At 32.6% G+C, this 56,515-nt stretch carries 62 protein-coding genes, 5 tRNA genes and 1 pseudogene (1 of these 68 only partly in view); 35 read left to right on the top strand and 33 right to left on the bottom strand.

All coding sequences use genetic code 11. From position 1 onward, the window contains the following. The 5 genes from dnaB to tgt form a co-directional block, all read right to left on the bottom strand. Positions 1–541 carry the beginning of a replicative DNA helicase gene (dnaB, locus tag ACHRVL_RS19225; RefSeq protein ID WP_089054216.1) on the bottom strand. It extends 1,004 nt beyond the left edge of the window, so the window shows 541 of its 1,545 coding nt (coding positions 1–541); its start codon is at positions 539–541; its stop codon lies beyond the left edge, outside the window. Between the two features lie 140 nt (positions 542–681). Beyond that, positions 682–1,635, bottom strand: a complete 954-nt coding sequence (locus ACHRVL_RS19220; protein ID WP_395414970.1) for an acetyl-CoA carboxylase carboxyltransferase subunit alpha — start codon at positions 1,633–1,635, stop codon at positions 682–684. A 111-nt stretch (positions 1,636–1,746) separates the two neighbouring features. Continuing rightward, positions 1,747–2,634, bottom strand: coding sequence for a DMT family transporter (locus ACHRVL_RS19215; protein WP_395414969.1), 888 nt, complete (start codon positions 2,632–2,634; stop codon positions 1,747–1,749). Beyond that, positions 2,621–3,709 carry an LptF/LptG family permease gene (locus ACHRVL_RS19210; RefSeq protein WP_089054213.1) on the bottom strand — a complete coding sequence of 363 codons (1,089 nt, stop codon included), beginning with the start codon at positions 3,707–3,709 and terminating at the stop codon, positions 2,621–2,623. The genes ACHRVL_RS19215 and ACHRVL_RS19210 overlap by 14 nt, the downstream gene beginning before the upstream one ends. Positions 3,710–3,813: 104 nt before the next feature. Next, positions 3,814–4,944 (bottom strand): tRNA guanosine(34) transglycosylase Tgt, encoded by a 1,131-nt coding sequence (tgt, locus tag ACHRVL_RS19205; RefSeq protein ID WP_395414968.1) that lies wholly within the window; start codon positions 4,942–4,944, stop codon positions 3,814–3,816. Between the two features lie 147 nt (positions 4,945–5,091). Here tgt and ACHRVL_RS19200 point away from each other — a divergent pair, with 147 nt between their 5' ends. The 3 genes from ACHRVL_RS19200 (at position 5,092) to ACHRVL_RS19190 (ending at position 8,031) form a co-directional block, all read left to right on the top strand. Then, positions 5,092–5,952 (top strand): polysaccharide deacetylase family protein, encoded by an 861-nt coding sequence (locus ACHRVL_RS19200; RefSeq protein ID WP_395414967.1) that lies wholly within the window; start codon positions 5,092–5,094, stop codon positions 5,950–5,952. A gap of 201 nt (positions 5,953–6,153) precedes the next feature. Then, positions 6,154–7,002 carry a transketolase gene (locus tag ACHRVL_RS19195; protein ID WP_089054210.1) on the top strand — a complete coding sequence of 283 codons (849 nt, stop codon included), beginning with the start codon at positions 6,154–6,156 and terminating at the stop codon, positions 7,000–7,002. Between the two features lie 75 nt (positions 7,003–7,077). Continuing rightward, positions 7,078–8,031, top strand: a complete 954-nt coding sequence (locus ACHRVL_RS19190) for a transketolase family protein (RefSeq protein WP_089054235.1) — start codon at positions 7,078–7,080, stop codon at positions 8,029–8,031. A 258-nt stretch (positions 8,032–8,289) separates the two neighbouring features. Here the strand turns inward: ACHRVL_RS19190 and ACHRVL_RS19185 are convergent, their stop codons facing one another. Then, on the bottom strand, positions 8,290–9,447 hold the full coding sequence (locus ACHRVL_RS19185) for an FKBP-type peptidyl-prolyl cis-trans isomerase (RefSeq protein ID WP_395414966.1): 1,158 nt from the start codon (positions 9,445–9,447) through the stop codon (positions 8,290–8,292). A gap of 79 nt (positions 9,448–9,526) precedes the next feature. Here ACHRVL_RS19185 and ACHRVL_RS19180 point away from each other — a divergent pair, with 79 nt between their 5' ends. Then, positions 9,527–9,916, top strand: a complete 390-nt coding sequence (locus ACHRVL_RS19180; RefSeq protein ID WP_129025724.1) for an RNA-binding S4 domain-containing protein — start codon at positions 9,527–9,529, stop codon at positions 9,914–9,916. A 73-nt stretch (positions 9,917–9,989) separates the two neighbouring features. Beyond that, a complete protein-coding gene (locus ACHRVL_RS19175; RefSeq protein ID WP_089054206.1) occupies positions 9,990–10,490 on the top strand; it encodes a phosphoribosyltransferase family protein in 501 nt (166 codons plus the stop codon). On the opposite strand, the gene ACHRVL_RS19170 is transcribed toward ACHRVL_RS19175, so the two are convergent. Continuing rightward, on the bottom strand, positions 10,482–11,000 hold the full coding sequence (locus tag ACHRVL_RS19170) for a shikimate kinase (RefSeq protein ID WP_395414965.1): 519 nt from the start codon (positions 10,998–11,000) through the stop codon (positions 10,482–10,484). The genes ACHRVL_RS19175 and ACHRVL_RS19170 overlap by 9 nt on opposite strands. Positions 11,001–11,127: 127 nt before the next feature. Between ACHRVL_RS19170 and ACHRVL_RS19165 the strand changes: the two genes are divergently transcribed. The 3 genes from ACHRVL_RS19165 (at position 11,128) to ACHRVL_RS19155 (ending at position 11,441) form a co-directional block, all read left to right on the top strand. Beyond that, positions 11,128–11,200, top strand: a tRNA-Lys gene (locus ACHRVL_RS19165). 40 nt (positions 11,201–11,240) lie between these two features. Then, positions 11,241–11,313, top strand: a tRNA-Lys gene (locus tag ACHRVL_RS19160). Positions 11,314–11,358: 45 nt separating this feature from the next. Next, positions 11,359–11,441 (top strand) — tRNA-Leu (locus ACHRVL_RS19155). A 730-nt stretch (positions 11,442–12,171) separates the two neighbouring features. Here ACHRVL_RS19155 and ACHRVL_RS19150 read toward each other — a convergent pair. From ACHRVL_RS19150 to ACHRVL_RS19125, 6 genes and pseudogenes are all read right to left on the bottom strand, one after another. Continuing rightward, positions 12,172–12,957: pseudogene (locus tag ACHRVL_RS19150) on the bottom strand (recombinase family protein); the annotation flags it as partial. Further along, a complete protein-coding gene (locus ACHRVL_RS19145; RefSeq protein WP_395414964.1) occupies positions 12,854–13,126 on the bottom strand; it encodes a hypothetical protein in 273 nt (90 codons plus the stop codon). The pseudogene ACHRVL_RS19150 and the gene ACHRVL_RS19145, both read right to left, overlap by 104 nt. A gap of 292 nt (positions 13,127–13,418) precedes the next feature. Next, complete coding sequence (locus tag ACHRVL_RS19140; RefSeq protein WP_395414963.1) at positions 13,419–13,736, bottom strand: hypothetical protein; 318 nt, start codon at positions 13,734–13,736, stop codon at positions 13,419–13,421. A gap of 19 nt (positions 13,737–13,755) precedes the next feature. Next, complete coding sequence (locus ACHRVL_RS19135) at positions 13,756–14,103, bottom strand: hypothetical protein (RefSeq protein ID WP_395414962.1); 348 nt, start codon at positions 14,101–14,103, stop codon at positions 13,756–13,758. 11 nt (positions 14,104–14,114) lie between these two features. Next, positions 14,115–14,972, bottom strand: a complete 858-nt coding sequence (locus ACHRVL_RS19130) for a hypothetical protein (protein ID WP_395414961.1) — start codon at positions 14,970–14,972, stop codon at positions 14,115–14,117. A gap of 63 nt (positions 14,973–15,035) precedes the next feature. Beyond that, positions 15,036–15,614, bottom strand: coding sequence for a hypothetical protein (locus ACHRVL_RS19125; RefSeq protein ID WP_395414960.1), 579 nt, complete (start codon positions 15,612–15,614; stop codon positions 15,036–15,038). Between the two features lie 179 nt (positions 15,615–15,793). Between ACHRVL_RS19125 and ACHRVL_RS19120 the strand changes: the two genes are divergently transcribed. Next, the gene (locus ACHRVL_RS19120; RefSeq protein ID WP_395414959.1) at positions 15,794–16,198 is read left to right on the top strand and encodes a helix-turn-helix domain-containing protein; all 405 of its coding nucleotides are present in this window, start codon (positions 15,794–15,796) and stop codon (positions 16,196–16,198) included. Between the two features lie 152 nt (positions 16,199–16,350). Continuing rightward, entirely contained in the window at positions 16,351–16,626 is a 276-nt protein-coding gene (locus ACHRVL_RS19115) for a hypothetical protein (RefSeq protein ID WP_395414958.1), read from the top strand. Positions 16,627–16,942: 316 nt separating this feature from the next. Here ACHRVL_RS19115 and ACHRVL_RS19110 read toward each other — a convergent pair whose 3' ends face one another. Continuing rightward, positions 16,943–17,161 (bottom strand): hypothetical protein, encoded by a 219-nt coding sequence (locus ACHRVL_RS19110; protein WP_395414957.1) that lies wholly within the window; start codon positions 17,159–17,161, stop codon positions 16,943–16,945. A 303-nt stretch (positions 17,162–17,464) separates the two neighbouring features. Between ACHRVL_RS19110 and ACHRVL_RS19105 the strand changes: the two genes are divergently transcribed. Then, on the top strand, positions 17,465–17,860 hold the full coding sequence (locus ACHRVL_RS19105; RefSeq protein WP_395414956.1) for a plasmid mobilization protein: 396 nt from the start codon (positions 17,465–17,467) through the stop codon (positions 17,858–17,860). Further along, complete coding sequence (locus ACHRVL_RS19100) at positions 17,845–19,089, top strand: relaxase/mobilization nuclease domain-containing protein (protein ID WP_395414955.1); 1,245 nt, start codon at positions 17,845–17,847, stop codon at positions 19,087–19,089. Before ACHRVL_RS19105 ends, ACHRVL_RS19100 begins: the two co-directional genes overlap by 16 nt. Positions 19,090–19,229: 140 nt before the next feature. Here ACHRVL_RS19100 and ACHRVL_RS19095 read toward each other — a convergent pair whose 3' ends face one another. From ACHRVL_RS19095 to ACHRVL_RS19085, 3 genes are all read right to left on the bottom strand, one after another. Further along, the gene (locus tag ACHRVL_RS19095; protein WP_395414954.1) at positions 19,230–19,679 is read right to left on the bottom strand and encodes a hypothetical protein; all 450 of its coding nucleotides are present in this window, start codon (positions 19,677–19,679) and stop codon (positions 19,230–19,232) included. 166 nt (positions 19,680–19,845) lie between these two features. Then, positions 19,846–20,502, bottom strand: a complete 657-nt coding sequence (locus ACHRVL_RS19090) for a hypothetical protein (protein WP_395414953.1) — start codon at positions 20,500–20,502, stop codon at positions 19,846–19,848. A 427-nt stretch (positions 20,503–20,929) separates the two neighbouring features. After that, complete coding sequence (locus tag ACHRVL_RS19085; RefSeq protein ID WP_395414952.1) at positions 20,930–22,042, bottom strand: hypothetical protein; 1,113 nt, start codon at positions 22,040–22,042, stop codon at positions 20,930–20,932. An 80-nt stretch (positions 22,043–22,122) separates the two neighbouring features. On the opposite strand from ACHRVL_RS19085, the gene ACHRVL_RS19080 reads away from it, so the two are divergent. Next, entirely contained in the window at positions 22,123–23,691 is a 1,569-nt protein-coding gene (locus ACHRVL_RS19080) for an IS1182 family transposase (protein WP_395414951.1), read from the top strand. A gap of 245 nt (positions 23,692–23,936) precedes the next feature. Here the strand turns inward: ACHRVL_RS19080 and ACHRVL_RS19075 are convergent, their stop codons facing one another. Both ACHRVL_RS19075 and ACHRVL_RS19070 read right to left on the bottom strand, forming a co-directional pair. Then, positions 23,937–25,022, bottom strand: a complete 1,086-nt coding sequence (locus ACHRVL_RS19075) for a type I restriction enzyme HsdR N-terminal domain-containing protein (protein WP_395414950.1) — start codon at positions 25,020–25,022, stop codon at positions 23,937–23,939. 691 nt (positions 25,023–25,713) lie between these two features. Then, positions 25,714–26,100, bottom strand: a complete 387-nt coding sequence (locus ACHRVL_RS19070; RefSeq protein WP_395414949.1) for a hypothetical protein — start codon at positions 26,098–26,100, stop codon at positions 25,714–25,716. A 194-nt stretch (positions 26,101–26,294) separates the two neighbouring features. On the opposite strand from ACHRVL_RS19070, the gene ACHRVL_RS19065 reads away from it, so the two are divergent. Beyond that, complete coding sequence (locus ACHRVL_RS19065) at positions 26,295–26,747, top strand: hypothetical protein (protein ID WP_395414948.1); 453 nt, start codon at positions 26,295–26,297, stop codon at positions 26,745–26,747. Between the two features lie 415 nt (positions 26,748–27,162). On the opposite strand, the gene ACHRVL_RS19060 is transcribed toward ACHRVL_RS19065, so the two are convergent. From ACHRVL_RS19060 to ACHRVL_RS19050, 3 genes are all read right to left on the bottom strand, one after another. Beyond that, positions 27,163–27,957 (bottom strand): DUF1444 family protein, encoded by a 795-nt coding sequence (locus tag ACHRVL_RS19060; RefSeq protein WP_395414947.1) that lies wholly within the window; start codon positions 27,955–27,957, stop codon positions 27,163–27,165. A 142-nt stretch (positions 27,958–28,099) separates the two neighbouring features. Further along, entirely contained in the window at positions 28,100–28,588 is a 489-nt protein-coding gene (locus ACHRVL_RS19055) for a hypothetical protein (RefSeq protein ID WP_395414946.1), read from the bottom strand. A gap of 299 nt (positions 28,589–28,887) precedes the next feature. After that, a complete protein-coding gene (locus ACHRVL_RS19050) occupies positions 28,888–29,490 on the bottom strand; it encodes a hypothetical protein (RefSeq protein WP_395414945.1) in 603 nt (200 codons plus the stop codon). 860 nt (positions 29,491–30,350) lie between these two features. Here ACHRVL_RS19050 and ACHRVL_RS19045 point away from each other — a divergent pair. The 3 genes from ACHRVL_RS19045 (at position 30,351) to ACHRVL_RS19035 (ending at position 31,605) form a co-directional block, all read left to right on the top strand. Continuing rightward, positions 30,351–30,423: transfer RNA gene (locus ACHRVL_RS19045), tRNA-Lys, on the top strand. A 43-nt stretch (positions 30,424–30,466) separates the two neighbouring features. Next, positions 30,467–30,549 (top strand) — tRNA-Leu (locus tag ACHRVL_RS19040). A gap of 111 nt (positions 30,550–30,660) precedes the next feature. After that, on the top strand, positions 30,661–31,605 hold the full coding sequence (locus tag ACHRVL_RS19035; protein ID WP_395414944.1) for a DUF4421 family protein: 945 nt from the start codon (positions 30,661–30,663) through the stop codon (positions 31,603–31,605). 14 nt (positions 31,606–31,619) lie between these two features. Here the strand turns inward: ACHRVL_RS19035 and ACHRVL_RS19030 are convergent, their stop codons facing one another. Continuing rightward, positions 31,620–32,885, bottom strand: a complete 1,266-nt coding sequence (locus tag ACHRVL_RS19030; RefSeq protein ID WP_395414943.1) for a serine hydrolase domain-containing protein — start codon at positions 32,883–32,885, stop codon at positions 31,620–31,622. Between the two features lie 304 nt (positions 32,886–33,189). On the opposite strand from ACHRVL_RS19030, the gene ACHRVL_RS19025 reads away from it, so the two are divergent. The 6 genes from ACHRVL_RS19025 to ACHRVL_RS19000 all read left to right on the top strand — a co-directional run bounded on the left by ACHRVL_RS19025 (position 33,190) and on the right by ACHRVL_RS19000 (position 39,049). Beyond that, complete coding sequence (locus ACHRVL_RS19025; RefSeq protein ID WP_395414942.1) at positions 33,190–33,690, top strand: tetratricopeptide repeat protein; 501 nt, start codon at positions 33,190–33,192, stop codon at positions 33,688–33,690. A 166-nt stretch (positions 33,691–33,856) separates the two neighbouring features. Continuing rightward, positions 33,857–34,756 (top strand): MerR family transcriptional regulator, encoded by a 900-nt coding sequence (locus ACHRVL_RS19020; RefSeq protein ID WP_395414941.1) that lies wholly within the window; start codon positions 33,857–33,859, stop codon positions 34,754–34,756. A gap of 37 nt (positions 34,757–34,793) precedes the next feature. Beyond that, the gene (locus ACHRVL_RS19015) at positions 34,794–36,260 is read left to right on the top strand and encodes a phytoene desaturase family protein (protein WP_395414940.1); all 1,467 of its coding nucleotides are present in this window, start codon (positions 34,794–34,796) and stop codon (positions 36,258–36,260) included. 4 nt (positions 36,261–36,264) lie between these two features. Further along, entirely contained in the window at positions 36,265–37,104 is an 840-nt protein-coding gene (locus ACHRVL_RS19010) for a phytoene/squalene synthase family protein (protein ID WP_395414939.1), read from the top strand. 172 nt (positions 37,105–37,276) lie between these two features. Further along, the gene (locus ACHRVL_RS19005) at positions 37,277–37,717 is read left to right on the top strand and encodes a carotene hydroxylase (protein WP_395414938.1); all 441 of its coding nucleotides are present in this window, start codon (positions 37,277–37,279) and stop codon (positions 37,715–37,717) included. Between the two features lie 36 nt (positions 37,718–37,753). Further along, positions 37,754–39,049, top strand: coding sequence for a cryptochrome/photolyase family protein (locus tag ACHRVL_RS19000; protein WP_395414937.1), 1,296 nt, complete (start codon positions 37,754–37,756; stop codon positions 39,047–39,049). Positions 39,050–39,181: 132 nt separating this feature from the next. Here ACHRVL_RS19000 and ACHRVL_RS18995 read toward each other — a convergent pair whose 3' ends face one another. Both ACHRVL_RS18995 and ACHRVL_RS18990 read right to left on the bottom strand, forming a co-directional pair. Beyond that, positions 39,182–40,486: an ABC1 kinase family protein gene (locus tag ACHRVL_RS18995; protein WP_395414936.1), complete on the bottom strand. Its 1,305-nt coding sequence runs from the start codon at positions 40,484–40,486 to the stop codon at positions 39,182–39,184. Next, entirely contained in the window at positions 40,483–41,145 is a 663-nt protein-coding gene (locus ACHRVL_RS18990) for a TetR family transcriptional regulator C-terminal domain-containing protein (RefSeq protein ID WP_395414935.1), read from the bottom strand. Before ACHRVL_RS18990 ends, ACHRVL_RS18995 begins: the two co-directional genes overlap by 4 nt. Before the next feature lie 97 nt (positions 41,146–41,242). On the opposite strand from ACHRVL_RS18990, the gene ACHRVL_RS18985 reads away from it, so the two are divergent. Next, positions 41,243–42,154: a TIGR01777 family oxidoreductase gene (locus tag ACHRVL_RS18985; protein ID WP_395414934.1), complete on the top strand. Its 912-nt coding sequence runs from the start codon at positions 41,243–41,245 to the stop codon at positions 42,152–42,154. A gap of 3 nt (positions 42,155–42,157) precedes the next feature. On the opposite strand, the gene ACHRVL_RS18980 is transcribed toward ACHRVL_RS18985, so the two are convergent. From ACHRVL_RS18980 to rmuC, 4 genes are all read right to left on the bottom strand, one after another. Then, positions 42,158–42,697 (bottom strand): YceI family protein, encoded by a 540-nt coding sequence (locus tag ACHRVL_RS18980; RefSeq protein ID WP_395414933.1) that lies wholly within the window; start codon positions 42,695–42,697, stop codon positions 42,158–42,160. Between the two features lie 226 nt (positions 42,698–42,923). Continuing rightward, complete coding sequence (locus ACHRVL_RS18975) at positions 42,924–43,319, bottom strand: VOC family protein (RefSeq protein WP_395414932.1); 396 nt, start codon at positions 43,317–43,319, stop codon at positions 42,924–42,926. A 29-nt stretch (positions 43,320–43,348) separates the two neighbouring features. Continuing rightward, entirely contained in the window at positions 43,349–43,897 is a 549-nt protein-coding gene (locus ACHRVL_RS18970; protein WP_089054192.1) for an acyl-CoA thioesterase, read from the bottom strand. A gap of 32 nt (positions 43,898–43,929) precedes the next feature. Then, the gene (gene rmuC / locus ACHRVL_RS18965; protein WP_395414931.1) at positions 43,930–45,303 is read right to left on the bottom strand and encodes a DNA recombination protein RmuC; all 1,374 of its coding nucleotides are present in this window, start codon (positions 45,301–45,303) and stop codon (positions 43,930–43,932) included. A gap of 203 nt (positions 45,304–45,506) precedes the next feature. Between rmuC and ACHRVL_RS18960 the strand changes: the two genes are divergently transcribed. The 9 genes from ACHRVL_RS18960 to ACHRVL_RS18920 all read left to right on the top strand — a co-directional run bounded on the left by ACHRVL_RS18960 (position 45,507) and on the right by ACHRVL_RS18920 (position 51,835). Beyond that, a complete protein-coding gene (locus ACHRVL_RS18960) occupies positions 45,507–46,370 on the top strand; it encodes a protease complex subunit PrcB family protein (protein WP_395414930.1) in 864 nt (287 codons plus the stop codon). A 10-nt stretch (positions 46,371–46,380) separates the two neighbouring features. Continuing rightward, the gene (locus tag ACHRVL_RS18955) at positions 46,381–46,779 is read left to right on the top strand and encodes a hypothetical protein (protein WP_089054189.1); all 399 of its coding nucleotides are present in this window, start codon (positions 46,381–46,383) and stop codon (positions 46,777–46,779) included. 52 nt (positions 46,780–46,831) lie between these two features. After that, a complete protein-coding gene (locus tag ACHRVL_RS18950; RefSeq protein WP_395414929.1) occupies positions 46,832–47,383 on the top strand; it encodes an RNA polymerase sigma factor in 552 nt (183 codons plus the stop codon). Beyond that, entirely contained in the window at positions 47,380–48,987 is a 1,608-nt protein-coding gene (locus tag ACHRVL_RS18945) for a hypothetical protein (protein WP_395414928.1), read from the top strand. Before ACHRVL_RS18950 ends, ACHRVL_RS18945 begins: the two co-directional genes overlap by 4 nt. A 40-nt stretch (positions 48,988–49,027) precedes the next feature. Next, the gene (locus tag ACHRVL_RS18940; protein ID WP_395414927.1) at positions 49,028–49,555 is read left to right on the top strand and encodes a MepB family protein; all 528 of its coding nucleotides are present in this window, start codon (positions 49,028–49,030) and stop codon (positions 49,553–49,555) included. Positions 49,556–49,654: 99 nt separating this feature from the next. Then, positions 49,655–49,864: a hypothetical protein gene (locus ACHRVL_RS18935; protein ID WP_395414926.1), complete on the top strand. Its 210-nt coding sequence runs from the start codon at positions 49,655–49,657 to the stop codon at positions 49,862–49,864. Positions 49,865–49,918: 54 nt separating this feature from the next. Further along, positions 49,919–50,506 carry a pseudouridine synthase gene (locus tag ACHRVL_RS18930; protein WP_395414925.1) on the top strand — a complete coding sequence of 196 codons (588 nt, stop codon included), beginning with the start codon at positions 49,919–49,921 and terminating at the stop codon, positions 50,504–50,506. Positions 50,507–50,528: 22 nt separating this feature from the next. Beyond that, on the top strand, positions 50,529–50,987 hold the full coding sequence (locus tag ACHRVL_RS18925) for a tRNA (cytidine(34)-2'-O)-methyltransferase (RefSeq protein ID WP_129056350.1): 459 nt from the start codon (positions 50,529–50,531) through the stop codon (positions 50,985–50,987). Between the two features lie 41 nt (positions 50,988–51,028). Further along, positions 51,029–51,835 carry a hypothetical protein gene (locus ACHRVL_RS18920; RefSeq protein ID WP_395414924.1) on the top strand — a complete coding sequence of 269 codons (807 nt, stop codon included), beginning with the start codon at positions 51,029–51,031 and terminating at the stop codon, positions 51,833–51,835. On the opposite strand, the gene ACHRVL_RS18915 is transcribed toward ACHRVL_RS18920, so the two are convergent. The 4 genes from ACHRVL_RS18915 to ACHRVL_RS18900 form a co-directional block, all read right to left on the bottom strand. Next, complete coding sequence (locus ACHRVL_RS18915) at positions 51,832–52,608, bottom strand: ABC transporter ATP-binding protein (protein ID WP_395414923.1); 777 nt, start codon at positions 52,606–52,608, stop codon at positions 51,832–51,834. The two genes, ACHRVL_RS18920 and ACHRVL_RS18915, sit on opposite strands and share 4 nt — an antisense overlap. A gap of 95 nt (positions 52,609–52,703) precedes the next feature. Beyond that, positions 52,704–53,117, bottom strand: coding sequence for a GxxExxY protein (locus ACHRVL_RS18910; RefSeq protein ID WP_395414922.1), 414 nt, complete (start codon positions 53,115–53,117; stop codon positions 52,704–52,706). Between the two features lie 75 nt (positions 53,118–53,192). Continuing rightward, positions 53,193–54,161, bottom strand: coding sequence for an iron chelate uptake ABC transporter family permease subunit (locus ACHRVL_RS18905; RefSeq protein WP_395414921.1), 969 nt, complete (start codon positions 54,159–54,161; stop codon positions 53,193–53,195). A 66-nt stretch (positions 54,162–54,227) separates the two neighbouring features. After that, complete coding sequence (locus tag ACHRVL_RS18900) at positions 54,228–55,370, bottom strand: ABC transporter substrate-binding protein (protein ID WP_395414920.1); 1,143 nt, start codon at positions 55,368–55,370, stop codon at positions 54,228–54,230. 95 nt (positions 55,371–55,465) lie between these two features. Between ACHRVL_RS18900 and ACHRVL_RS18895 the strand changes: the two genes are divergently transcribed. Beyond that, on the top strand, positions 55,466–55,828 hold the full coding sequence (locus ACHRVL_RS18895; protein WP_129056354.1) for a DUF5522 domain-containing protein: 363 nt from the start codon (positions 55,466–55,468) through the stop codon (positions 55,826–55,828). A 78-nt stretch (positions 55,829–55,906) separates the two neighbouring features. Then, entirely contained in the window at positions 55,907–56,416 is a 510-nt protein-coding gene (cobU, locus tag ACHRVL_RS18890) for a bifunctional adenosylcobinamide kinase/adenosylcobinamide-phosphate guanylyltransferase (protein WP_395414919.1), read from the top strand. Positions 56,417–56,515 lie beyond the last annotated feature (99 nt).

Raw genomic sequence — 56,515 nt, 5'->3', positions numbered from 1 at the left:
AACTCTGCGCAGTTTCAGAACTACGTTTGATATTTCCTTGTGTAACTTCGTACAATTTTGATTCAGCTTTATCCAGCAAATCAAATACGTCTGTACTTTCATCATATGATTCTTCGATAATTTCAGACGAAATTCGAATCAAACTTCTTTGAATGAATTTTTGAAGAATAATACGAGAGTGAAATTCGATATGGGCAGAAGACGCAATCTTTTGAGTAAGCTGAATTAAATAAAAATCTCCGCCAGCTATTTCTAATTTTCCATTTTTCTTTAATTGACTTGAAACCGTCAACAAATCTATTGGCTGCGTTTCTGTAAAAAGCTGCAAAATTGCCTCAAAAATATGTTTGTGTGATTCTTTGTAAAAAGCATCAGGCTGCAAAATATCAATTACATCATCAACCCCTTTTTTATCGATCATCATCGCCCCAAGAACAGCCTCTTCCATCTCTATTACTTGTGGAGGTAATTTACCTTTCTCCAGATTAATAATAGTGGTTTTATCGACTTTTATAGGGTTTACGTTTTTGAAATTTTCCATATAGCGAAAGTAACACAATTTAAAAAAAAATTGCTATCGAGTTATAACTATTGTGTGTTTATAAATAAGTTTATTTTGTTGATAACCAAAAAAAAATCCGAAACCGCAGGGCTTCGGATTTAAAATAATATTTTATGAATTTACTCTTTAAACTCGCCCATATTGCTGTATTTGTCCATTCTTTGGGCAATTAGCTTAGCTGTTGATAAGTCTTTCAATTCGTTATATCCTTTGGTAATATATTCCGCAACGGTTTTAAAAGTAGTTTCTCTGTCGTAGTGTGCCCCGCCAAGTGGTTCAGGAATAACATCATCAACTAATTTTTGTTTTTTCATATCAGATGAAGTCAATTTCAAAGCTTCAGCAGCACGTTCTTTGTACTCCCAGCTTTTCCACAAAATAGAAGAACATGATTCTGGTGAAATTACAGAATACCACGTGTTTTCTAACATATAAACTTTGTCTCCAACACCAATTCCTAAAGCACCTCCAGAAGCACCTTCACCAACAATAATTGTGATAATTGGCACTTGTAAACGAACCATTTCGAAAATGTTTCTTGCAATAGCCTCACCTTGCCCGCGTTCTTCAGCTTCAAGTCCTGGATAAGCACCCGGAGTATCTACTAAAGTTACAACTGGAATCCCAAATTTCTCTGCCATTTTCATTAAACGCAAAGCTTTACGGTATCCTTCAGGGTTTGCCATACCAAAATTACGATACTGACGTGTTTTAGTATTTGTTCCTTTTTGCTGACCAATGATCATATACGACTGTCCGTTTATTTTACCAAGACCGCCAACCATTGCTTTATCATCTTTAAAGTTTCTGTCTCCATGAAGCTCTAAAAAAGTATCACCGCAAATTGCTCTAATATAATCTAAAGTATAAGGCCTGTTTGGATGTCTTGACAATTGTACACGCTGCCAAGCCGTAAGGTTTTTGTATATTTCTTTCTTAGTCTCTACTAATTTCTTGTTGATTTCTTTACAAGTAGGCGTAACATCAACATCAGATTCTTTTCCAATTATAACGCACTTTTCTAACTGTTCTTCAAGTTCTTTTATTGGAAGCTCAAAATCTAAATATTCCATGGATTTTTGAATTTTGTTTTTAAATCGAACCGCAAATATAAAAATATTATATCATTGGCGTAGTTAATTGTTATTAAAGTATCAAATTGTAATTTAAAAATAAGTAAAACTTTACAGTTTTTTCTTGTTTTGGTAATGTTTAAAAACGCCGTTTAAAATAACTGTAATTACAATTATCAAAGCGCCAATATAAAATTCTGTACTCATTTTTTCTTTTCCGCCAAGAATAAAATAAGCCAGCATAATTCCGTAAACAGGTTCTAAATTAGTCGTTAACATTACTGTATAAGGCGTTAATCGCTGCATCACTTTCACCGAAGCTGTAAACGCATAAGCCGTGCAAACAGAAGCTAAAACCAATAATAAAACCCAATTATTTAATGACATCACAAAAAAATCAGTATTGAATTTTCCTAAAACCAAAAAATAAATTGTGATAAAAAAAACTCCAGCACCAAATTCATAAAATGTAATTAAAGATGGTTCATGATCTGATATAAGTTTACCATTCATCAAAGTGAATAAAACTCCTAGAATTATTGATATTAAAGCATAATAAACTCCCGTCAGGTACTTTATTTCTACTTGAAGAATCAAGGCTAAACCTGCGATAATAACTAATCCAAAGAAAACCTCATACCACAAAATTTTGCGCCCGTAAAAAAGCGGCTCTAATAAAGAAGCAAAAAAAGCTCCGAGCGAAAAAATAGACAGGGTTATTGAAACATTAGAGACATGAATCGCTTTGAAGAAAAAAATCCAGTGAAGCGCTATCAATAATCCAACAAAAATGAGTTTTGCAAAAGATTGAGCAGATATAGCAAAAGACTGTTTTTTGTAGACAATAAATCCGCCAAGAAAAATTCCCGCTATCAACATTCTAAACCAAACTAAATTTTCGGCGTCAATCGTAATTAAAGCACCCAAAATAGCAGTAAAACCCCAGATAAAAACAATTAAATGAAGATTTAAGTAACTTTTTAAATTATCGTTTCGCATTACGTAATAAGTACACTGCTAAAATTCCAAAAACAATATTTGGAAACCAAACAGCTAAAAATGGTGAGAAAGTAGATTTTTCAGCAAGTGTCCCAAATATTTTATCAAAAAACACAAATGAAAAAGCAATCGCAATACCAATCGCTAAATTTGTTCCCATACCACCTCGACGTTTCATAGAAGAAACCGCAACCGCAATAATGGTTAAGATAAAAGCCGAAACCGGCACACTGTATTTTTTATAAAGAACTACTAAATAGGTATTAATATTACCCGAACCTCTCTTCTTCTCTTTATCAATAAAGTCGATTAACTTGCCCAAAGTAAGCGTTTCCGCTATGTATACAACAGGAGTTAAATCAGCAAGTTCAAATTTAAACTTGACATTCTTTTCGGGAACCTTTTCAATTACATCATTCAATTCGCCTAAAGTTCTTTTTGTATAGTCATACAAAATATATGTTTTCAATTTTGGATCCCACTTAATACGACTTGCAGTAATTTTATAGGTTAACTTCTCTTTTTCAAAGTGTTCTAATGTAAAATTAAATGCTGTTTTTGTTTCCTCATTAAAACTATTTACAAAGATAAAATCATGATCATTTATCTGTCTGTAAACATTTGTATTTTCACCCCGCATAAGTTCTTTACCATTTCCTTTAAGATAAGTGTATCTAAAATTATTATAGCCTTCACTCGCAGCCGGAACAATGAAAAACCCCATTAATAAAACAAAAATAGAAACAATTGTAGCGCCAATAATATAAGGACGCAAGAATCTCGTATATGAAATACCCGAACTTAAAATCGCAATAATTTCTGTATTATTTGCCAGTTTTGATGTAAACCAAATAACTGACAAAAACAAGAATATCGGAAATAAGGAATTTATAAAATAAATAGTAAAATTGTAATAATAGAGCGCAATATCCATAAACGGAATCTTGTTTTCCAGCATCTTATTAACTTTCTCAGATACATCAATTACGATTCCGATTGGCGCAAACAAAAGCAGCATCACAGAAAAAGTTCCAAGGTATCTTTTTAAGATGTATTTATCTATTATTGTTAACATATAAATTTTGTTTCAAATTTAAAAACTTCAGGTTTCATGTTTCAAATTTCAGATTACTATTGGCAACTTGAAACTTGAAACTAATAAAACTTGAAGCTCTTTTTTTATAGTCTTTGACTCATATTTTTAACCATCATTTCTTTCCATAGTCTAAAATCGCCAGCTAAGATATGTTTTCTAGCTTCACGAACCAACCACATATAAAAACCAAGATTATGAATCGTTGCAATTTGTTTTCCTAAATACTCGTTGGCTGCAAATAAGTGACGTAAATATGCTTTTGAGTATTCTGTATCTACAAAAGTATGTCCCATTTCGTCGATAGGAGAAAAATCAGCCTCCCACTTTTTGTTTTTAATATTGATTGTTCCATTTGCAGTAAACAACATTCCGTTTCTTGCATTACGCGTAGGCATAACACAATCAAACATATCAATACCTAAAGCAATATTTTCTAATATATTTATAGGAGTTCCAACACCCATTAAATATCTTGGCTTATCTTCTGGAAGTATTTCGCAAACTACTTCAGTCATTGCGTACATTTCCTCGGCAGGTTCTCCAACTGACAATCCGCCAATTGCATTTCCTTGCTGTCCTGCGTTTGCAATATATTCTGCAGACTGACGACGTAAATCTTTATATGTACTTCCTTGAACAATAGGAAAAAACGTTTGTTCGTAACCGTATTTGTAAGGCACTTTTTCTAAATGATTGATACAACGATCTAACCAACGGTGCGTCATGTGCATAGAACGCTGCGCATATCTATAGTCACAAGGATAAGGCGTACACTCGTCAAAAGCCATAATAATATCGGCTCCAATTGTACGCTGAATTTCCATTACATTTTCTGGCGTAAAAAAGTGATATGAACCATCTATATGAGATTTAAACTTTACTCCTTCTTCCTTAATTTTTCTATTTGAAGAAAGAGAATACACTTGATACCCTCCAGAATCAGTTAAAATATTACGATCCCAATTCATGAATTTATGCAATCCACCAGCTTTTTCAAGAATTTCTGTCTGCGGGCGCAAATACAAGTGATATGTATTTCCAAGAATAATATCTGGATTAATATCCTCTTTCAATTCACGCTGATGTACTCCTTTTACAGAAGCCACCGTTCCAACAGGCATAAAAATAGGCGTTTCTATTACGCCGTGATCAGTAGTTATACTTCCCGCTCTTGCTTTAGACTGCGGATCTTTTTGTAATAAATCGAACTTCATTTGTTTCTTTTTTCAGTCGGCAAAGATAAGCTAATTTCAGGGAAATTTAATTAATTCGATAATTTGTCAATTATAAAATTGAGTTAATTCCAAAACATTATAAAACCTAAACTCCAGAAATTTTTAAATTTGAATAAAATCAATTAAATGAACTTAGCTCAAAAACTTGGATATTCAAAAAATGCCAAACTATTAATTATTCACGCCGATGATGCTGGATTATCACATTCAGAAAATCAAGCAACGATAAAAGCTCTCCAAAACGGATCTGTAAACTCTTATAGCATAATGGTTCCTTGTCCGTGGTTTTTTGAAATGGCAACTTTCGCTAAAGAAAATCCAAATTATGACTGTGGAATTCATTTGACTTTGACTTGCGAATGGGAAAATTACAAATTCGGCCCAATTCTTCCTGTATCTGAAGTTTCAAGTTTAGTCGATCAAAACGGTTACTTTTACAAAACAAGAAAAGATTTCAAGAACAATGCAAAACTTTCTGAAATTAAAAAGGAACTTACCGCCCAAATTGAAAGAGCTTTGCTATTTGGCATTCAACCAACGCATCTCGATTCACATATGTGCAGTATTGGTGTAACTCCAGAAATTTTAGAAATTTATAAAGAACTAGGAAGAACCTACAATTTACCTGTTTTCATCAATAAAGGTTTTGTCGAATCCATTAGCCTGTCTGATGAAAAATATGATTTTACAAATACTCTTTTAGCCGACAATCTTCTAATTGGATATTACACCGATTTCGAAAAAGGAGAACTTCGAAAATCATACGAAGAAGCTTTAGACAATGTAATTCCGGGATTCAATGTTTTCTTGCTTCACCCCGCTTTTGATGATTTTGAAATGCAGGGCATTACAATTAATCATCCTAATTTTGGATCAGAATGGCGCCAAATTGACTTTGATTTTTTTACCAGCGATGAATGTAAATTAAAGCTTAAAGAAAACAATATTCAATTAGTCACATGGAAAGAGATTAGCAAAACCATATAAGTTTATTGACTTTTACTCATTATAAAAACATCTCTATCTGCATTGATAATTTGATACAATATCTGCAGGAATTTTCTATTTCATACAATATCTGGATAAAAGCGGCATAATTTAACAATTGCGGCAAACTAAAGCAAAAAATCATTTGTCAGCCCGCAAAATAAAAATTACTTTTGCTCCAGTTTAACTTTTACATATAAAATGAAGCCTAACACACAACAATTAAGCGATTTAACGATCCAAGTAAGAAGAGACATTCTTAGAATGGTACATGCTGTCAACTCAGGTCACCCAGGTGGTTCATTAGGTTGTACTGAATTTTTGGTAACTCTATACCAAAATATTATGGATCGTAAAGAAGGTTTTGACATGGATGGAATTGGAGAAGACATCTTCTTTTTATCAAACGGTCACATTTCGCCAGTATTTTACAGCGTTTTAGCACGAAGCGGTTATTTCCCTGTTTCAGAACTTGCTACTTTCAGATTATTAAACTCTCGTTTACAAGGACACCCAACAACTCACGAAGGATTACCTGGAGTACGTATGGCTTCTGGATCATTAGGACAAGGTTTATCTGTAGCTCTTGGTGCTGCTCAGGCTAAAAAATTAAATAACGACAATCATTTAATCTATACTCTTCACGGAGACGGAGAATTACAAGAAGGTCAAAACTGGGAAGCTATCATGTATGCTTCTGCTAAAAAAGTGGACAACCTTATTGCAACAATCGACGTTAACGGAAAACAAATTGACGGAACAACTGATGAAGTTCTAGCAATGGGAAGTCTTCGTGCTAAATTTGAAGCTTTTGACTGGGACGTTCTTGAAATTAAAGAAGGAAACAATATTGACGCAATTATCGCTGGCTTAACTGATGCTAAATCTAGAACAGGAAAAGGAAAACCAGTTTGTATTTTATTACATACAGAAATGGGTAACGGGGTTGACTTTATGATGCACACACATGCTTGGCATGGAAAAGCACCAAACAATGATCAATTGGCAAGTGCTTTAGCTCAAAACATTTCAACTTTAGCAGACTATTAAAAAAAAGCTTTAAGCAGTAAGTATTAAGTCATAAGTCTAATACATACAGCCTATTGCATATAGCAAAAAACAAAAATGAAAAAATACGAAAATACAGGAAGTAAAGATACTCGTTCTGGTTTTGGAGCGGGAATGACTGAATTAGGTCAGAAAAACGAGAACGTTGTGGCACTATGTGCCGATTTAATTGGATCATTAAAATTTGATGATTTCAAGAAAAATCACCCTGAGCGTTTTTTCCAAATTGGAATCGCAGAAGCTAACATGATCGGAATCGCTGCTGGTTTAACAATTGGAGGTAAAATTCCATTTACAGGAACTTTCGCTAACTTCTCAACAGGAAGAGTTTACGATCAAATTCGTCAATCTGTTGCTTACTCTGATAAAAATGTAAAAATCTGTGCATCTCACGCTGGTTTAACATTAGGAGAAGACGGAGCAACTCACCAAATTTTAGAAGATATTGGATTAATGAAAATGCTGCCAGGAATGACTGTAATCAATACTTGCGATTACAACCAGACTAAAGCTGCTACTATTGCATTAGCAGATCACCACGGCCCAGCTTACTTACGTTTCGGCCGCCCAGTTGTAGCTAACTTTACTCCTGCTGACGAGCCATTTGTAATTGGAAAAGCAATTTTATTAAACGAAGGAACTGATGTAACAATTGTTGCAACAGGACACTTAGTTTGGGAAGCTCTTATTGCCGCTGAAGCTTTAGAAGCAAAAGGAATCTCTGCAGAAGTAATCAACATTCACACAATCAAACCTCTTGACGAAGAAGCAATTCTTAAATCGGTTGCTAAAACAAAATGTATAGTTACTGCCGAAGAGCACAACTACCTTGGAGGTCTTGGAGAAAGCATTTCAGGAGTATTAGCTTTAAACAACCCTACTCCGCAAGAATTTGTAGCCGTACAAGATAGTTTTGGTGAATCTGGAACTCCAGAGCAATTAATGGAAAAATACAAACTAAACAATCAAGCAATTGTTGAAGCTGTAGAAAGAGTTATCAAAAGAAAATAATTTCAATTTTCTTACTTTATAAAAAAAACCTCGAAATATAAATTTCGAGGTTTTTTTTATACACTTGTTACAGATTTAATGCCTTTAACATTCTACGTTTTTATCTAAACAAATTCTTGCTCTTAGACTCACTTTAAATTCTTCAGTAAGTTTTCTAGGAATATTATTAACCGAAACAACAATCCTCAACTCCATTAAATATAAAAGAAAACCTCGAAATGTAAATTTCGAGGTTTTCTTTTTTTCATTGTAACAAATCTAATTCTTTTGATAAGGATAAGTTTTATCTAAATGAATTCTTAACCTTGGATTTGCTTTATAATCGTCTTCAATAAATTTTCTAGGATTATTAATTGATTCTGGTTTCGAAGGATCTGTAAGCGCTCCAGTAGGTCTTCTCGGTATACCATAAAGTTCAGTTTCATCTACATTTGGTGTCGCAGGATTATCCCCAATTGGATCCCAAGGGTAATATTTACTTATACCTGTATTAGGAGCATCAGCAGGTTTTGTTACTTCAAATCTAGTACTAAAACCATCTCCATCATCATCAAGATCTAAGAAATCAGAAATCCCATCACCATCTGTATCATCAGCAAAATTAGCTGGAGGATTTGGAGATCTTACTTTATCTCTTAAATCATACAGATAACCACTACCTTTAAGATCTTCCAAATAATCAGGAACACCATCCCCTACAGTAACTGTTGTACCATTTGACATAGTTGTGTATTCATGATCCAATCTCTGAAGATCATATAATTTAAAACTAAAAACTAATGGAGCATAAGTTGGTATTGTTCCCGAAGTAGGCGGACTAGCATAATAGCCAAGTCCCGAAGGCAAAAACATAACCCCTGCCCCATAATTTTCATACGTAACAACGCCTTGATCAGAAGTTTTTGAAGTCCCAGTTTTAAACTGAGGAAAAATTTCGCCCCAACCATCTATAACAGGCTGCGTCTTATACACATATAATTCAAAATCTCTTGCAAGCCCATAAGAATTATCAAAAACAGTCCCATTTAATAAACTACCTCTATAAGCTGCAGAAATTTTATCAGTATTACACGGTGATTCACCAGTTCCTTTTCTTAAAGTTAAATAATAAACAGTGTAGTTAACATCACGATTATAAACTGGTCTAGTCTGTAATGGGTAGTCTTTCTGATCCCAAATAGACGTTTGAGTTCCTCCCGCCGGAATCTTCTTGATTGTAATATCCAAATCAGGCGTTACATTTTCAATATAATTAGTCTTTAAATATTTAATAATAGAATCATTATCCGCTTTATACTGCTCAGCATAATCTCTTACGGGCACCACCACCACATCCTCATCATCGTCCTTTTTAGAGCAGGAAACCAAAGAAATACCTGCAAGCAATAAAATAAAATAATATTTAAATTTGTTCATTATTGTCATTTTTTTAGGTGCGCAAGATACAATATTGATTTATTTTTGTAAAGAATTTAACTTTGATTTTAGAAAAATTATGCGAATAGATAAATACCTGTGGTGTGTTCGGTATTACAAAACCAGAAATATGGTAACCGAAGCCTGCAAAAAGAACCATATTACTGTAAATGGGCAGGTTGCAAAGCCTTCTAAAGAGGTTTTTCCTACCGACCGAATTACCTTTAGAAAGGATCAAATTACTCAAATTATAACCGTACTTGATATTCCTGAAAATCGTGTTGGAGCAAAACTAGTCGATATATATCGTAAAAACGAAACTCCGCCCGAAGCTTATGCTCATCTTGAATTATTAAAACTTTCGAAAGAGCATTATCGAAAAAGCGGTACGGGAAGACCAACCAAAAAAGACCGAAGAGATATTGACGAATATGGAAATGACATTATTGATGAAGACGATGAAAATTAAATTCTAAATCATCAAAAAATCAAAACCTCAACATTGGAATTTAAAATTTGTAATTTAGCCAAAAAATTAAATCATGAGCAACAACATCATCTTAACCAATCAGGAAATCGAACACAAAATAAAACGTATCGCTTATCAAATCTACGAGACATTTGTTGATGAGAACGAAGTTGTTATTGCCGGAATCGCATCAAACGGATCTATTTTTGCTCAAAAAATTGCTTCAGCTTTAAGTGAAATTTCAACACTAAAAGTTTCTCTTTGCGAAGTTAAGATCAACAAACAAAATCCGCAATTACCCATTCATACATCTTTACCAAAAGAAGATTACGAAAACAAAGGATTAGTATTAGTTGATGACGTTTTAAATTCAGGCACAACTTTAATATATGCTGTTCGCCACTTTTTAGACGTTCCATTAAAAAAATTCAAAACAGCTGTCTTAGTTGATCGTAATCATAAAAAGTATCCTGTAAAAGCAGACTTCAAAGGTATATCCCTATCTACTTCTTTATTAGAGCACGTTCAGGTTGTTTTTGACGAAAGTAATGGCGATTCAGCCTTTTTAAGCTAGAATCTTCAAAATATCCTCAACAGTTTCTTCGACAGTTTTATCATCAACCACAACCTTAAATTGCGCGTGGTTGTAGTAAAAACTTCTGTCGAACAAATGTTTTGCGATAAACTCTTTCATTTCCTCCTCATTCATATCTGCTATCAAAGGGCGTTTACTCTTATTATGTACTAATCTATTATATAAAGTATCAATAGACGCCTTTAGATAAACTGAAACAAGATCCTCATTTTGCAATAATAAATGATTATTAGCATAACAAGGAGTCCCTCCACCCAAACCTATAATATAATTTTCTGGAGATTGCAGCAATTCTAAGAACATTTGATGCTCTAATTTTCGAAAATAAATTTCTCCATGCTGCTCAAAAATGTCTTTTATCGACAAATTTGCTTTTTTTTCGATGCAAACATCCAAATCTAAAAACGGAATTTCAGTAATTTTTGATAAGTTTTGAGCAATTGTTGACTTTCCGCAACCCATATATCCTAATAATACAATCTTTTTCATTTTAATAATAACCTATAAATTAAGGCGTTGTAAATTTTGATTAAAAAAAGACAAATTTATAATAAAAATGCTTGCAAATAATAAAATAAACTCCTTATATTTGCACCCGCATTCAAGGAAAGAATATGACTCGATAGCTCAGTCGGTAGAGCACATCACTTTTAATGATGGGGTCCTGGGTTCGAGCCCCAGTCGGGTCACAAATTTTGTGATTTAACAAACACTTTCCTTGATAGCAATGACTCGATAGCTCAGTTGGTAGAGCACATCACTTTTAATGATGGGGTCCTGGGTTCGAGCCCCAGTCGGGTCACAAAAAAAGGTCGAGTATTAATTTACTCGACCTTTTTTCATTTTAGGCCATGTGGAGAAACGGTAGACTCGCCATCTTGAGGGGGTGGTGCTCGCAAGGGCGTGAGGGTTCAAATCCCTCCATGGTCACTTGACGGGGCAAAGAAGATTTTTTCTTCTTTGCCCCGTTATTCTTTGGGTCTAATTCCTCATTAATTAAGTAAACTAGCTGAACGACCTCATTTATTCTTGCGGTTCGAAACTGCTTTTCTTCGATTGTGAATTTTTCAGGATATATTGAACCGATAATATTCCGAAAGTGAATTAGATCTGCTTCACTACAGCATTCGTTTAGCTTCATTAAATTTTTTATTCCTGCTTTTAATAGATCGGTAATACTAATGTTCTCTCCTGCTAAATCTGCTAATTTAATTTCAAGTCGATGAATTTTATTGTCATAATCCGTTTTCATCTCAGTGTAATCTTTCACTTCAATCTTTCTTGAAGCCAGCAAATCTCTTATGTAAGAAATCTTCTGTTCAAATTCTTTCAGCTGAGAAATGACTCTGTTCTTTTCTGCGATTGATTCCTTATTGAAATCATTAAAATATTCTTTAACAGCCGTAATGTAAATCTTTTCTGTTTGAGGTTTTGGAATATACTTTCTCAGTTGATCGTAGAAAATGCGGTTAACCTCACATGATCTGATTCTGTAATTACAGCCTTTATAGCAATGATAATATGAATAATGACTATTCCTGCCTTTAGATATGCTTGCAGTTAAAATTTTATCACATAAAGGGCATTTAAATAAACCTCGAAGCGGAAACGGTTCGGAGGTTACCGACTTAGTCCTGAAATTCTTTCTTCGTCCGTCTAAAACATCCTGAACAAGATAAAACAGCCCTTCAGAAATTAACGGCTCATGCGATCCGATTACATATTTTGCTTCCTCATCCTTATATTTGGGAATCAATATTTTTCCGCAGTAAACAGGATTACGGATCTGTCTCCAAAAATTATTTTTACTCGTTTTAAGTCCTTTCATTTTCGCCTGAAGAAAAATCTGTTCTGTATTAAAAATATCTTTTGCAATTTCTTCAAAACACCATTTTAAGATAGATGCTTCAGGCTGGTCAAACGTTATATATTTCTTACCATCTTCGGTAATTTTATTTATATAACCAGACGGAGCCAGCCCCATGTAACGCCCCTCTTTCCTTGCTCTTCTCATACCGTGAAAAGTGTTTAATGCCCGTCTGTCATTTTCTACTTCAGGAGCTGCAAGATAAAAAGCAAGCATCATTTTATTTTCTGGAATAGACAAATCCAAAGGCTGTTCTATTGCCTGAGGCTCGACACCAAGCCTTCTCAGGGTATTAATCATCTGATATGCATCACCTGCATTTCTACTGAATCTGTCCCATTTGGTGAACAAGATCAAATCAGTTTTGTTTTTGTACTTTTTAATTGTTGCTAGATAAAGTTTCCATTTGGGTCTATTAAATGTTTTTGCAGAATGATCTTCATAAATAATATCCCTAATATGAATAGAATTAATCTCACAATACTTTCTTAGCATTTCCTCTTGGTTTCTTTGAGAGTAACCTTTTTCCGCCTGCTCGTCCGTACTCACTCTCACGTATAAATCTGCTGTCTTTTTCATCCCTTTTCTTCTTTAAATAGTTTAAAACCGTTACTCTGGCAAGCAGTCGTAAAAAATCTAATACTCTCCCTGCCTGTTCAAGCGTTACATTTACATTCTCATCTTTCAGCATTTTCATGGCTTGCTCTGCCGTCATTTTTCCTCTTTCATTCTCATCTTCATTTCTCATTTCACAATTCCTCTTCATTAAAAAAAGACCGAGTCTCGGTCTTTTTTGTTCCACAATCATTCATCGGCATAAAGTTAAAACACTTTTCTCTTTTTATCCTGCGCAAAATTTGGGTAGGATAACACAAATATAAAACCTAATCTACTGAGGATCATAAGTAAAATTTACTTATCATCACTCAATCCAATTTTTGATTCTGACAAAGATAAAATGCTTTTCTCTCACTGTCATGGACATAATATGTCCATAAAAATGGTGCTATCATTATTGATAGACTTATTTAGTATAGGATTCATTTACCTTCCTTCTGCTTATTGAGCATTCTGTATATTTCATCCAGAACCTCTATTTCTGCACTTGGAATAAGCTGAAGGGCAAGTTCTAGAACAGAACCTATGTATATTTCTCTGTTATCAAGTTCATCCGAATAAATGATATTCAGGCACATTCGGATGAGATTCACTCCCAGACACGTCATATCTGTGTATCCGTAAAATCTTATCTCACGTATTGATTCCCCTTCTTTGTCCTTGGCAGGCTTGAGCACTTTAAAATGATAAGATGCAAAATCTTTAAATTCTTCCAATGTTTTTATTTTGTCAGTTTCCATAATTTTCAAATATTAAATCTTAATCTAGACATTCTGTTTCTTTTCTATTTTCTGAAAACAGATCTGTAATCTCATTTAAAAATTCAAATTCGTCAACTGGAAATAATTGCAGTGCAATCCCCAGTATAAGCCCAACATCAATGTATTTGTTTTGAATCGTTGGCGGAACTTCTGCGCTGTCCTGATCTAAAGCGATAATGCACAGCCTCATCAGGTTTCTAACAACAGAACCGAGTTCGCAATAGCCATAAACCCTGATCTCTGCATTATACATCCCTCTTTTATCCTCTGCTTTTTTCAGGGTATTAAGCAGTCTTCCGCTTAACACCCTGATGTCTTCCAGTTTTTTGATTTCATCGGTTTCCATAATTTCTGTTTTTATGCTGATAAAGCTTCCTGCTGATGAATTCCCTCAAGCCTCTCTAGTTCATTCTGAATCATGACTTCTGCTTCTTTCATAAATTGACGGCATCTGTCTTCCATCAGCCCATAGTACAGATAATCAAAACTGTTCCTTCTGCTGAATCGAAGCGTATTTGGGTTCTTTTTCAATAGCTTGAACATATTTTTTTCATCACTGCTGTTTCTTGGAAAGTATTCAGAAGTCAAATTCGTGAAATACTCGCAAAGCTCAAATAAGTAGCCTAGAGAAAAGTGGTTCAGCGTATATCCCAGAAATACCCTTATAAGGGAAAGGCAGGTCTGTTCCACAATCTGATGAAGTGAACACATTCTGACTTCATAAGAGAAATACTGGTCGTTATTATAGATAAGATCCCAGATTGATTCAGTAACATTTCTTCTGTCTCCTGCGTATGATGCAGTACTTTTCATATATCTTTTTTCTGGATTCTTAGCCCAGATTATCGGCGACTTGTAAGCATCTATATGAATTCTCTGCGCATTCTTAAAAATGTTCCAGAAGAAATACTGCTGGTCTCCGTATAATTTCACGATATTTCTCAGTCTATGCATGAGAATGGTTACCGTTATCTGGCCTCTTGATCTGCTCTTTATTTTATCGGTAAGATCATTGCCGATATTATCCTCGAACTCTTCGGCTATGACCAGCAGATAAAGATGTTCATGCTTTTCTTTCTGAACGGGCTTCTGAAAAGGCTCATTAAAAGTATAACTGCTTTTCTTCTGTGCAAAACAGTAGATGCCTATCGGATCAATGTTCTGTGAAATAACTCGATAAATTAAATCGGACGTGGTGTTTTGAATTGCTTTCATAATTTTACTCATTTTAGTTAATACTTATTCGAAGTTTGGTTTTGTGTGGTATATTATCAAAAATTAATCTGGTGAGAGATTCTTTTCTTTTTGCGTTTCAGCGAGATCAGATTTACAGATCCTCTCAATACCTCTTTCTTTCATTAATTCCCCTGCATCGAGCATTTTTGTTAAATGAATATAGGGTGTCATGAGATCGGAGTCGGGATCGCAAGCATAACGAGATAAAGAAAGCTCAACGATTTCAAATAAGAAAGATTCAAATTGTTCGAGCGTTTTCTCTTCAAACGCTTTTTGAAGCACCAAAAAAGGATTATCGAATTCTTCCTTTGTCAGAGAAGAAAGATGAAACACATCCTCTAATCGGGTCGACTCTTTCACTTTCCATTTCCTGCTTTTACCTTTCAGGCTGTGGCAGATTTTAACAAAAGAACAAATAGCACTATAAAAGACAAAAACATTGCTGGGGTCGTTCTGTTTGTACACCTTTCTCTTATGGCAGTATAGTACTACTTCGCTTAAATTCTGTTTGTAATAATCAAGATGTGCAAAGTCAAAAACAGCATCAAATGCCTCAAATGGATTTCCTGCCGTAAACCCTGCCCAAAATCTTGTATTGAAGGATATTTTATTCTTTTTCATGGCGGTAAGATTTAAAATTCACAGCGAAGTTCCTGCTATTCAACAGGATAATCTATTCCATAATTGGATATAATATCTGACAAAAGGGATATTTTACAGTATATTTTTTTATCTTTGGAATTCAGATTTTTTAATCCAGATAACTTTATCTTTGAAACTTCAGAAAACTAACAATCATTATGGAACAGAAAATTCATCAGGGAAGAAATGTTAAACGCTTCAGGGAAATGCTTGGCATCAAACAAGAAGCTCTTGCTTATGATCTGGGAGAAGACTGGAATCAGAAGAAAATTTCAATGCTGGAACAGAAAGATGTAATTGAAGATAAACTGCTCAAACAGATTTCTGATTCTTTGAAAATTCCTGTTGAAGCTTTTCAGAATTTTGATGAAGAGCAGGCGGTAAATATTATTGCTAACACTTTTCATGAAGGAGCAATTGCAAATAATTCTGGATATATCAATTGTACATTTAATCCAATTGATAAAATTGTACAAATACATGAAGAAAAAATTGCATTGTATGAGCGTATGCTGAAAGAAAAAGATGAAATGATGAAAAGGCTTGAACAATTAATCAAATAAGTAAATGTCGAAATGATTCAAATTTGGAGAAAAGCCAAAAGCCAAATAAGCTTTTATAAAAGATATATTAATTCCAAAAAGAGACTTTCGAGTCTCTTTTTGTTTTCAAATACTCTCTAAATACCCAATACACAATACCCAATACACAATTCATGAATAAAACTATAAATCTTAGAGTTAAAAAGGAAATTGACCGAACGAGTGAGGCTAAGGTGTTAAAGCTTAAAGGAGCTTTAATCACAAAAGGCTATACTGAAATAATTCATATCAAAGACGAAAACGAAGATTTTTACCTAAATACATTTTCAACTGATCCAGACAGGAAAAAGGAAGCTGAAAATTATGTTCTGGAATTTATTACTTCTAACGGACTAAATAACAGCATATTTTTGATTGATAATGTAAAAAGCAATTTCACACTGCTTTAGTATCAAACCTTCTAAATCATTTCTAAAACAAAAAAAGCAAAGCAAGATATTGGACACAGCCAGAGAAGTGCGCATAACATTTTTTCGTTCCTCAAAAATGCCCTTCGGGACTTATAGCACTTCAGCTGTCTGACAGTCCAATTAAAGACTGCTTTCTTTTTTCCTTTTCTTTTAAAAATATTTTCGACAGATATCACCTTTCTAAACACATAAAAGCCAGTAAATTAAAAACAAGAATTAAAGATTTTACTATATATTTAACTCTAAATAAAACTGAAGATTTCCAATTCTATAATTCATTTGCTTATGAATCGTCTCAAAATTCTTTTTGTAATTCTTTTAAGCCTTTTATTCTTTGCCCTTGCATTTTTTTTATATCGCTATGAAAAAACCAAGATCTTGGAAAAGGAGCTTTCCCGCATTGATAAAGAAATTTATTTAAAAGAGGTTTATTATAAAAAGAAAGTAAAAGAGTTTGAAGAGCTGGAAAAGAAACATAAAAAGCAGACTGACCAACTAAAATCGGAGCTGTCAATTAAATGAATTTTATGATTCTTAAATCTCTAGTTTAAATATCCTATCTTAAAAGTTGCTTAGAAAACGCTTCAAAAAGATAACAGCCAACAGCTATCATACGCAAAATTTACTTAGGATAGGAATCTTCAAAAGATAAACTTAATTTAGTATTTAGACTTTTAAAATTCTTCAAGATGCCACGTTCCTGCATCTAGCAAGATGTACGGTTGTCTGACAACCGCCTATCTTGCCACCTATTGCCTCGGAACTCGGCGGTGGAGAAACTTAAAAGTAAAGAGTTTGAAAACAATGAAAAGGAAAAATGATGGAAAGAGAAAATTCAAACAGATCACGCAGAGTTACCCTGCGCCTGACAGAGAAAGAGTATGCAAAAATTGAAAGCCAGTTTAAGGCAAGCACATGCAGAAAGCTAAGTGACTACATCCGCAGGCATTTATTCAACAGACCGATCACAAGCACTTACCGCAACCAGTCACTAGACGAGCTTATGGAAGAGTCAGTAGTGCTTTCTTCAGAACTGCGTGCAATCGGAAACAACATCAACCAGATTGCCAAAAAAGTAAATACGCTGAAAATGATTCCTGAGTTTAAGACACAGCTGTTTTTATTTGATTTGGAAAGAAAAGTGCTGTCTAATAAATTAGAAGCAATCAGCAGTCACACCCAGAAAATATCTGAACAATGGTTGCAGTCATAAAAACCAGCCGTTCGATAAATAGCATTCTGAATTATAACGAAAATAAAGTTAAGGAAGGAGTTGCTGAGTGCATCAGTGCCGTGAACTATCCTCTTGAATTAGAGAAATTAAGCTTTACCTATAAGCTGAACCGTTTTTTAAAACTGTGCTCATTGAATGAGAACACAAAGCGGAACAGCGTTCATATCTCGCTCAATTTTGACCCATCGGAAAATCATTCTAAAGAAAAGCTGATTGAAATTGCAGACACTTATATGGAGAAGATAGGTTTTGGCAAACAGCCTTATTTAGTCTATCAGCACCATGATGCGGGACATCCTCATTTGCATCTGGTCACAAATAATATTCAGAGAGATGGGAAAAGAATTGATCTGCATCTGATAGGAGTTAAAAAATCAGAGCCTGCAAGAAAAGAAATTGAAGATATATTTGGACTGGTAAAAGCGGAAGGAAGAAAACAAAAAGAAGTTTTAACTTTAAAACCAATAAGTGTCGGCAGAGTTGAATACGGAAAAGCAGAATCCCGAAAGGCGATCAATTCAGTATTAAACAAAGTTTTGTTTGACTATAAATATTCAAGCCTGCCCGAACTTAATGCAGTTTTAAATCTCAATAATGTCCATGCTGACAGAGGAAGTGAGGAATCGAGAGTTTTTAAAAATAACGGACTGCTTTACAAGATACTTGACCAGAATTCAAAACCGATAGGTGTGCCTATAAAAGCAAGCGAATTCTACAGCAGACCTACCTTAAAATTCTTGGAAGGAAAGTTTAAGTCTAATGAAGCAGAAAAAGAATCTTATAAAAAATATGTGAAAAATACCATAAAACTGGCTTTCTATCGCGAAGACATATTTTCTCCCGAAAAATTATCCAAGATATTGGAAAAAGAAAGCATTCATATGATATTAAGAAAAAGCAAGGAAGGACAGCTTTATGGTATAACTTATGTCGACCACAAAACCAGATCCGTTTTCAATGGGAGCAGTCTTGGAAAAGAATTCAGCGCAAAAGGAATTCAGGAAAACTGTGCCTTGAACATTCTTGCACTTGAAAGAAAGCATCAAAACTCTATTTCGAATTATTCAGAAAATTTTCTAAATCTCAAATCAGAAGATCCTCTGAAAGAAAATCTCACTGACATACTGCTTCGCGGAGAGAGAATAAGTGACTATGTTTCAAAACAGTTTAAACAAAAAAAGAAAAAGAGACTTCATATAAGGATTTAAAATAATTAAGGGTGTAAAAACACACCCTTAACTTTGTCTCTAGTATTTGTTAGTACTTCCAGATAAAGTTTGATTATTTTCTAGCATGAAATTGCTAGCAGAATCTTCTAAACTTATTTTTTGATCTGTTTTAGTTAGTTCTAGTTGAAGTCTTTCAAGACCAGCTTTTTTGCATTAAATTCGGTCCAAAAGAAAAAATCATCATAAATTGCATTGCCACGATAAATATTTCCAAACTCATCAAAATGATTGATGAAATCTATTACGTGTGTTAGTTCGTGAGTAATTGTGCTGAAATATTCTCTATCCTCAAAAATATTCTCTTTTACAATAATTACAAATTTGGAATAGTTTGCATCATCTGGTAAAATGATTATTGCTTTGTTTTCAGGAATACCATTTTCGATAAAGCATTTCGTTGCTAACTCATTTGAATTCTCAAGCAAATCTGATTCGTAATTTTTTGAAATAATAATCTGAAGTTGTTTGTCATTAACGATACTTAATTTATCAATATCAAAAAATTCATTAACTAAATCTTGAGTCTTGCTTTTTAGAATATGATTTTCTGTAATTATATCGATTTTCATCTTGGTTAACGGTTTTTAAAATGTTTTCTACAACGTCACCGCGCTACCCGCAGTTTGAGACTAAATTAAGCCCATTATTCGAATTTGCCAAATCTTCCAAATACAAACCCATTTTTCCATTAAGCCAAATCCCCAAATTGTTTGTAGCTTGTGTTAGTGGTAGTTACTATGAGTTCTCTTTTATAATGTTGCCGTAATCACTGATTTTATATTCAAATTTTGGAGGATAAAATTGTCTTTTCCCAGTGGTTTTGTAAACATATTCTTCGTGGTCTCTGTTGTCTTTTATTGTTTGATTTAGAATGCCAACTTGTGATAAATTATGTTTTATATCGTTATCAATGTTTTCTACATATTCGTTATCTCTTAACACTTTTAAGTCCTCCAAATATGCTCTGTCAACCATGTAAGAAAGTCTCATAAAAGTTTGCATTTCAATTTTACCTTCAATTGCTAGTTTAAATAATTTCCCTAAAATGGTAGCTTTATCAACATCTTCTAAATTATTGATGATAATTAATAATTTTTCTCCAATTTTTGCACTTTCATTTTCGTTATCAAGTTGCTCAATAAAATTTAATCTTTCTTTATTTGAAATGCTATTTAATTCTAATAAGAATTTTAAGATTTTTTTTGTAAAGAATGAGTTTGAAATATTTTGCGATAGATTGTATAAATTAAAAAATGTTCCAACTATTGGAATATCCTTTAATATTCCATCATTAAAAAAGGTGTCAATAGCAACTTCAGTTAAATCTTTTGTGATTTCTTTAATTTGGTCTGATTTAACAACATTAAGTAAATTTATTTCAGAATTCCCCATAATTACTATGATACTTTAAAGATTTAAATTATTTTGAACTTTGAAATGATGTTACTATTCCGTTTTCTAAATAAACATATTGCTTTGAATACACAAACTGTTTGTGCTGTCTTCCCCACTACGGTTGTTGTATTTATACTATCTGGACCGCCCTTTAATTCAACATTTGATTTATTCATTCTTAGTTTTTGTGATTTTTGTTGATAAAAAATATTATTTTAAAACGGCTATTTTTAACAGTATATAAAATCTTTTAAATGATTTGGTTTTACAAAATTTAGTGGTAAACTAACTCATAACGTTGAACAAATTGGCCTACTAGCAGAAAAGCGAACGTTTGTTCCGGTGAAAATAGAAATTTTCGTGAGAAAATATTTCTGGTTAAGACAATCAAGCAATTATACTTATTGGCTGTTACCAGCAGTAATTATATTTTTTTAACTTCTCGATTTTTCAAACGGAATTCTAATTTCCCAAATGAAGTCTGTGTATATGGACTTTTTATCTCCTCAATCAATTCTAATTTTCGTTCATCTGGAGTTTCAGGCATTCGATGTGTTGTTCCTGTTGGATTGTATATTATTTCCTCTAGGTTAAGTGAAGTAGGTTGAGAACAATGAAATGTGTCACTAAGAGTATCGCAAAATCCTTCTTTCTTTACGCACTTTACTGGGAAAACATAGTTATATGGGCTCATTTTATGTAATTTAGAATAATCGATTTTAGTTGACGGAAATTTCAAGCCGTCAAGATATTTATTTTCACTGATGTATTGTAAAAGTAATTGAGGAATTATGTATTCGGGTTTGAAATTTCCACTTACATGTTTTACTTTAATTGAGCATGCGATTGATAAAGGGAAAAAAGTAAAATATGTCAATAGAAACGGTATACTTTGATTGTTACTTTCGCTAAGTTGACTAAGCAAATCTTCAATACGCAATAATTGAATTACTTTTAAAGCGCGAGTATTTTTGAAAAGCGAAAAATTTAATTCCTTTAAATCAGGTCGATCAAATTCTTCCCAACAAATGTAAGTATTGTCGCCGAAGTACAGAGCTGGAAATCCAGGAATGCTATATCTATTAGTTGACACAATATGCCTAAGATTAAAGTTTATGTGAAATAAATCTTTTCGATCAAATCTTTTGTTTTCTGATTTTCTCGCTCTATAAAAATTTGTTTCGATTGGAATATTTGTAACTACATTCAGTTCAGCTAAGTCTTTAAAGAAGACATTATCTAAACCAGTATTAAATGTTTCTGTTGCTTTGTGAATTTCGCCAGCATAAAAATAGTTTACAACGTCTATTAATGTTTTACTCAACGAACGAATTTTCGAAATGATAACGTCTTTATTACCGCTCGTAAAGATTAACTTTTCATCAACGTACGGAACGAGTTTTTTCTCATAGAGCGTAATAAAATTAGATAAATGAGATTCTAAAAACTCAGGAAAATAATCGTCATTTTCTTGAAGAATTGGAATTTCAAAATCTTTTAATTCAATTTGTTCTAATAGCCTCGAAAATGTGCTCATGGTTGTTTTATTATTACTGGTAACGTCAGTCTGTGAAAAAACCTTCGTTTGATTACAAACAAATATAGCAAAATACTGTTATGAAAACAGGAATTTTCGTATTTTTAAGAATGCAATATATCTCAGGAATTTCCCGCCACCAGATGCGTATTTCAAGTTTAGAAGACGCTATCGCACTCGATAATCAAGTACGTTTTATAGATGCATTTGTGACCTTTGTAGACTTTGCCAAACTTGGTTTTGCCGTACAAACCATCAAAGGTGAAGGCCGTCCGAGTTATGACAATAAAATATTTCTAAAAATCTATTTATACGGTTATCTTAACGGAATAAGAAGCTCCCGCAAACTAGCAAAAGAATCTTTACGAAACCTTGAGATGCAGTGGTTGTTAGAAGATATCCGTCCCAACTACCACAGTATCTCTGATTTTAGAAAGAACAATCCCCTTGCATTAAAGAACTTGTTCAAACTCTTTGTAGTTTTCTTGAAAGATGCCGATTTAATAGCAGGAGAAACCATTGCTATTGATGGTACCAAAAGCCGGGCGCACAATAGCAAGAAAGCGAATTTCAATCAAAAGAAAATAGACAAACATTTAGAATACATTGAAGCTAAAACCCAAGAATACCTAGATGCTTTGGAAGAAAATGATGCAAAAGAAAATCCTGAAAAAATCAAAAATATCCAGCAAAAAATTGAACGTTTAAAACAGAACAAAATCCGTTATGAAGTACTGGAAGAAAAACTAGAAGCAAGTGGCGAACCTCAGATAAGTACTACTGACAGCGATGCCAGAGCTTTATTGGTACAAGGTCAGGTGGTGGAGATTTCATTTAATATTCAGGCGGCAGTTGATGCCAAACACAATCTTGTGGTAGCCACCCATACCATCAACAAGAACGACCGCAGTGCTTTGTCTGCAATTGCCATAGAGGCCAAAGAAAATTTAGGAATTGAAACTTATACAGCATTAGTGGACAAAGGCTACCATAATGGCAAACAAATAGAAATATGCAAACAAGCCAATATCAATACCATTGTAGCACAACCCGAGCAGGGAAAAAGTAACGAAAACGGTACGACAAAGGATTATTTGGTAGCCCAGTTTCAATACGATCAAGACACCGATACTTATACTTGCCCACAAGGTGAAACATTAAAAACTACGGGCAGTTGGCATAAGAAAACTACAGATAGTGATAGCTATAATTTTAAAAAATACCGAACACCTAAATGTAGAGAATGTCCCGTAAAACATTTATGTACTAGTAGAGCAGGTGGCAGAGAAATTGACCGAAGCCAATATGCTGATGCAGTAGAAGAAAACAACAAACGCTATCATGCAAATGCGCAGTTGTACCGCAAGCGACAAGAAATCAACGAGCATATCTTTGGAACTATTAAACGGCAATGGGGATACAATCACACCAACTTAAAAGGATTAGAGAAAGTAAACGGAGAACATAATTTGATTATGCTAGTTTACAATATCAAACGCAGTATCAATATACTGGGCGTTCCCGAACTTATTGCAAAACTCCAAAAATGGAACTCACCCTACAAGGCAAAAGTCTTGTTTTTAGTGGAAACGATTTATTTAAAGCTAAATAGAGCTAACATTTTTTGTCAAACCTCATTAGCAGCCTGAAAAAAAAGCTTTCTCAGGAGGCTTTATTTGAATTGCAGTATCGCAAATTTTGAAGATTTAAATCGAAAAAAGAGGTTTTTTCACAGCCTGACGTTCTGGCGCTACACGAGGTTTGGGATTAAAGATGCGAGATTTTTCGGTTAAACACAAATTTTCCAAATACAAACCATTTTTAAATTCAGCCAAATGCCCAAATCTCGTGTAACGCCTGTTACCAGCTGGCTTTCTGCATAATGTTTATCGTTTTAGATTTCATCAACTTGAAATCCTTCTCTTTTTGCCAAAGCAACTATTTCGGAAATATTATGTTTTCCCCATTGAGTTGAAACAACAAATTTAACTCCATCCGAACTTTCTAAAATTTCATCATTAGCTGTAAAATGCCTTTTATCAGATTTATTCGCATATTTTGTTTGCACATATGCAACTTCGTTAATTACTCCAGTCGAACCTTGATATTCATCTTTGAATAAGTTTTTTAATGTCGAAAAACTAGAGGGTTTATTTTTCAAATATTGTCTTACCAATTCCAAAACAAATCTGTTTTTAGCAAGTCGTTTTCCATTACCATTTAAACTATATTTGGTATTATCTCTTGATTGATTGCTATCTGAAGTTTCCCAATTATTGTTTGTTGGTTTAAAGTTTTGAATTTCTATTCTTTGGTTTCCAGAAATGTTTATTGAAATCTCTTTGAAAGCGTTGTCAATTAATTCTGCATCATACTCGTTTAAAAAATCCTGCTTTATCAATTCCAAAATAGTCGTTTTGTATTCTTCCGATAAAATTTTATTTATCAATATTTTTTGGTCGGTTCTACGATTAATCTTTTTAAGCGAATTTTGAGTAAAAGCGTGCAACTTTTCAAAACTGAAATTGTCTTTAGTAAAAAGTTCTACAAAAATTTTCCCCTTATTGTCTTCAGTATTAATTTGAATTGTTTCAAGTAAAACGGGGTCGTCGTGTTCTGTTAAATCGCCATCATAAAAAACTTGAATTGATTGACCAATCAAAATTCCATATTGAAGTCTTAAATGACGCATATAAGAAAACAACTGTTGTTGAAAATTGGTTGTCAATGGAATATTTGGTTGCTTAATTTCTATTACAAACAGATTTTTCTTTTCAGCCGAATTTATTACCAAATCGGGCATCATTCTATTTGATGCTCCAAATTGAAATGAAGGTCGGATTTGAATATCGCCTGTAAATTCTTTCCAATTTAAAACTCTTAATGCTTGGATTACATTTTGCTCAAATTCACTTTCACTAATCTCTCTTTTTATATTTTCGGATAGCAAAAAGCATATTTCTTCCCATTTTTCATTCATTTTTTCGTCTTTTTTTGGTGCTTGCTGGTAACTTATTTATATATCTGAGAATGTCCGACTAATCCACCCTAAGTCGGGGCGCTATGTCTGAAAAATGTTAGCGCGTATTGGTTTTCAAAAATAGGATATTTATTTCAAAAATTATCAAACGGACTTTTTATTGTTGAGTACTTTTAGTAAATAAGTGATTGTAAATTAGAAAAAATTTAGACCTAGTAATTCTTCTTTACAACTCAAATTAGTTACACTTTCTTATCGTAAAAATTAAATATACCATTTCAATATTATAAGTTAATAGGATGTAATTTGAACTATAAATCAATATAAATGATATTTATTTTTTTTAAATCTTCGACAAAATGGTTCGAGAATTGTCCCGTTAGGGGTATTAGAAAATACTTTAAAAAAGAAAAACTTCTAGTTATTTTTTAGAATTGAGCTTCATAAAAATATTGCCTTAGTTTTTTATAGTATCGCTAAAAGGATAATTCTCGAACCATTTTGTGAGTGATTTGAAGAAATTCATTACAGTTTCTTAGATCCAATCCTTTAATAAAGTTGTAAGAGGTTTGTCATATTAGTAAAAGCTTATTTTTACCTTATGACTTATATTTTTAACCATCTGAAAGATTAAACTAAACAAAATTATTAAGTTGTGTTTTAAAATCTTAAGACATTTTACTCTAGTTCATTAATATCCTATTGTTACAAGACATAAGGCACCTATTTCGTTTACTTTATTTTGGTCGGAAATATTCGTTCCTTTTGTTGCTTCATCAATACAATCTTTCAATTCGGATGCTTTGTCTTTTAGTTCTGTTAGCGTTAAATCTTTTTTTACTCTTGCGATGAAATCACCACAAGTTGCTAATTTATTTGCGTCAGTTGCATTCTTCCAATCGCTTATATCTTTTTTATGTAGATTTCCACCCAAATACCATTGATCAACATCCGAATTTGTATTTGTCTGTTGATAAGATTTCCTTTCAGTTGGATTGACAGGGATATCAGGAGAATTAAAACATTTTATCACAATCAGCAGTAAAAGAAGTATTCCAATATATTTTATGTATTTCATTGTTTTCTATTTTTTATAATTATTTAAAATTGATATTTCATATGTGAATTTTCGAAAGACGATGTATTAAAAAATTCTCTTCAAAATTACCCGTCATTTCGTTACAAATATTATTAATTAATATTTAAAACAATTACGGAAAACCATAATAACAAATAGATATATCTTAATAAATTTGAAAAAAAATAAACCAAATGAAAAAATTACTATTACTGGTTTTCATATTTGTGCAAACAGTGACAAAAGCTCAGGAAATAAAGAAAACAGATTATATTGTCAACTCATTGACAGGATTAAAAATGGGTGTAACAACCATTAAAGAAAACGGAGCGATTATTAGAAGAGAATATTTTGCATTTTCAAATACTACAAATCAGTTTGATGACGGAATGACTTTAGCACAGTCTAATAATGAAGATGATTTTGTTAAACAATTAGAAAATTTAAAGGATTTGATGACAAAACTTGAAAAGGGGGAATTCGTAGATATAAGCTTTAAAAGAACTGCTAAAAAAGATACCTCTTTAGGAGTTAAAGTTCTTTGGATATCCGGTGATGGTCAAGCAGGAATTGCACAGCTAAATGAAGGGCAAATAGACAAACTTTTAGATAAATTTAAAAAGTGGAAAGAAAAAAGTAGTAAATAGTATATTATTAGATAAAAAAGATTTTATGTCTGGACATTCGTTATAATTTCATAACACTTTATTAAATGATAATAGAATCTTCAGCAAACTGACTAGATATTTGAATGCTTCTCGCTTTGCAACAAAGAGAATTTAATGAATTTAGATTTCACTCAAGTTCTTCAAATCTTCAATTAAAAGGTTCGAATTCTGTACCGCCAAGGTCACTATAAAAAATGAAAGCCTGCAAAGTGTATATTTTTCAGGCTTTTTTGTGGTTCGAAAGTTTTCAATATTTTCTTCTATATCTTGAAAGGGTCTATATTTAAAGGAAATTTTGGTTCGAAGCCCATCAAGGATTTTTTTTGCATCAACATGTAGTTAATATCATTTTTAAAATCATTTCCAATATTTATTTTCAAATTTAAAATGGAGATTAACTGCCTAACTCGGATACTTCAAAGCGGTCATCAATATATTCAAATATTTTTTCTGAAACTAAATGATCTCCTTCTATATTTATTTTATCGACTGTTTCAATAATTTTTTTAAAATTTTCAATGTCATCACTGCCTGTAATTAACAGTAAATCTCTGGAGGGGATACCTATTATTATATTACCGATTACATCGAAATTTTCTTTAGTCCAAATATCCAAAAGAATTAAACTTGATTCGTAATTTCCACCAGCAGTTAGCATAAAGTAGCCATTTTCACCATGTCTCTCAATTGTCAATATGCGCTTTAAATTTTCAATTGCTAATTCTTTCAAGTTATCAAATTGAATTTCTAGATTAGTAAAAGCTTCTTGAGTCAAATATTTTATATTTAATTCGTTATCTTCCGCATAAAATATATATAGGTTTTCATTGTATTGTTCAAAAACATGTTTGTTTTTATAATCAGAATTTAAACGCTCAAGTTCTGCGATATATCTAATGTCTTTAACAATAGGAATTATGTTTTCTAATATAATTTCTTTTTCCTCTTCATATAGACTTGCGGTGGCACTAACATACCTATTTAAAATATCTTTAAGTTCTTTTGGTTCACGCTCATATTCTGAATAGGCATTATTCATAAAATGAGTATGTTCCTTTTCCGCAAGCTTGGTTGTAATTTCCCAATCGTCAATTGTTACTATTTCTAGATTATCAATTTTTGATTTTAAAATTTTAGCGAATTTTTTAGAAAATTCTTTAGGTGTAATTTTTTTCTTTTTGAAAAACATTTTCTAATTAGTTTTTTTGTGATATTGGAACTAACGTTCTACAACAGGTTCTCTGGCTATCAAGCTGAGTATTTTCGGCTTAACAAAAATAGAGTTTAAAAACGATAATTCCACTAAATACACAAATCAATCGTAACGGCTCTTAGTAGCAATCTCTTTGTTTTATTATTTTAGTTTCTGTTTTCTCTTTTACTTTCCACATTTCAATAATATAAAAATCTTCTCCTTCAAGACCATTGTCAGATAGCTTTTCTAAATTTCCATAATAAATCCTTAAACGATATATTGCGTTAGCAAGTTTTATTCGTTTTGCTTCGGGATAATAATCTGTACAACCAGCAATTACCATACTTCCCGATGTTATTTCAATATCACATTCATTTATTTGATTGATATCATTAATATCGTTTTTAAAAATAGGTTCAGAATCGAAGATATTCAAAATAACAGGAACATACATATTTCTAACTGTTCCAATACCAATAGTTGTTTCAGTAACAGCTAGTAAAATTTTTACAGCATCATCCGTCCAACTATCGGCTAAATTTTTTCCATTATTTTCATCTTCTAAATAAATTTGAAAATAGTCGGCGAAGAGATTTAGATTTGAAGTAAGAATTGGTGTTTCCATTTGTCAGTTTTTTTGAGCTTGCTTATTAACGTTAGTCTGTGAAAAAATTCAAAATGAGATTCTAAGAATCGTCTGTAAGAAATTTTTCTGCGACAGCTGCCAGAATATTCATTATTTTAGCACAGTTTTTTTAGCCAGACGTTCTGAGGCTACAAGCGTTTACGGGCTTAAAAACCGAGTATTTCTGCATAACGAAAATAAGAATAAAAACAGTAATTGCACTAGATCAGCAAATCATTTGTAATAATTATTCAATTGAATTAACAAATCGATTCTAACTGTTATTTACAGATGTTTTTTTATTCTATTATAGGGCAAACAATTTCATAAGGCTCCTTTGGGAAACCGTATAAAATCATCTTTTTCCTATCAACATATTTTATCGGAATCAGTTTGTCATGATAAATATCTGAGTAACATGAAAGAAATAAAGTGTCATCTAGTTTTTCCAATAAAATTCTACCTCCTTCTTTGTGTAAACGTTTGTTTATTTCTTGTATCACAGGCGAATCTAAATCTTCATTAAAACGTATATTCATTTTTTCACCATTCCAATTCAATTCAAATTTCAAATTCTGAATTTCATTTTCAGTTAGTTTGGTCTCAGTTGCATTTAGTTTTTCATAATCATTTTCGAATACGCAATCTTCTGTTACAGATTCACTATCACTTAAAACTTTGTAAATTTTCCCATTGCGAAAAAATCGAATCCGATTCACATTTATATGTTTAAGCTTTATTTTGCTTATCTGTTCATTTCTATTTTTTTCGGCAATTTTTACTAAAGATAAATCTCTACCTTTTTCAATCCAAAAATGTTTAATTTCATTTTGATCAAATTCTATTATTTCGGGTTTCCCATAGTGGTCAGGAGTTTTAATAAATAACCAATTTTCTTTCATATACAGATTTTCTAAAATAGGTGGTAACTAATAAAATTTATGGGTTTGTAAATTGGTAATTCAATAATTTTTCGACATTAACTTTATACGATTCTGTTTATATGCCATTTTGTCCGGGGACGTTCTTGGAAAGCGCCTAACACCAAATCTATTTTTTTGTCTCTCCCGTCACGTAATAACTGGCGAAAATTGTACCCAGATTTTGGATGCCCCTCATTTGAAAGAAGTGAATTATCATGAAGAAGGTCAGCACACGTATCCGCTGTCATCGTCGTAAGATTGTTAGTTTTCATATAAGTCTGTAAGAAGTCAGAAACCTTTTTTACAAAATTGTTATCGAAGTTTAAGTCGCTTTTCATCATGGTTATTAAGCTAGGTCAGTCATTTTAAATTTTCGTCAGGAAAATTACCACTAACTGGTATATTACTACTAAAAACATCAAACTTATCACCCTTAAATTGGGTAGATGTGTCTGATAAACATCAGGTTTATTTGTTATCAAATATATAATAATAAACTTATAAATAATCAAAAGAACTTTTAATTCGTTGAATGCTTTTGATACTGACATGGATATAGAATTTTGGGACTTGCTTCTTAATTGAATCAGCACAGACACGATTAATTAATAGTAATTTAAAAATTAAAAATCATTTAAAATTTTCAAATCTTCAATTAAATGGTTCAAATTCTGTACCGTCAAGGTCACAAAAAAGGGAAAGCATAATTTTATACATTTTTCCTTATTTTTTTTGTTTATACCACCTGCTTTAAATATTTATTAAATTTTACTTAAGAAAAGGCTTTGATATATCAAAAATAACTTCTTATATTTGCACCCGCGTTCAGAGAATGCAATGACTCGATAGCTCAGTTGGTAGAGCACATCACTTTTAATGATGGGGTCCTGGGTTCGAGCCCCAGTCGGGTCACAAAAAGGTCGAGTATTAATTTACTTGACCTTTTTTCATTTTAGGCCATGTGGAGAAACGGTAGACTCGCCATCTTGAGGGGGTGGTGCTCGCAAGGGCGTGAGGGTTCAAATCCCTCCATGGTCACGAAAAAAGGAAAAGTATGTTTTATGTTTTTCCTTTTTTTATGCTTTATATTTTTCCTTGTTAACCTTTTCCGTACGTACTAAGAGTAATTATAATTCGTTTTACAACTCAATGAAAGCATACTTTTCTTTTTTATTTCTTTTAGCACTTCCTTATTTCTGCAAAGCACAGATTGACACAACATACATTAAACCTTTTGACAATAAACTTTCCCTGAGAACTTATTTATCTATGAAGTTTATATCAATGGAACAAGAAGTAAATGGTGAGATCAAAAAATTTATGCCAAATAGCCCCATGAGTTTAGGTGCAGGAGTTTCTATAAACAACACGATAATCAATCTAAGTTATGGTTACGGGTTAAACTTCATGAAAGACGACAAAAAAGGAAGAACGAGAGCACTAGACTTTCAAATTCATAACTATGGACGAAAATTCATAATAGACCTTTTTGTTCAAAAATATCATGGTTTTTACACCTCAGACAATGCAGATAAAAATATACAGTTGTATCCCGATTTAAAAATTCAGCAATATGGTGCTTTCGGACAATATGTTTTTAACAACAAGAAATTCTCTTATAAAGCTGCTTTCAACCAAAATGAAAAACAATTAAAATCAGCAGGAAGCTTTTTAGCAGGCGGAGGAATTTACTTCTCAAAGATAAACTCAGACAGTTCCTTTGTACACAAATCAAAAAATTCACTGCGTAATTTTCAATTTGGATTCAGCGGCGGTTACGCTTATACTTGGGCAATCAATAAAAGATGGTTCGCCAGCGGTTCAGCAACAACAGGAGTTAACTTTGGCACTGAAAGAATAAATGATTTTGGCAAACAAAAAATAGAAATCTACCCTACATTTTTCCCGCGAATATCCGTTGGATACAACAAAGAGAAATGGTCACTTGGATTATCATACGTTAATAATTTTATCTTCTCTTCTTTCTCAGACAATAACAATAGTAACATTGGCTTATCTTCAGGAAATTTTCAAATTGGATACATCTGGAGATTAGATTCTAATCCTTTCTTCAGCAAGAAAAAAATAGAATAAAGCAATTCTTTTTTTTACTTCGCAAGGAGATATTTTGCAACAGCATCATAAGCAGGCAGAGAATACGGATCGTTTGCTGCATTTCCCGCTACAGGATTTGATGCAAAACGTACAATAACCATATCTGCTTTTGGATCAACGTAAATAACCTGTCCATGTACACCCCGAGCGCAAAACGCACCGTGATCATTATTTGTTATCCACCACATATTTCTATAACTCCAACCTTTCAAGAGTGAATATCCTGCTTTTTCAAATGCTTTTTTATCACCGCCCTTTTTAATATCATCAATAGCAGTTTTAGGAATAATTTGCTCCTGTCCTACTTTACCATTATTTAAAATCAACTGACCAAAGCGTGCCATATCTCGTAAACCAAGATTAAAACCACCACCCGCAAAAGACGTTCCTATTGCATCTACCGAAAAATACCCGTCTTGTTCAGCCCCAATTTTTCTCCATATTCGCTCAGATAAAACCTCAGCAACAGATTTACCAGTAACTCTGGCTATAATCCAGCCCAAAACATCTGAATTAACGGTTTTATATCCAAAAGCATCTCCGTGAATACCATTTTTCTTCACTGTAGGCAAATATTCATAATAAGTTCTTGGCCCATCATAATCTTTAGGCTTTGGAAGTGGATTCCCTGCCGCAGAGAATTTCCAAATTTCAGCATTAGGATCTGCGTAGTCTTCACTAAACTGCAGTGCCGTTGTCATATCCATAACCTGCCTTACAGTTGCATCTCCAAAAGCTGAATTTTTAAGTTCTGGAACGTAAAAAGAAACCGTTTTTTCAGTATCTATCAAACCCTCTTTAGCCAATATAATTCCAAGAGTTCCTGTAAATGATTTGGTAACTGACATTGCCGCATGCTGTCCGTCAATCGTCAAAGCGCCAAAATACTTTTCATAAACAATTTTTCCGTGATGCATAATAATCACTCCATCTGCATAAACCTTTTCCAGCGACTCTTCCCACGTCATCGACTTTGTCTCTCCAAGAGGCACAAACTTTACTTTATCAATATCACTTTTAAAATTCGTTATTACAGGAATTGAAGCTCCTAATCCGCGAGAAACATTTACAGTAGGCATAAACTGGCGCATATGCGCAACACTCCACCTAAGAGCCGGAAACTGAAAAAAGCTTCCGTCATCAAATCGAGGAATGCGGTCAGCCGGCGGCGGCGAACCAATCATCCATCCCATTCTTGCAGGATCACTTTGCAGCGCATCTAAATATTTCGTTTTTTCTTGAGCTGTTGAAATACTCATACAGAAAAACATCAAAACGAAAAACAATAACTGAGAACAAAAACGAACTGGTTTCATATTTTCTAATTTATTAGGGATGAGCACTAAAAGATTAAAAATGGGGAGATAATAAATTCTTAGCAGTAATAATTTTAGGAATTTACGCTAAGTTAAGAACTTAATTTCAAACACTTTACCATGTACGCTATAATACTTCTGCTAAAAAAGAAAAATAATAGTTATTTTACAAAAAGAACTTCTCTTACAAAACAAAACTTTCTTAAATTCGTTTCAAAATAATTAACCACTAATCCCAAATTAGTTTATGAAAAACCTATTAGTATTATTCTTTATTATGATTACCTGCTCATTATCGGCACAATCGGCAACCAGTTATTTTGACAAAGCCATGAAAAAAGCTGAGGCTGGCAACACAAAAGGCGCTATTGCTGATTATACAAAAGCAATCAGCATGAATTCGAAATTTGTCGAAGCTTATCAAAACCGAGGCGTAGCAAAACTCAAACTTAATGACCTAAAAGGAGCGCTTGCTGATTTTAGCAAAACAATTGAACTTGACAGCATGAATGCCGATGCTTTTACCGGCAGAGCAAACGTAAACTATAAGTTAATGAATTTTAAAGGCACAATCGAAGACTGTACTTCATCTCTTGGTTTAAACCCAAAAGATTACATTGCATACAACCTGCGAGGTTTGGCTTATAATAAAATTGACGATAAAAAAAATGCTTGCAAAGATTTTTCAAAAGCCATAGAACTTGGAAGTCAAAGTGCTATAAAAAATAAAGCTACATTTTGTAAATAAAAAACAAGCTTTGAAAAGTAAAAAAGCAATCTGTAAATATTTTTTTACAGATTGCTTTTTTGTTTAGACAAAAACACACGTAAAGCACTAATAATCTATGATTTTCGTTATCAGCTAAGAGATTTTCTAAGATTTTCTTCTATTTTTGTTTATCTAATTGTAAAAAATGGTAAACAACATAAAAACTGTTTTCAGTATTAAAGATCTAGCGAATTTATCTGGAATAAAAGCCCATACGATTCGTATTTGGGAAAAGAGATACAATATCCTAGAACCAATGCGTACAGATACTAATATAAGGTTTTACAATCTGCAGAATCTGCAAAAACTATTAAACATAACTTTACTGCATGAGTATGGTTATAAAATTTCTAAAATTGCAACTTATCCTGAAGAAAGGATACCAGAACTAGTTCGTGAAATTATATCGAAGAAAAATTCTCAAAACTATTCCATAACTTCTTTTAAAATGGCTATGATGAATTTTGATCAGGAATTATTCTTCAATACTTTCGATTGGCTTATTGCCGAGAAAACATTCAAAGAAGTTTTCAAAGAACATTTTCTTCCTTTACTGAAAGAACTAGGATTATTGTGGCAGTCAGAAACCATAACGCCGGCAAATGAACATTTTATGAGTCATTTGATCAAGCAGAAAATATTGATATACACAGAAAGTCTTCAAATTCGAAAACCAACTAAAACAGATAGAATATTTGTGCTTTCACTGCCTTTAAATGAAGTTCATCAAATAGGCTTACTGTATCTTCAGTACGAAATTTTATCGAAGGGATACAAAACCATTTATCTTGGCGAGAGTATGCCAATAGAAAACCTGCAGGATTTAACGAAACATTTTGAAAATATCACTTTTGTCTCGATGATGACCATTCAGCCAGACCGAAGCGTTATCAATCAATATGTAAGGTCTATGGGACAAAAACTATTGCTGAAAAACAACGAAATATGGCTGATAGGCAATATGGTTGAGTATATTGATAAAAAAGCTTTACCAGAAAGAATTCAAATTTTTGATTCGATGCAAGAAACAATCGAAAGAATTTAATCTTATTGTTTAACTTTTCTGTACATTTGTTAAACAAATGAAGAAAACAATAACAATCATAGGATCAGGATTTTCTTCCTTAGCTGCTTCATGTTACTTGGCTCAGCAGGGAAATCAAGTTACTGTATACGAAAAAAACCATTCTATAGGCGGACGAGCACGACAATTTAAAAAAGATGGTTTTACATTCGATATGGGACCAAGCTGGTATTGGATGCCAGATGTTTTTGAACGTTTTTTTCAGGATTTTGATAAAAAACCTTCAGATTATTATGAGCTCATAAAACTAAATCCCGCTTATCGGATTTATTTTGGAGTTAATGATTTTATTACTATTTGCGATAATTTAGAAGAAATAAAAAAAGCCTTTGAAAGCATTGAAAAAGGCACTTCAAAGAAACTAGAAAACTTTATTGACCAAGCCAAAAGTAATTATGACATTGCTATAAAAGATTTGGTTTATCGCCCAGGAGTTTCTCCTCTTGAACTAATTACTGCCAAAACAGCTTTAAAACTTAATCAGTTCTTTGGTTCTATAAGTATTGACATTCGTAAAGAATTTAAAAACGAAAGACTAATTCAAATTTTAGAATTTCCAGTTTTATTTCTTGGAGCAAAACCAACGAAAACACCTTCTTTCTATAATTTTATGAATTATGCTGATTTTGGTCTTGGAACCTGGCATCCTAAAACAGGAATGTTTGATGTAGTTCAAAGTCTCGAAAGTCTTGCCCTAGAACTTGGAGTAATAATTAAAACAAATGCTTCTGTTGAGAAAATAATCGTTGAAAATAAAACTGCAGCAGGAATTGTGATTAACGGAGAATTTATAAAATCTGATATTGTATTGAGCGGTGCCGATTATCAGCATACTGAAACTTTGCTCGAAAAAGAACATCGCGTTTATTCTGATACGTATTGGGAAAACCGAATTTTCGCACCTTCTTCTCTCCTTTTTTTTGTTGGTTTTAATAAAAAAATAGAAAACATCTCACATCATGCTTTGTTTTTTGATGTTGATTTCGACAAACATGCAAGTGCTATTTACGACACTCCAAATTGGCCCGAAGAACCTTTGTTTTATGCCAATTTTCCATCTAAAACAGATCCAACAGCAGCTCCTGATGGAATGGAAAGCGGTTTTTTCTTGATTCCGCTTGCACCCGGAATTGAAGATAGTGAAGCATTAAGAGAAGAATATTTCGAAAAAATAATCAGTCGTTTTGAAAATCTTACACAGCAAGAGATCAGAAATAACATTATATTTAAAAGATCATTTTGCAAAAATGATTTTGTTGCAGATTACAATGCGTACAAAGGAAATGCTTACGGAATGGCTAATACGTTATTGCAAACAGCTTTCCTACGTCCAAAATTGAAAAGTAAGAAAGTCAAAAATTTATATTTCACAGGACAATTAACAGTTCCTGGCCCAGGAGTTCCGCCTGCTTTAATATCAGGAAAACTAGCAGCTGAATTAATTCAAAAATCTTTTAGATCGTAAAAAAATGAAATCACTATTCGACGACGTTTCTTTCAAGTGCAGTAAACTGGTTACTAAAAACTACAGTTCTTCTTTTTCGATAGCTGTAAAAATGCTCTCGCCAAGTATTCGTGATGCGATATACAGCATTTATGGCTTTGTTCGTTTTGCCGATGAAATTGTCGATTCTTTTCATGATTATGAAAAAGAAAATCTTATTGACGATTTTGAAAAAGAATATTATAAAGCTCTTAATCTGGGAATAAGTCTTAACCCTATTCTAAACTCTTTTCAACATACTGTAAAAGAATATAATATTACCGACGATTTAGTTCAGGCATTCTTAAAAAGCATGAAACAAGATCTCACAAAATCAAGTTATAACACACAAACTGAATATGCCGACTATATTTTCGGTTCTGCCGATGTTGTTGGTCTAATGTGCTTAAAGGTTTTTACAAAAGGGAATAATACAAAATACGAACAGCTTAAAAATGAAGCAATGCGATTAGGATCAGCTTTTCAGAAAGTAAATTTTCTTAGAGATTTAAAAGATGATAATCTGATTTTAAACCGAACTTATTTTCCCAGCATCAATTTGAATAATTTTACTGAAGCTGCAAAAACACAAATTATCAGCGAAATCGAAGACGATTTTAATATTGCTTATCAAGGAATTGTAAAATTGCCAATTGAAGCAAAATTTGGGGTTTATACTGCTTATATTTATTACAAAAAATTACTTACTAAATTAAAAAACACACCTTATCATGAAATTGGAAACTCAAGGATTCGTGTTTCTAATTATACAAAAGCAGGACTTTTGGCGCAGTCATTTGTAACGTATAAATTGAAATTAGTATAATTCCGTTCTGTTTGTCATTTCGACCGAAGGGAGAAATCGCACTAGTAAATTGACAAAGATTGGAGAATTACTTTACGGAATATCTAATGGGATTTCTCCCCTCGGTCAAAATGACAAGAATAAGTAAATGATAAAATCAAACAATTATTATAACAAATTCAAAACACAAAAAATGGTTTCCTTTTTAATCTTTTTAGGCGTTTTTTTATTCATGGAATGTATTACATGGCTTAATCACAAATATGTGATGCACGGTTTCATGTGGTATTTTCATGCAGATCATCATCAGCCAAAATACGAGCATGCTTTTGAGCGCAATGATATTTTCTTTGTTCTATTTGCAATACCAAGTATTCTATTATTTTATTTTGGTGTTCAGGGCGGTTTCAATTATTTTTTTTTTATTGCCTGCGGCGTCACACTTTATGGAGCTTGTTACTTTTTAATTCACGATGTTCTAATTCATCAGCGTTTTAAATGGTTTAAAAACACTAAAAACAAATACCTCATCGGATTACGAAAGGCGCATAAAATACACCATAAACACTTAAACAAAGAAAAAGGAGAATGTTTCGGAATGTTGTTTGTTCCGTTTAAATATTACAAAATGTAAAACCCTTTTAAAGCATCAAAATAGATTCTCACAACAATGACAAAACAAAAAGTTTCTTTTTTCTGGTTCAGACGTGATTTACGTTTGGAAGACAATACAGGTTTATTTCATGCTTTGCAATCAAATTTTCCAGTAGTTCCATTATTTATCTTTGATGACGATATTTTAGAAAATCTTCCTGCAAATGATGCCAGAGTAAGTTTTATTTACGATTCACTTCAAAAGATAAATTCAGAATTAAATACTTTAGGTTCTTCACTATTAGTCAAAAAAGGTAAAACTACCGAAGTTTGGAAATCACTTTTAGAAGAGTTTGACATTCAAAACCTTTTCTTTAATAAAGATTATGAACCGTTTGCGATCAAACGTGACATTGTCATTTGCTCTTTATTGAAAGAAAACAATATAGAGTGTTTTTCATATAAAGATCATGTAATTTTTGAAGAGAAAGAAATCACAAAATCTGACGGACTTCCGTATACTATTTACACTCCTTATAAAAACAAATGGCTCGAAAAATATCATTTTTCAGGAGCTGCGATTGAATATGATTCCAGTTCATTTCGATCAAATTTTATAAAAAGTCAATTTGCATTTCCAGAATTGTCTGAGATCGGTTTTAACCGAAGTACTATAAAAGTGCTTCCGCATAACTTAACTCAGATTGCCAATTACAAAGAAACTAGAGATTTTCCTGCTCTGGACAGTACTTCTTACCTTTCGCCGCATTTACGATTTGGTACGGTGAGTATTCGGAAATTGGTAAATTGGGCAAATCGAAAGAATCAAACTTTTTTAAGCGAATTAATTTGGCGCGAATTCTTCATTCAAATTCTGTTTAGCTTTCCCAATTGTGTAAGCAGTAATTTCAAATCAGCTTACGACGGAATTCAATGGCGCAATAACGAAGACGATTTTAAGCGCTGGCGCTCTGGAACAACTGGTTACCCAATGGTCGATGCAGGAATGCGTCAGCTAAACGAAACAGGATACATGCATAATCGTGTTCGTATGGTTGTGGCGAGTTTTTTATGCAAACATTTATTAATCAACTGGCAGTGGGGAGAAGCTTATTTTGCCGAAAAACTTTTAGATTTCGAATTAGCTTCAAATGTAGGAAACTGGCAGTGGGCAGCAGGAACCGGCTGTGATGCTGCGCCTTATTTTAGAGTATTCAATCCTGAAATTCAACAAAAGAAATTTGATGCTAAAGGTGAATACATCCGCAAGTGGATTCCTGAATTTGATTTTGGTTATACTGAACCAATGATCGATCATGCCTTTGCAAGAGATCGAGCGATTGCAACTTATAAGGCTGGAATTTTGAAATAGTTTATTTTGTTTCACACAGATTTAGCATATCTAACAGATTAAAAAAAAAAACTTTGTCAAAAATTTGAGTTTTGTCAAAAATCTTTACACATAGTTTGGGCCAACTTGAAACTTAAAACCTAAAACAAAAACTTAGTATTTCAAATAATTTTCAACGACAATCTTTGCTTTCAAATCAAACATTAAATTGTACAAACCAAAGAAAGTACGGTTCATATAAATAAAGTGCTTAGAACCTCGGTTTCCGTTCATTTTTTTCAGATTTGTATCTTCAGAAAAACGTTTGCCTAATTCGGCAATGGAGTTAAAGAAAGTTTCATCGGCAAAATCGAAAGTCTCATTTTGAAATGGTTTGGTAAAAAGTGATAATAGATCATGAAACATACTTGTAAAATATTCAACTTCTGCTGGCGTATCGTCTTTGCGAAGAATTTCTAATTCAAACAACTTTTTATTAAACAACACTTGATCTGTAATCACATTTTTATTAATCAATTCAAAATACGGCGTATAAAAATCATCTGGAATTTGTTTCATACAACCAAAATCTAACGCAATTAATTGATTTTGATCATCAACCAAAAAGTTTCCAGGATGCGGATCTGCGTGTACTTTTCTTAAAACATGAATTTGGTACATATAAAAATCCCAAAGCGCCTGTCCAATTTCATCTCCAACTTTCTGATCTTTATTTTTTGCGGTAAATTCTGAAAGATGAATTCCCGTCATCCAATCCATCGTGATAATTTTCTCTGAAGAGAACTCTGGATAGTAATTCGGAAAAATAATGTTTTCTATTTTACTGCAGGCTTCTACAACTTCTTGACTTTGTTTTAATTCTAATAAATAGTTGGTTTCTTCGATAAGTTTATCTTCGACTTCTTTAAAATACTTATCTGAATCTTTTCCCTGCAGATTAAACATTCTTATAGCAATAGGTTTAACTAAAGCTAAATCTGAAGAAATACTATTAGCTACTCCTGGATATTGAATTTTAACTGCCAGTTTTTTACCATTCTTTTTTGCCAAATGCACTTGACCAATACTTGCTGCATTTACAGAGTTTGCATTGAATTCATCAAAAATCTCGTAAGGTGTTTTGCCAAAATTACTTTTGAATGTTTTTAAAACTAATGGTGCTGAAAGCGGCGGAACTGAAAATTGCGATAATGAAAATTTCTCGACATAAGCTTGAGGCAAAAAATTCTTGTCCATGCTTAACATTTGAGCCACTTTGAGCGCACTGCCTTTTAAGCTTTTTAATCCGTCATAAATATCTTCAGCATTATTCTCGTTCAGTTTATCTCGGGTTAAATCAGGATTAACCATTTTCTCAGCATAATGCTTAACGTAGTTTACGCCAATCTTTGCTCCAGTTTGAACCAATTTTCCGGCTCTTTCTATTTTCGAGGTTGGAATATAATCGATCGTTTTCATTGTTTGCTGTATATTTTTTCTTTGAATAGAAATTTTCCAAAATCAATCAGATGGTTCATTGGCGCAACATTCATCAATTCAAATGATGCATTAACTGATTTTTCGATAAAAATATCTGTTTTCTCAAAAGCAGCAGATTCATCTTCCATCCAGAATTTTATGGTAAGCATTAATTGCAGCCAAGCTGATTCTTGAATGGTTTTTTCTTGAAATTTTTGTAGTTTTTCTTGTTCAAGTCTATAATCATCAGTTAAAATTTCTGAAACATAACTTCTAAAATTATCTCTAAGCAAAGTAAGCTGTACTAAATTTTTGAGCGGGTTTTTATCCATCTTAAGTACTTGCAGTACATAACTTCTATTTGCAGTCAAAATTTCGAAAAATGTAAAATAGAAACTCAACATTTTATTCTTCATGTCGTACTCAAGATAGTCTCCATTTTTATGCAGTAAGCTGACTGTATTCTCAAAAAACAGTCGGAATATTTCCTTTTCTAAACCTTCTAACGTTCCAAAAAAAGAATAAAATTCAGCTTCTGAAAAATCATTTTCTTTGGTAAAATGATAAACTGATTTTGGTTTTGTTCCTTTTTCTAAAACTTCATTCATATATTTTGAAACGATATCCTCTTTTGTGATAGTCTTTTTTTTAGTTGCCATTTCATTAAATTTAGAATTTGCCTTAAAGGTAAGCATTGTTTAAGTACCTTTACATGTCCCTAAACAGAATGCGCTGTTAAATATATTATAAACTATCATGGTTGAAAATGTTCTAATAACAGGTGGAAGCGGATTCATTGGCAGGCATTTGACAAATGCTCTAATTGAAGCTGGCTTTACTGTGTCTGTTTTAAGCCGTACCGACAAAGAAAACACTCCTGAAATCACTTACTATAAATGGAATTTGAACAGCAATTATATTGATGAAAATGCTGTTTTAAATACGGACTATATTATTCATCTTGCCGGCGAAGGAATTGTTGAAAAAAGATGGACACGAAGAAGAAAAAGAAAACTTCTGGAAAGTCGGGTTAAACCAATTGATTTGATATTTTCTATTCTAGAAAAAAACAATAAAAAATTAAATGCTTTTGTTTCGGCTTCGGCAATTGGAATTTATGGTGCTGTTACAAGCCATAAAATTTGTACTGAAACGACTGAGCCTGCAAACGACTTTTTAGGTACTATTTGCCAGAAATGGGAAAATGCATCAAACAAAATGGAGGTTTTAGGCATTAGAACCGTAAAAATTAGAACTGGAATTGTCCTAGGTAAAGATGAAGGTTTTTTAAAAAAACTCGGACCTACTTTTAAATCGGGCTTTGGCGCGGTTATAGGAACTGGAAAACAATATTTACCCTGGATTCATATTGACGATTTATGTCAGATTTACTTAAAAGCACTTCTAAACGAACATATGCATGGCCCGTACAATGCTGCTGTTACTGATAATACTACAAACTTGAGATTCTCTAAAATACTAGCTGCATTATACGGATATGCAATATGGCTTCCTAAAATTCCATCTTTTATTCTTAAAATAAGTTTAGGAAAAATGAGCGAAGCTATCTTAAAAGGGCAAAGGGTGTCATCTGAAAAAATACAAAAAACTGGATTTGAATTTCAATTTACTGATTTAGAAAAAGCGCTTATCAGCACTACGAATTAAACATTACCTCATTATTCCGCTTAAATCTGTCTGAACCGTTTTTGAAATTTTATTAGCCACAACATAAGGAATTTCAATATTAAAGTCAGAAATTGATATTGGAAAAGCAGAAACAATTTGAATACCTTCTGGAACTCTTTTCAACAACGCTTTTACCGTAATCATTTTCGATTTCCCGTGAATATATAATTTCCCCTTGACATCATACTCTCTTGAGGTTTCATCAATTTGTGCGATGTCAAATTTTTGTATTTTGCCTTTAAAATAAGCTTTAGGATAACGATGACTTTCGACATAATTGTCGTTAAAATGTTCTTCCATTAAATCCATTTTAAAACGAAAATCTTTTATTATTACAGTACAAATTAAAGTACTTGTTTGAGGTTCAAGAACAATAGTTCCGAGCTTATTTACCGCTTTTACCTCTTCGAAGAAAGGAACAGAAGCTTCAAAATTTATAATCGCCGAATTGGTTTTAAACTTATTTTGAGCTAATATCGAAAATGCGGTAAAAAGTAAAATTAATAATGTAGTTCTTTTCATAATCGTCAGCAATTAAACAATTATGTCATTTCATTTTTTAAAATAGAGAAAAACAAACTTACAGTAAGTTAAAAAAGGAATGGCAGTACTCCGTGAAAAAATCGCAACTAACTTTCTATTTTAAAGTTACGAAATTTTCTATCGTATAGTTCTGGAACTAATGCTAAATATTTGTGAATATTTTTTCTTTCTAAAATGTAGTAATCGCTTAAAAACAACTTCTCATTTACATTTCGACTGGTGTACAAATTTCAAGTAAAAAACCATCTAAATCTCTTACATAGGCAACAACTTGACCCCAAGGTTTTTCCTTTGGACTTGTTTCTAAAACGGCTCCAAAAGAAATTGCTTTCTCAACCAATTCGGCAACATTATCTGTTATGAAACCAAGTTCAAAAGCAAAAGGTTTATTATTTAAATCGCTTTCGATAAAACCTTCTTTTAAATTTTGAACTGCAAGTTTTTTTGAAGCAAACGAGATCGTAGTCTCTCCCGTAAGCAATTCTCCGTAATCATTTTCTGGGGTTACAAATTTTCTCGAAAAACCAAATGCGTTTTCATAAAACGTAATTGCTTTTTCTACATTCTCTACATATAAAATTGTATAACCAAACTTTACCATTTTCTCTTAATTTAACTTTTATAAAAACACTAACTAATTTCTAAAAGTACATTATACTTTTCTAAACTGGCTAAATCTTCGATAGAACTTACCGTAGTGACTTTTTCATGTTCTTCGATCTCTTTTTTCACTTCGATATGCTTAATCGCTTTTCTAAAACGTCGAACCTCTTCTAAATTAGACAAAATAAGCCCAGGAACCTGAACACTTTTCCCGTCTTTATCTTTGGCTACCATTGTAAAATACGAAGAGTTGCAATGTTTTACAACGCCTGTTTGAATATGTTCTGCTTCAACGCGAATGCCAACAACCATTGAACTTCGCCCAACATAATTTACTGAAGCTTTCATTGTAACAAGTTCACCAACTTCAATTGGTTTTAAAAAATTGACAGTATCAACAGAAGCTGTTACACAATAATTACCGCAAAACTTTGACGCGGCTGCAAAAGCAATTTGATCTAGTAATTGCAATATATATCCTCCATGAATTTTACCGCTAAAATTGGTATGTGATGGAAGCATTAATTCTGAAATACTAATTTTTGATGAAGAAACGGGTTTAAAATCTGCAGTCATGTTTTTTATGTTTGTGGTATTATTGGTTAATTTTAATTTAGTAACTCACTCTCATCTGTATTTGCAGCTCTGGCTACAATAGTATCTGGAAGTGATTTTTTTGCTTTAGCGCCCATTTTTTTCAGTCTTTCAACACTCGAAATCAAATTTCCTTTGCCGTCGACTAGTTTATTCATGGCACTTTCGTATTCCGTTTTCGTATCATTTATTTTATTCCCTATTCGGACTAAATCAGTTACAAAACCTTCAAATTTATCATACAACGCTCCTGCCTGCCTAGCAATTTCAAAGGCATTTTCTTGTTGTTTTTGATTTGTCCACATACTGTCAATAGTTCGCAATGTTGCTAACAATGTTGTTGGTGTAACAATTACAATGTTTTTATCAAAAGCTTTATTGTATAATGTTGAATCTTCGTTTAAAGCAATTGCAAAAGCAGGTTCTATCGGAATAAAAAGCAATACAAAATCGGGACTTTCTATTTGATACAGTTCGTGATAATTTTTATTGCCAAGCTGTTCAACGTGTCTTTTTATCGAATTTAAATGCTCTTTTAAATATTCGTTTTTAAGAATGTCTGATTCTTCATTAATGTACTTTTCATAAGCTGATAAAGACACTTTAGAATCGACAATCATTTTTTTACCATCAGGCAGATTTATTACAACATCAGGAAAAACACGATTGCCTTCGCTGGTAACAAAACTTTGCTGTACTTCGTACTCGCGGCCTTTTTCTAAACCTGATTTTTCCAGCACACGTTCTAAAACCAATTCGCCCCAATTTCCCTGCATTTTGCTATCGCCTTTTAAAGCTTTAGTAAGATTTAGGGTTTCTTTACTCATTTGAACATTCATTTCGCTTAAGCCAATAATCTGCTGGCGAAGTGCTGCATGATAGTCGATACTTTCTTTATGAGTTTGTTCTACCTTTTTCTCAAATCCTTGAATCTTATCTTGCAACGGCAGCAAGATATTTTTCATATTCACATTGTTCTGTTCTGTGAATTTAACCGATTTTTCTTCGAGAATCTTATTTGCTAAGTTCTCAAACTCCTTTGTAAATTTATCCTGAAGCTCCGTTATTTCGTTTTTTTGCTCTTTATGACGTTCCCATAAATTCTCAAAATCGACTTCTTTTTTAGAAAGCTGAATCGCAAGACTGTCTTTTTCAGTTCGAATACTCTCTTTTTCCTGATTGTTTAATTGAAGCTGTTTCTGAAAAGTAAGCTTTTCATTTTCCAGTTGTTCTTTTTGTACATGCAGCTGGTTCGCACTTGCTTGCAGTCTTTCTTCTAAACTTACTTTTTCTGACTGAAATTTAGCCAAAGACAGTACTTTACCTAAGTATATACCTAGAAATAAAGCAGTAATAAAAGCTAATAAATACGGAAGAAAATCAAACATGTCTAAGTTTTTTTTAAGTAAAAGTACGCAATAATACGTAGTGCTAAGGTTTATAAAGTAAAATTTCACGAATTAGTATTCATTCGCAAATAAAAAAACAATTTAAAATTAATTTCTATTTCTTATGCAAAAAAAATAAAAAAAGACGCAACCATTTTTAAACATGCTCATCTATGAAAATATAACCTATATTAAAATTTATCATGAAAAAAATAATGCTGAGCTTATTTGTAGCTTTTGGATTGAGTGCTTGCTCATTAGGAAATGAAGATATAACAGTAGATTGCGGTCCTGTTCAAGAACTTCCTTTTACAGGATTTCCACTTTTATGTTCTTATAGTGTAAAAACCCTGCCTAACAACCCTACTGCACTTGTTTTAAACTCTCAAGAAAAATTAGAAGCTTACTTCGAAAAACGCGAAAACACATGTCCAGTTGCTAATGATCCTAATATTGATTTTACAAAAGATTTTTTGGTTGGGATTTTTGCGGGAGCAAAACCTACAAGCGGTTATGACATAAAAATAACAACTATTGTAGAAAACAAATGTCAGATTATTATTAATTTTTATGAAAAAGGTCCTTTAGCTGGTGAAACTATTGCACAGACTCCAACTTATCCATCAGATTTTATATTGATTCCAAAAACAACAAAAACAATTTTATTTAACAGAACAAACGAAAGCTCTGATAATATTGTTATGGGAGATTTTGGTCTTTTAAGTCCTCATACTTTCTTTCAATTAAACGATTTTAACATTTTGAAATTCTTAAATGTTGAGGATGGAAAATATGATTTTGAGCAATACAAATACACTGCAAAAACGAAAAAAAGCGAATATACCGAATTCTTAAAGAATGTTCCAGCAGAAATTCTTGCACTTAAAGGCGAAACAAAAACTTACGGAACTCCGGATCCAGCTGGTAAAGGCGGAGTTTACTTTCAGTTAACTCAAGGAACTGTTACTACGAAAGTTTATATTGATAACAATGATACTCCAGATCAAAACACTGAAATAATATTGTTTAAAAAAGCTATTCAACAAAAAATTATCAGTTTAAACTAAATCCTGTTACATGAAAAAACATTTTCTATTTTTTGCTGTATTGTGTATTTTCTCTTCGGCTTATTCGCTAGAATCGATGGTCGTGAACACGGGTTCTATAGTAAACACCTGGATTTGGGAAAAGTCAATTGGAGGAGCAGATAATCCTTATACAGCGACGCCAAAAACCATTGGGTTTACAAAAAAAATAGTTTTCACTTCAAATGGAAGAGTGATCACTTATAAGAACAATGTAGAGATTAGAAACAGTACCTATCAAATAGAAAAAGGGATTGGCTATTTCGATTCGGCAGAGCACGATCTTATTACTTTTGAAGGCAAGACATATATCATAGAAAAGCTTGACAGTCAAAACCTAACAATTGTAAGTAATAACAAAGATGCTTCCCGATCTATCTTTAAAAGATAGTTTTATAAGCTTTTAAAAACTATTTTTGCAAAACCAAACAATACCACTTTTTTTGAAAGACGATTTAGAAAAATATATTAAGAAATGTATTAAAAATGACAGAGAGGCACAACTGAAAATTTATCAGTTGTTCTCTCCTGTTTTATATGGTATATGTCTTAAATATATGAAAAATGAAGATGACGCAAAAGATGTTTTTCAGGAAGCATTTGTCATTGTTTTTCAAAAAATCGGTCAATATAAATTTGAAGGAAGTTTCGAAGGCTGGCTGAAACGAATTTTTATCAATAAGCTGATCGAGACTTTAAACAAAAAGAAAAAAGAGAGTTTCTTTCTAGATGTTTTTGATCCTGACACCGATTTTGTCGAAGAAGAGGATTTAGACATTCAACCAATAGAACAAGAGAAACTGCTGGAATATATTAGAGATTTACCAGATCAATATCGAACAGTTTTTAATCTCTATGTCTTTGAGAAACTAAAACATAGAGAAATTGCCGACTTACTAAATATTTCTGAAGGTACATCAAAATCAAATTTAAACCGGGCAAAGCACATTTTGCAAAAAAGAATACTGAGCATAAAAAATTTTAAAATAGCATGAAAAAGCAGGATATAGAAGATATTTTTTCATCAATGGAAGACTTTTCTAGTGTTCCGCCTCCTGAATTGTGGGGACAAATTGAAGAAAAACTTGACAAACCTAAAAAGAAGAAAAAAGTAATTCTTTGGTGGTCGGCGGCGGCATGCTTATTATTAGGCTTATTGCTCCCTTCTGTTTTGAATTTTACTTCTAACTCTGGAATCAAAACTATCGATAATGATGCTTTAGAAAACAATAAAGTTGTACTTGAGCCAAAAGGCAATAAAAACACCAACGATAAAGAAAACGGTACAGAGGACAAATCAATAAACAATCAAATTTCATCATCAGAAAACGAACAAAATCAATCAAAACAAAATCAGGAAATTGTAAATCCAGCTGTAAATTCAGAATCTAAATACGGTAAAAATGAGGCAGCACCAAAAACAAATGCTTCAAAAAATACGTTAAACAATGTTGCTGTTCAGGAAAATTATGTTCCTGCAAAAGCAAACAGCTTTAACGCGTCTTCAAAAAATCAAATATCAGATATTGAAAAAAGAAAAGCAGATAAGATTCTGGCTGAAAAAACCTTTACTTCGGGTAAAAGAAATCAATTCAATACTGGTTTAAATAAAGCTCTCGCCAGTTCAATTTTCGAAGGAAATTCAGCTTCAAAAAAGCAAAGTAAAACAGCTCTTAGTCTTTCTGGAACTGCTGTAAACACTGCTGAATACAAGCAAAAAACAGATAAAGCAATTCAAGAAAACAGATCAATTGCAAGCAGCCAAATTGACAATTCGAAAAACAATTCGAATACTACAAACAGCTTGACTAAAAAAGATTCTCTACAACTTAGAGAGCTTCAAAATTTAGAAAAAGGTATCGCTGCAACTGAAACCAAAAAAGAAAAAGAGGACAAACTACTCTCGAAACAAGACAAATGGGCGCTTCAGCTTTTTGCAGGCGTGGGCAGCTCTGAAAACTATAAAAACAATAAAACTTTAGGAAACGTAAACGACTCTAAACAAAGTAATTCGTACGGAGTAAAAACGCAATATAAAATCAATAAAAAATGGGCAGTCGCTTCTGGAGTTAAAATTAATGAGCTTGGTCAGAGTGTTGCAAATGTTTCTTATTTAAGTGCCAAAAACAATGCGTTTTTTAGCGCAAGCGACTATTTTGCTCAAAATGCATCAGCTCCTCATATTGCGAGTGATGCAAGTTATGTACTAGTTTCAAACAGTACAAAAGAGGCTATGAAAAGTGAGAATATACAAACTGGAAATTTAGATCAAAATCTACGCTATGTCGAAATGCCGTTAGAAGTTTCTTATTCTGTTTTCAGTAAAAACAAAGCAAGTATTAATTTAAATACAGGTGGATTTGTTGGTAAATTGATCTCAAATAGTGTTTCTATTGATGGAAGTTCTATGGGGGAAAATGTAAATGCAAACGATTATGTATATGGTTCTACTTTGAGCAGTACAATTCAATATCGTGTTTACAAAAAAACAAATGTTTTTGTTGAGCCGGCTGTGAATTATTATGTAAATCCATTAAACAGTCAGTCTTTCAATCAGTTTCAATGGGGATTAAATTTCGGACTTAATGTTTCTTTTTAATTGCTTTACTTTGTTGTAATTTCACACAAAAAAGAAATTAATGTCTTTAAATAAGAAACTGGAAGATTCTGTTTTTCTCTCTAAAAATTTAAGTATTGCCAAAGAATTAGTTTATGATATCTGCGGCTTTACCTTTTCTGAACTTCAGCCAGAAACCGAGAGTCAAGATTATGAAGCTTTCGATTTTAAAATCGATAATCGACCTATTAAATTTAGATCCGCCAAAATTACCCCGACCAAAACTGGTCAGTTTGTAACCTTATGGAAGCGTAATAAATCTGGCGTAATTGAACCTTTTGATTATTCTGATTCTATTGATTTTGTAATCGTAAGCGTTCAAAAAGAAAATCTTTTAGGACAATTTGTTTTCCCTAAAGATGTTCTGCTTAAAAAAGGAATATTTACTACTGAAACTAAAGAAGGAATCAGAGCAACAAGAGTTTACCCGCCTTGGGACGAAACTACCAGTAAACAAGCCCAAAAAACACAGCAATGGCAATTGAAATATTTCTATGAAATAAGTCCAAATGCTGATTTAGACACTTTTAAAAAGCTTTTTATACAATAAGGCTTAACCTTGTTTCGAGTTCTTAAAGTCTTTTTTTTATAACTTTAGACAATAAGCAATAAAATGCTGTTTCTAATCTATTAATTTAAAAGAAACTAAATGAACTTTTTCAAAATCAAAACCAGCTGGTCAAATGCTGACTTTATAGTCTTGAAACTTTGCATTGCCTCGGCATACATTTTAATAGGTACTTATTTTCATGATTTTTTCAGCAATTACTACATTCCTTTAATTCTCTTATTTGGCATTACGGTAATTTGGTCTGTTTACTTATGGCTGAGTAAAATGAAAAACAGGAACAAGGAGTAAGGATAAACTCGAATTACTTGTAAAAACAAAGCTATCTTTGCAAAAAAATAAAACATGCATCGACACTTCATTCTTTTTAAGCCTTATGGTTATTTAAGTCAATTTATCTATGAACTGAAAAGAAAGAAAAAACTTTTAGGCGAACTGCATAATTTTCCAGACGGAACTATGGCAATTGGAAGACTTGACGAAGATTCTGAAGGTTTATTGCTGCTAACAACAGATGGGAAAGTAAGCGAGCAGATAAGAAGTAAAAAAGTCGACAAAGAATATTATGTTCAAGTCGACGGTATTATCACGCCCGAAGCGATCGAACAATTACAAAAAGGTGTAGAAATAGGTTTTGAAGGTGGAAAATACAAAACGAAACCTTGCTCTGCTTTTATAGTAAGTGAAATACCTGATTTTGGACCCCGAGCAAAAAAAATCCGAGACGAACGCCACGGACCAACTTCTTGGGCATCAATTACGGTGAATGAAGGGAAATTTCGCCAAGTTAGAAAAATGACTGCCGCTGTTGGATTTCCGACTTTACGTTTAATTCGCGTTAGAATAGGAAATGTATATTTGCAAAACTTAAAAGCTGGAGAAGTTCTTGAGGTTTCTGATTTTAAATTAGATAATTCTCAAATTAACGATTAACCGAATAAACAAATAAACGATAATGCTAAACGTAGTTCTTGTAGAACCAGAAATACCAAATAACACTGGAAATATTGGAAGATTGTGTGTTGGGACTGAAAGCCGACTGCACTTAATTCATCCTTTCGGATTTGTAATAAACGATAAAAATCTAAAACGTTCTGGGTTGGATTATTGGGTTCATCTTGATGTTACTGAATATCAAAATATAGAGGAATGGATCAAGCAGATTCCAGATCAATCGCGTGTTTTTTTGATGAGTTCTCATGCTGATAAATCGTATTTAGAAACAGATTTTCAAGATGGAGATTGGCTGGTTTTTGGCAAAGAAAGTGTTGGATTAAGCAAAGAAGTTTTGGCTCGTTTCGAAAATCATTTAACGATTCCAATGTCAAAACTAATTCGCAGCTTTAATATTGCTAATTCTGTTGCTTTTGTAGTTGGTGAAGCGAAGAGACAGATTGGAGTTAAAAAAGTTTAATCGTTTAATTTAAAAGCTCTTTATTGTTTAATCTTAGGCATATGAAAGAAAAAGTAACTATAGAAGAAGCTTTAAGTAAAGGCAGATGGAGATTAAAACATCTTCCAATGATTGTAATTTTTACTTTTATTGCAGGTAGCATTTTTCTTTTTTATGTAAAAATTTTTGATGGGTGGATTGTTCCCATAGGAATCATTTCTGGTTTCATATCTGGATGGTTAGTTTGGAGCTATTTTGTCAACAAATGGAAAATTTGGGCTTTTGAAAATGTTCGAAATGTTCATACACTACAAAGAAAAGCCGTTGAAGAAAAATTGATTTGGGAAAGTGGAAGCTGGTTTGAAAAAACAGAATTCAAAAATTATGATCAAGAACAAAAATTAAAGCAATTAGAATCCAAATTCTTAGAAAAAGACGTTTTCAAAGATGATATTTCCGTTCCAAAAGAAACGATTATTTTTTATTCCAAAACTACTCTAATATTTCTACTACTTGTAAGCTTGGGGATGATTTTTATTGGAATATATTTTGGTTTGCAACAAGAATATTTTGGTTTACTTATTTTAGCCTTCGGATTGTATCTAGCGTACGATCAAATTAAAAAACTTAGAGACAATGAACCTCAAATCATAATTAATGACAAAGGAATCAAATTGAAAGATGAAAAAATCGTTTCCTGGAATAGAATATCTAATGACAGAGTATTTACTCAAAGCAGTGGAAAAAGATCAACGAATTATCTTGCTTTCAACAATGAACTGATTGAAATTGATGAATTAACAATAAAATTTGATGATCTGGAAAAATTACTTCATGTATATCGAGTAAGATTTGAAAATAGTAACTAAGTAATCACAAACTTTCCTTTTTCGGCATCAAAAACAATATGTTCATCTTTGAACAAAGTGGCAAAATTTCCGTTTGAAATCAAATTACATGGTTCATCCTGAACAACACTTTCCGGAGTCATAATAATCATTTCGTCACTTAATTGAATTGCTAAATCAATATCGTGAGTAGAGAATAAAATGCATTTTTGAGTTTCTTGAGTTAGTTTTTTCAGCAATTTAAATAACGAAACTTTGTGCAATAAATCAAGGTGTGTTGTAGGTTCATCTAAAATAATTAGTGCCGTATCTTGCGCCAAAGCTCTGGCAATTAAAACTTTTTGCAATTGACCGTCGCTTATTTCAAAATGTTTTTTTTGAGCCAAATGCTCGATTTGTGTCAACGCCATTGCTTCTTGAACCTTTTCAATATCAGTTTGAGTTAAAGAATCAACCCAATTGGTATACGGCTGACGTCCTAATGCAACCAATTCAAAAACTGTGAGATTACTTGGCGGCAGTTTTTCAGTTAAAACCAAACTTAGATTTTGAGCTAAGTCCAAAGGTTTATAGGTATTGATATTTTTATCATTCAAAAAAACAGTTCCCGACAAAGGCTGCTGAATTCCTGTAATAGTTCGCAGCAAAGTCGATTTCCCAATTCCGTTTGCACCAATCAACGAAATGAGTTTCCCAGAAGTTAGATTCAAATTTAAATTTTCAGCAATAGTCACAGCTGCCTTCTTGGCTTTATATCCAATGGTTAAATTTGACGTCTTTAGAATACTTGTCATTACTATACATTTTTTAAACACATAGAAACATAGGTCTCTTTGTTTAATAAAAAAGGCATTTAAAATTTACTCGTAAATTAAACATAGCCACAGCCCTAATATTGGGGAAGTAATCTAAAATACTCATTTACAAATGTTTTTTGGCCTTCCTTAAAAATATTAAAACAATTAAAATTAATTATAATTCCCTTTGGTGCTTTTAAAAGTTTCATGTAAGTTAAAAGTTGTGCTTGATGTATTGAATTTATCTCAGAAACAGTTTTCAATTCTACTACCAAACAATTTTCAACAAATAAATCACATCTGAAATCTGTAGTTAACTCTTTCCCTTTATATAATATTGGAACTTTCATCTCTGTGAAAAAATCTAATTTTCTTTGTGAAAGTTCTTCTTTCAGACATTGATGATAAACATTTTCAAGCAATCCTTTTCCAATAATTTTGTGAACTTCAATCGAAGCTCCTAAAACTTCATAAGTTAACTCATCTAAATATTTTTGCGTCATCATTATTTTTTTAATTGAAATAAAAACTATGTTTCTATGTGTTTAAAAAACTAATGTACGGATTAATATTGTAGGTTTTTACTGAAAATTTCTTTTTCGCATTAGCAGCCAAATTACAACCGGCGCACCAATAATTGATGTAATTGCATTAATCGGCAATGTTACATCTAATCCCGGCATCTGCGATGCCATATCGCAGAACAACATAATTATGCCGCCAAAAAAAAACGTACTCCAATATAAAACAGTATGATTACTGGTTTGAAAGGTCAGTTTTGCAATATGCGGAACAGCCAAACCTATAAAGGCAATAGGCCCTGCAAAAGCAGTAACACTTCCTGCTAAAATACTTGTTGCCAGAATAATTACTAATCGTGCTCTCTTATAATTTAAACCCATACTTTTAGCATAATTCTCTCCTAAAAGCAAGGCATTTAATGGCTTAATGCTGCCTGCACTTAAGAGCAAACCAAAACTTATACAAACCGCCAGAATAACGATCGATGTCCAAGAAAGATTTCCTAGACTTCCTAAAGACCAAAAGGTAAACTTCTGCAATTGTTCAGCTGAACTAAAATAAGTTAAAACCCCAACAATGGCACTTGTAAAACTGGCAAACATAAGTCCAACAATTAAAATCGCCATTGTATTTCGCAATCTTTGTGCAACTAATAAAACTAAAAGCAAGACTGAAATACTTCCTAAAGTAGATGCCAGTACAATTCCATACGGAGATAACAAAACTGAGCTTAAAAAAGACGGTAATATACCAGCACCTAAAATCACAATTGCGACTGCCAAAATTGCTCCAGAACTCAACCCTAATACATCAGGACCTGCTAACGGATTCCGAAATAATGTCTGCATCAGCAAACCGCTTATAGACAAACCTACTCCAACCAAAATAGCTGTAATTGCTTTTGGCAGACGGTAATTAATAATAATATATTCCCAAGTTGATTTACTTGCCTGTCCTCCTGTTAAACTGCTGCAGACTTCTTTAAAAGGAATTGTAACAGATCCTAAACTAATGTCAAGGAAAAACATAAACAAAAGTGTTAAACCAAGTATGGAAAACAGAGTTATATTTCGCGTTTTATTTATCAATTGATCTTAGTTTAATTTAGATGCAAAAGTAAACTCGTAACTTGGCAATAAATCAGGATGAAAAATTTTGATATAGTCTTTTAAGACTAAATCTGGACGGCTCGGAGCCAATTCATAATAAACAGTACCTCCTGTTGCTCCAAATTTACCTTCGAATGTATACACATTTTTATTTTTAAAAGCATCAAACTGGCCATAATGCGGATTTGTTTTTGCTATTTCATCTAAACTTTTAAAAGATCCTGAAGCTATCCAAAAATCAGCCGTTTTGGCTTTTACTAATATTTTCTCAAAAGACAACCCTTCACTTCCGGTTCCTTTTAAATCTGACCATAAATAATTGGCATGAGCGTCTTTCATAAACTGAGCAACCCAGCTGTTTCCTTTGGCAACATACCAAACATCCTCGTACATCGAACCGTACAAAACTGTTGCAGATGCAGGTTTATCAGCCACTAGCTTTTTTGCTTGATTATAGCTCTCAACAATTTTATCAAATAATTCTTTGGCTTTTTCTTCTTTACCAAACAAAGCTCCGTACAACTTAATCCATTCTGCTTTTCCAAGTGGAGACTGTTCCATCCAATCTGCTTGAATAAAAACATTTAGACCGCTTTTCTTTAAATTATCCAACATCGGATTATTGTTGTCTACTCCAAACGTTACGATCAAATCTGGTGCTAATTCGATTAACTGTTCAATATTTAATTTTTCATTCTGACCTACATTTTTTACTGAACCTTTATCGATTAAAACTCTTGTTTTTTCTGATGAAACATAATCTGTATGTGGAAAACCAACCAGTTTATTTTCGACTTCAAGCATTTCTAAAAACGGCACATTAGTAGTTGAAGTAACCACAATGGACTCTAAAGGCACTTTTATAGTTGTGTAAGTTGCCAAACTATCTGGAACCTTTGCGTCTTTTTCTTTTAAAATGTATTTGAAATTTTTATTGGCATTAGGCCACGGTTCCATAACGGTAACAACCGAATATCCATCATATTTAACAATCGAAAGACCTGAAGCAAACTCAATACTGTTTTTTGCACTTTCAGATTTTGCAACCTCAACTGTTTCAGTCTTCTTACATCCTGTTAGAATAAAAAAAGAGAAAATAAAAATTAACTTAGGGAATAAATATTTCATGTTTTACGTTTTGGATAGGGACAAAGGTAAACCATTTTCTATTTTTTTTGTTTATTTTTATTCCTACAAAATTCAACAAACTGTATCTTTACACTATGAATACCACAAAAACAAAAGTTTGCTCGAGCTGTGAAACTCAATTCAGCTGTGGAGATATTTCGGTTGAAAACAAATGCTGGTGCAATGATTTTCCGCCTATTTTTAACCTTTCTGAAGGAGGCGATTGTTTATGCCCAGTTTGTTTTAAAGAAGCTTGCGAAGACAAAATCGACGCTTACATAGAAACACTGACTCCCGAAAAAGCACTTAAAAATAAAGCTGCAACCCTTCCTAAAACAGAAAACTTAATTGAAGGCATCGATTATTATATTGAAAACGGCAATTATGTTTTCAAGTCTTGGTTTCATCTCAAAAGAGGAAGCTGTTGCGGAAACGACTGCAGACATTGCCCTTATTAAAAGTTTTGAATTATGAATTGCTAATAACTTGTAACCATAACTCATAACTCACAACTCATAACTCCTAACTAACATAAAATGATTTACTTGATAACCGGCGGCGAACGCTCAGGAAAAAGCGGATATGCCCAATCTCTGGCTTTACAACTTACAGACAATCCAATTTATGTGGCAACAGCTCGAAAATGGGATACCGATTTTCAAAATCGAATAGACCGCCATCAAAAAGATCGTGACGAACGATGGACTAATATTGAAGAAGAAAAAAACTTAAGTAAAATTGATTTTTCAGGCAAAGTTGCTCTAATCGACTGCGTAACACTTTGGCTGACTAACTTTTTTATAGATCATAAAAACGATGTCCATTTAAGTTTAGAAGAAGCTAAAAAAGAGTTTCTCTTGTTAGCTGAACAAGAAAATACAGTACTTATTATTGTGACTAACGAAATCGGAATGGGTGTTCATGCCGCAACTGAAATTGGACGAAAATTTACTGAACTACAAGGTTGGATGAATCAATTTTTAGCATCTAAAGCTGATGAAGTTGTTTTAATGGTTTCTGGGATTCCTGTCAAAATCAAAGGATAAAATTCTAATCTTTAAGAGGAAATTCCAAAATTAAAATTCCAAATTCCAACACTATGCCCTACCTTTACTTACATATTCAAATTTCAATTGCATTGGAAT

The sequence above is a fragment of the Flavobacterium sp. FlaQc-28 genome, assembly GCF_044007415.1.
In the GTDB taxonomy this organism is placed as follows: Bacteria; Bacteroidota; Bacteroidia; order Flavobacteriales; family Flavobacteriaceae; genus Flavobacterium.
Note: the sequence above shows the minus strand (reverse complement) of the source record. Positions and strands in the feature narration are given on the sequence as shown.

Coding starts and splice junctions, on each gene's coding strand:
- ACHRVL_RS19000 (WP_395414937.1), top strand. CDS start 37,754: ATGACAAAACAAAAAGTTTCTTTTTTCTGGTTCAGACGTGATTTACGT.
- ACHRVL_RS19170 (WP_395414965.1), bottom strand. CDS start 11,000: ATGAAAAAGATTGTATTATTAGGATATATGGGTTGCGGAAAGTCAACA.
- ACHRVL_RS19105 (WP_395414956.1), top strand. CDS start 17,465: ATGATGGAAAGAGAAAATTCAAACAGATCACGCAGAGTTACCCTGCGC.
- ACHRVL_RS19185 (WP_395414966.1), bottom strand. CDS start 9,447: ATGAACAAATTTAAATATTATTTTATTTTATTGCTTGCAGGTATTTCT.
- ACHRVL_RS19140 (WP_395414963.1), bottom strand. CDS start 13,736: ATGGAAACTGACAAAATAAAAACATTGGAAGAATTTAAAGATTTTGCA.
- ACHRVL_RS18975 (WP_395414932.1), bottom strand. CDS start 43,319: ATGGTAAAGTTTGGTTATACAATTTTATATGTAGAGAATGTAGAAAAA.
- ACHRVL_RS19210 (WP_089054213.1), bottom strand. CDS start 3,709: ATGTTAACAATAATAGATAAATACATCTTAAAAAGATACCTTGGAACT.
- ACHRVL_RS19200 (WP_395414967.1), top strand. CDS start 5,092: ATGAACTTAGCTCAAAAACTTGGATATTCAAAAAATGCCAAACTATTA.
- ACHRVL_RS18920 (WP_395414924.1), top strand. CDS start 51,029: ATGAAAGAAAAAGTAACTATAGAAGAAGCTTTAAGTAAAGGCAGATGG.
- rmuC (WP_395414931.1), bottom strand. CDS start 45,303: ATGTTTGATTTTCTTCCGTATTTATTAGCTTTTATTACTGCTTTATTT.
- ACHRVL_RS19180 (WP_129025724.1), top strand. CDS start 9,527: ATGCGAATAGATAAATACCTGTGGTGTGTTCGGTATTACAAAACCAGA.
- ACHRVL_RS19020 (WP_395414941.1), top strand. CDS start 33,857: ATGGTAAACAACATAAAAACTGTTTTCAGTATTAAAGATCTAGCGAAT.
- ACHRVL_RS18945 (WP_395414928.1), top strand. CDS start 47,380: ATGAAAAAGCAGGATATAGAAGATATTTTTTCATCAATGGAAGACTTT.
- ACHRVL_RS19190 (WP_089054235.1), top strand. CDS start 7,078: ATGAAAAAATACGAAAATACAGGAAGTAAAGATACTCGTTCTGGTTTT.
- ACHRVL_RS19195 (WP_089054210.1), top strand. CDS start 6,154: ATGAAGCCTAACACACAACAATTAAGCGATTTAACGATCCAAGTAAGA.
- ACHRVL_RS18900 (WP_395414920.1), bottom strand. CDS start 55,370: ATGAAATATTTATTCCCTAAGTTAATTTTTATTTTCTCTTTTTTTATT.
- ACHRVL_RS18970 (WP_089054192.1), bottom strand. CDS start 43,897: ATGACTGCAGATTTTAAACCCGTTTCTTCATCAAAAATTAGTATTTCA.
- ACHRVL_RS19175 (WP_089054206.1), top strand. CDS start 9,990: ATGAGCAACAACATCATCTTAACCAATCAGGAAATCGAACACAAAATA.
- ACHRVL_RS19125 (WP_395414960.1), bottom strand. CDS start 15,614: ATGAAAAAGAATAAAATATCCTTCAATACAAGATTTTGGGCAGGGTTT.
- ACHRVL_RS19135 (WP_395414962.1), bottom strand. CDS start 14,103: ATGGAAACCGATGAAATCAAAAAACTGGAAGACATCAGGGTGTTAAGC.
- ACHRVL_RS19090 (WP_395414953.1), bottom strand. CDS start 20,502: ATGGGGAATTCTGAAATAAATTTACTTAATGTTGTTAAATCAGACCAA.
- ACHRVL_RS19095 (WP_395414954.1), bottom strand. CDS start 19,679: ATGAAAATCGATATAATTACAGAAAATCATATTCTAAAAAGCAAGACT.
- cobU (WP_395414919.1), top strand. CDS start 55,907: ATGATTTACTTGATAACCGGCGGCGAACGCTCAGGAAAAAGCGGATAT.
- ACHRVL_RS19025 (WP_395414942.1), top strand. CDS start 33,190: ATGAAAAACCTATTAGTATTATTCTTTATTATGATTACCTGCTCATTA.
- ACHRVL_RS19035 (WP_395414944.1), top strand. CDS start 30,661: ATGAAAGCATACTTTTCTTTTTTATTTCTTTTAGCACTTCCTTATTTC.
- ACHRVL_RS19055 (WP_395414946.1), bottom strand. CDS start 28,588: ATGGAAACACCAATTCTTACTTCAAATCTAAATCTCTTCGCCGACTAT.
- ACHRVL_RS19010 (WP_395414939.1), top strand. CDS start 36,265: ATGAAATCACTATTCGACGACGTTTCTTTCAAGTGCAGTAAACTGGTT.
- ACHRVL_RS19075 (WP_395414950.1), bottom strand. CDS start 25,022: ATGAATGAAAAATGGGAAGAAATATGCTTTTTGCTATCCGAAAATATA.
- ACHRVL_RS19145 (WP_395414964.1), bottom strand. CDS start 13,126: ATGAGAAATGAAGATGAGAATGAAAGAGGAAAAATGACGGCAGAGCAA.
- ACHRVL_RS19050 (WP_395414945.1), bottom strand. CDS start 29,490: ATGAAAGAAAATTGGTTATTTATTAAAACTCCTGACCACTATGGGAAA.
- ACHRVL_RS19060 (WP_395414947.1), bottom strand. CDS start 27,957: ATGTTTTTCAAAAAGAAAAAAATTACACCTAAAGAATTTTCTAAAAAA.
- ACHRVL_RS18915 (WP_395414923.1), bottom strand. CDS start 52,608: ATGACAAGTATTCTAAAGACGTCAAATTTAACCATTGGATATAAAGCC.
- ACHRVL_RS18905 (WP_395414921.1), bottom strand. CDS start 54,161: ATGTTTTTCCTTGACATTAGTTTAGGATCTGTTACAATTCCTTTTAAA.
- ACHRVL_RS18980 (WP_395414933.1), bottom strand. CDS start 42,697: ATGAAAAGAACTACATTATTAATTTTACTTTTTACCGCATTTTCGATA.
- ACHRVL_RS19080 (WP_395414951.1), top strand. CDS start 22,123: ATGAAAACAGGAATTTTCGTATTTTTAAGAATGCAATATATCTCAGGA.
- ACHRVL_RS18990 (WP_395414935.1), bottom strand. CDS start 41,145: ATGGCAACTAAAAAAAAGACTATCACAAAAGAGGATATCGTTTCAAAA.
- ACHRVL_RS18995 (WP_395414936.1), bottom strand. CDS start 40,486: ATGAAAACGATCGATTATATTCCAACCTCGAAAATAGAAAGAGCCGGA.
- ACHRVL_RS19220 (WP_395414970.1), bottom strand. CDS start 1,635: ATGGAATATTTAGATTTTGAGCTTCCAATAAAAGAACTTGAAGAACAG.
- ACHRVL_RS19085 (WP_395414952.1), bottom strand. CDS start 22,042: ATGAGCACATTTTCGAGGCTATTAGAACAAATTGAATTAAAAGATTTT.
- ACHRVL_RS19100 (WP_395414955.1), top strand. CDS start 17,845: ATGGTTGCAGTCATAAAAACCAGCCGTTCGATAAATAGCATTCTGAAT.
- ACHRVL_RS18955 (WP_089054189.1), top strand. CDS start 46,381: ATGAAAAAACATTTTCTATTTTTTGCTGTATTGTGTATTTTCTCTTCG.
- tgt (WP_395414968.1), bottom strand. CDS start 4,944: ATGAAGTTCGATTTATTACAAAAAGATCCGCAGTCTAAAGCAAGAGCG.
- ACHRVL_RS18910 (WP_395414922.1), bottom strand. CDS start 53,117: ATGATGACGCAAAAATATTTAGATGAGTTAACTTATGAAGTTTTAGGA.
- ACHRVL_RS18925 (WP_129056350.1), top strand. CDS start 50,529: ATGCTAAACGTAGTTCTTGTAGAACCAGAAATACCAAATAACACTGGA.
- ACHRVL_RS19115 (WP_395414958.1), top strand. CDS start 16,351: ATGAATAAAACTATAAATCTTAGAGTTAAAAAGGAAATTGACCGAACG.
- ACHRVL_RS19065 (WP_395414948.1), top strand. CDS start 26,295: ATGAAAAAATTACTATTACTGGTTTTCATATTTGTGCAAACAGTGACA.
- ACHRVL_RS18895 (WP_129056354.1), top strand. CDS start 55,466: ATGAATACCACAAAAACAAAAGTTTGCTCGAGCTGTGAAACTCAATTC.
- ACHRVL_RS19120 (WP_395414959.1), top strand. CDS start 15,794: ATGGAACAGAAAATTCATCAGGGAAGAAATGTTAAACGCTTCAGGGAA.
- ACHRVL_RS19070 (WP_395414949.1), bottom strand. CDS start 26,100: ATGAAATACATAAAATATATTGGAATACTTCTTTTACTGCTGATTGTG.
- ACHRVL_RS19130 (WP_395414961.1), bottom strand. CDS start 14,972: ATGAAAGCAATTCAAAACACCACGTCCGATTTAATTTATCGAGTTATT.
- ACHRVL_RS19215 (WP_395414969.1), bottom strand. CDS start 2,634: ATGCGAAACGATAATTTAAAAAGTTACTTAAATCTTCATTTAATTGTT.
- ACHRVL_RS19015 (WP_395414940.1), top strand. CDS start 34,794: ATGAAGAAAACAATAACAATCATAGGATCAGGATTTTCTTCCTTAGCT.
- ACHRVL_RS18940 (WP_395414927.1), top strand. CDS start 49,028: ATGTCTTTAAATAAGAAACTGGAAGATTCTGTTTTTCTCTCTAAAAAT.
- ACHRVL_RS18985 (WP_395414934.1), top strand. CDS start 41,243: ATGGTTGAAAATGTTCTAATAACAGGTGGAAGCGGATTCATTGGCAGG.
- ACHRVL_RS18960 (WP_395414930.1), top strand. CDS start 45,507: ATGAAAAAAATAATGCTGAGCTTATTTGTAGCTTTTGGATTGAGTGCT.
- ACHRVL_RS18935 (WP_395414926.1), top strand. CDS start 49,655: ATGAACTTTTTCAAAATCAAAACCAGCTGGTCAAATGCTGACTTTATA.
- ACHRVL_RS18930 (WP_395414925.1), top strand. CDS start 49,919: ATGCATCGACACTTCATTCTTTTTAAGCCTTATGGTTATTTAAGTCAA.
- ACHRVL_RS19030 (WP_395414943.1), bottom strand. CDS start 32,885: ATGAGTATTTCAACAGCTCAAGAAAAAACGAAATATTTAGATGCGCTG.
- ACHRVL_RS19005 (WP_395414938.1), top strand. CDS start 37,277: ATGGTTTCCTTTTTAATCTTTTTAGGCGTTTTTTTATTCATGGAATGT.